Here is a 57,551-nt window from a genome sequence, read left to right as displayed (position 1 = left end):
CCTGCGCCCGTACGGCATCATCAAGATGCTGGACCTGGTGCACCCGATGTACCAGCAGACCGCGGCCTACGGCCACTTCGGCCGCAAGCCGAAGGAGTTCAGCTACCTCAACGGCGAAGGCGAGACCGTCAACGCCACGGCCTTCTCCTGGGAGAAGACCGACCGCGCCGCCGCCCTGCGCGCCGATGCGAAGCTGAAGTAAGAAACACGAAGGGCCGCGCAAGCGGCCCTTCTGCTTCTGGTAGAGCCGGCCGCTGGCCGGCTTTTTCATGGCCTGCGGAAACAATCGCGTGGTTGCCGGCCAGCGGCCGGCACTACCCGGTTGCCGATACAATCTGGCCATGTCGACCGAACTGAAAACCCACCAGCTGTCCATGACCGTGCTGATGTCGCCGGAGATGGCCAATTTCTCCGGCAAGGTCCACGGTGGAGCGATCCTGCGCCTGCTCGACCAGGTGGCCTATGCCTGCGCCAGCCGCTATGCCGGCCGCTACGTGGTCACCCTGTCGGTGGACCAGGTGGTGTTCCGCCAGCCGATCGCGGTCGGTGAACTGGTCACTTTCCTGGCCTCGGTGAACTACACCGGCACCTCGTCGATGGAAATCGGCGTCAAGGTTGTGGCCGAGGACATCCTCAAGCGCAGCGTGCGCCACGCCAACAGCTGCTTCTTCACCATGGTGGCGGTGGACGAGGACGGCCGGCCGACGCCGGTTCCATCGCTGCAGCCGGCCAGTTCGGACGAAAAGCGCCGGCAGGCCGCAGCGCTGATCCGCCGCCAGCTGCGGCAGGAAATGGAGCAGCGCCATCTGGAACTGCTGGCGTCCAATCCGCCGTCGCCGGAGGATTGAGGGCGTGCGGGGCAAGCCCCGCACCCACCGAGGCAGGTAGCGCCGGGTCATGCCCGGCGCGGATCAACCCGTGTTCTGCACGCCCTGCGAGACACCATTCACGCAGGCCACCAGCGCACGCAGCAGGTCATCATCCTCGCGTCCGCTTTCGCGCCAGCGCTGCAGCAGGTCCACCTGCAGCACGCTGATCGGGTCCACGTAGGGATTGCGCAGGCGGATCGACAGTGCCAGCCGCGCGTCGTGGTCCAACAGGGTCTGCTGCTCCATCAACGCCAGCAGCCAGTGCCGGGTCAGTTCAAGCTCGCGTTCGACCTGCGGGAAGAACGCGTCGTGCAGCTCACCCGACAAACGCGAGAACTGCTCGGCAATGGTGATATCGCCCTTGGACAGCACCATCGCGATGTCGTCGAGGAAGGTGCGGAAGAACGGCCAGTCACGCGCCATCTCGCGCAGCGTCTGCTCGTGGCCAGCATCGACTGCCGCCTGCAGGCCGCTGCCCACGCCATACCACCCGGGAATGACTGCACGCGCCTGGCTCCAGGCGAACACCCACGGAATCGCGCGCAGATTGCCCAACGCCGCGTCCTGGCCGAGCCGGCGCGACGGCCGCGAACCCAGCGTCATCCGCTCGATCACATCGATCGGTGTCGCCGTGCGGAAGTAGTCCATGAAGCCGGCCTGGCCGACGAAGGCGCGATACACCTCGCTGCTGGAGCCAGCGACCACATCCATCACCGGCCGCCAGTCATCCTCGCGCGGCTCCGCTGCACGCGGGCGCAGGCTGGCCCGCAGCACGGCACCCGTGGCCTGTTCCAGCGAGCGCAGGGCCAATGCACGGATGCCGTACTTGCGGTGGATCACCTCGCCCTGCTCGGTCACGCGCAGGCGGCCATCGATGCTGCCGCGCGGCGAGGCATCGACCGCATGCGTGGTCTTGCCGCCACCGCGGCTGATCGAGCCGCCGCGGCCGTGAAAGAAGGTCAGGCGGATGCCGGCCTCGGCCGCCACCTCAAGCAGTTCCACCTGCGCACGCTGCAGGCCCCAGCGCGAGGCGGCGATGCCGCCGTCCTTGCTGCTGTCCGAATAGCCCAGCATGACCATCTGCACGTCATCGCGTGCACGCAGATGCGCACGGTACACCGGGTCGGCCAGCAGGTCGCGCAGCGTCGCGGTGCCGCGCTTGAGATCGTCCACGGTTTCGAACAGCGGCGCGATATCCAGCGGCACGTGACCGGCGTCATCGACCAGACCACCACGGCGTGCCAGCGCCAGCACCGCCAGCACATCACTGCGGTCGTGTGCCATCGAGATGATGTAGCTGCCCAGTGCATCGCCACCATGGCGTGCACGCGCATCCGCCAATGCGGCGAACACTGCATCCAAACGCTGATTGCCTTCGTCCTCGCCCTTCGGCAAAGGCACCTCGCCACCGGCATGCGGCGCCAGCAGGCGCGCACGACCCAGTACATCCAGGCTCTCCCACGCAGCGTCGCCACCCAGCACTGCCGCCAGCGCGCGCGCATGCACGCTCGATTCCTGGCGCACATCCAGCCGCGCCAGATGGAAACCGAAGGTCTTCACCCGCCACAGCAGGCGTTGCACAGCGAAGCCGCCGGCATGTTCGCCCCGGTTCGCGCGCAGGCTGTCGAGGATCAGCTGCAGGTCATCGATCAGCTCGTCCGGGCCGGCATAGGCGCCGTCGGCATCCTCCAGCGTGGCCTGCAGGCGTGCGCGCATGCGGTCGTTGAGCAACCGGTACGGCATGTCGGCATGGCGTGGCCGCGATTGCACCTGCGGCAGCAACTGCTGGTAATGCGCGACACGCGCCTGCAGTGCATCGCTCACCCCCACCCGTTCGGTGGATTGGCTGAGCAGGCTGGCCAGCTGCAGCAGTTCTTTCTGGTAACGGCCCAGCACGGCAACGCGCTGTGCATCCAGCGTATTGCGGATGGTGTGCGCATCCACATTGGGATTGCCGTCCATGTCGCCGCCCACCCACGTACCGAAGCGCAGCAGTCGCGGCAGCGGCAGTTCTTCGCCATAGGTATCGCGCAACGCCTGCTGCAGCGATTCGTACAGCACCGGAATCACCCGGTACAGCACCTGCACCAGGTAGAAGCCGACGTGCTCGCGTTCGTCATCGACGGTGGGCCGCACCGGTGAGGAATCGGTGGTCTGCCATGACGCAGTCAGCGCCATGCGGAAGCGAGCGGCATCGGCAGCCGCTTCACCCGGCGTGCGCTGGCCGTCGAGGTTGTCGACCAGGCTGGCCACCATCAACTGCTCTTTTTCCAGCAGCGCGCGGCGTACCGCTTCGGTCGGGTGTGCGGTGAACACCGGTTCAATGTCGATGCGCGGCAGCCACTGCGCCAGCTCGTCCAGGCCCACCCCCTGTGCCTTCAGGTGCTGCAGGGCATCCTGCAGGCCATCGGGCTGCGGTGCGGCGGCGACGGCGCGCTGGTAGTCGCGGCGGCGGCGGATGCGATGCACGCGCTCGGCGATGTTGACCACCTGGAAGTAGGTGCTGAACGCACGCACCATGGTCTCGGCCTGCTGCGGCGCACGCCCGGCCAGGCCTTCGGCCAGTTCGGACAGCGGTGCCTGGTTCTCGCGGCGGGCAATGGCACGCGTACGCACGTCCTCGACGTCATCGAGGAAGGCGGCCGACACCTGCTCGACCAGCAGGTCGCCGACCAGTGCACCCAGACGGCGTACGTCGTCACGCAGGGGAAGATCGGGGGAAGCAAACTCGATACTGCTGCGGTACTCGTTCATCGGCGACGCACAGGCCTCGGTCAACGGATCCAGACCCCAAGCCTAAACCAGAACGGGCGTCGTGCTGCGATGCAAAAATGGTTTCATCTGGTAGTGCCGGCCGCTGGCCGGCACTACCGGGTCCGGTCAGCGCTTCTTCTTCGCCTTGCCCTGATCGGCCGGGCCGATGGTCTGCTCCAGCCAGCGCTCGCTTTCGGCCAGCATCGTCATGATCGATTCGCGCGCGCGGTAGGCATGCGATTCGTTCGGCAGCATCACCAGGCGCGCGGTGCCGCCCAGGCCCTTCACCGCAGCGAACATGCGCTCGCTCTGGATCGGGAACGTACCGGAGTTGTTATCGTCCACGCCGTGGATGAAGAGGATCGGATCCTTGATCTTGTCGGCGTAATTGAACGGCGCCATCTTCTGGTAGACATCCTGCGCCTGCCAGTAGTTGCGCTCCTCGGCCTGGAAACCGAACGGCGTCAGCGTGCGGTTGTAGGCACCACTGCGGGCGATGCCGGCCTTGAACAGGCGCGTGTGCGCCAGCAGGTTGGCAGTCATGAACGCACCGTAGGAATGGCCACCGATGGCGATGTGATCGCGATCGGTCACGCCACGACGCACTACTTCATCCACCGCTGCCTGCGCGTTGGCCACCAGCTGTTCGATGTAGGTGTCGTTCGGCTCCTTGTCGCCCTCGCCGATGATCGGCATCGACGGGCTGGCCAGCACCACATAGCCCTTGGCCAGGAACGCCTGCGGGCCCCAGTAGCTGACCGCATTGAAGCGGTACGGCGAATCGGTGACCTGGCTGGCCGCGGCCGCACTCTTGAACTCACCCGGGTAGGCCCACATCAGCAGCGGGCGCGGACCGTCGCGCTTCGGGTCGTAGCCCGGCGGCAGCAGCAGGGTCGCGGTCAGATCTACTCCATCCTTGCGCTTGTAGCGGATCTGTTCCTTCTGCACGCCCTTCAGCTGCGGCAGCGGATGCGCGAAGTGGGTCAACGCACGCGGCGCAGCACCAGCGTCGGCCAGCGACTGCACGTAGAAGTTGGCCGGCTCGTCCGGGCTCTCGCGGCTCAGCAGCAGCGAGCTGGCCTGGTTGTCCAGCAGCGCCACCGGCAGCGCGTAGCTCGGCGCCTGCGAGTGGAACAGGCGGGAGGCCTTGCCCGTGGCGACATCGAAGCGGTCCACGAACGGACGATCGCCTTCCGGCGATGCACCGGCACCGGCCAGATACAGGCTGCTGCCATCGGTGCTGGTCTGCAGCAGCGAGCGGCCGCGGTCGTCGCTGGACAACAGCGGCCGGCCCGGATCGGAATAACGGTCCTGCGCGTCACGATCCCACAGCAGGCGCGGCTCGGCGCTGGCATTGTCCGGGGCGATCAGCCAGGTCTTGGTCTTGCGCGTCTTCCACCACGATTCGGTCAGCAGCGCCAGGTCACCGCGGCCCCAGCTGATGCCGGCCAGGCGGCTGCCAAGCTGGGCCAGCGTCACCGGCGGCGTGTCGAACGGCGCGGCCTGCATCAGCACCGCATCGCGCACCTTGGCGTCCTTGTTCGGGTCGCCACCATCCTGCGCTTCGGCCCAGACCAGGGTGGCATCGGCATCACCGCGCCAGCTGATATCGCGTACGCCGGTCACTTCGGCATCGTTGCCGGTCGGCAGGCCTTCCACCAGCGGACGCACGGCCACGGTGTGCACCAGCTTGCCGCTGGCACGGTCGATCACTTCAATGCGGCGCGGGAAGCTGCTTACCGGCACCACGTACGAGTACGGGCGCTGCACCGGCTGGCGCAGCACGAAGCGGCCATCCGGCGACACCGCGAAGCCCATGAAGATGCCGGCCGCGCCGATCGCGCGGGTACTGCCATCCAGGCTGACTTCCATCGGCTGGGTGGTCGCGTAGTAATCGAACTGGCGCGCGTCGGCCTCGTTCTTCAGCAGATCCTGGTAGGTGCGGATCGACACTACGCCGCCACCCTGGCTGGTCTGCTGCACGGCCGGACCGGTCGGGATGCCGTCGGCGGCCGGGGCCGCACCGAGGTTGGCCGGGCGCGTGAACACCACCAACCCGCGGCTGTCCGGCAGCCACTGGTAGCCACTGCCGATCACCGTGTTCAGGCCGGCGACCAGACGGCGGGCGCTGCCGCCCGCCACGTCCACCAGCCACAGTTCATTGGCGCCACTGACAGCATCGACCTGGTTGAAGGCCAGCCACTTCTGGTCCGGCGACCACATCACGCTGGCGATCGACAGCTTGGCCGGCAGGCCGCTGATCTGCCGTTCCTTGCCGTCGGCCACGTTCATCAGCCACAGCTTCTCGCCGAAGCTGAAGCGGCTGTCGGAGAACGTGCGCGGGTTGATGCGCAGGCCGGCCAGCTTCAGTTCCGGCTGCGCCACCACCTGGATCGACGGCAGCGACGGCATCTGCATCATCGCGGCCACGTCGCGGCGCGGCGACAGGTACAGCGAGGGTGCGCGTGGCGCGTCGACCACCGCCTGCAGCGCCGCCGAGGGCAGCTCGTAGCCGGTGGCGCCCTGCGCCTGCGTCTGGCCCTGAGCGGCCTTTGGCGCAGCGGCCAGCGCCAGCGGAGCCACCGCCAGCAGGGCCATCGACAGGACCAGGCCGGTCAAGCGCCGGTTGCGGCGCGGGTGCATGATCATCGTTCCACCTGTGTGATGCGTGAAAACAACGACCTTAACAGGCCATGCCCGCCGGCCCACCTGCCGATGGTTGGGTCATCGGCGTGTCACACCGGAGGCGCGATATAATGGACCTCCTCCCCTGCCGAGGGGCGCTGCGACCGGATCCCTTGAGGCCGGCCAGGCTCGGCCAGGTGGTACTGCAACAACGGCGCCCGGCCAGAAGCGAGCATCCGCTCGTCCACAACCGGAGCTATTGCATGAATGCTGTTGCCAAGACCTTCTCCACCGAAGGCGATTACAAGATCCGCGACATCACCCTGGCCGACTGGGGCCGCAAGGAACTGGACATCGCCGAGCACGAGATGCCGGGCCTGATGTCGATCCGCCGCAAGCACGCCGCCAGCCTGCCGCTGAAGGGCGTGCGCGTGACTGGTTCGCTGCACATGACCATCCAGACCGCGGTGCTGATCGAGACCCTGAAGGACATCGGCGCCGACGTGCGCTGGGCCTCGTGCAACATCTTCTCCACCCAGGACCACGCTGCTGCCGCCATCGCTGCTACCGGCACCCCGGTGTTCGCCTGGAAGGGCGAGTCGCTGGAAGAGTACTGGGACTGCACCCTGGACGCGCTGACCTTCACCCTGGCCGACGGCACCCTGACCGGTCCGGAGCTGGTGGTCGACGACGGCGGTGACGTGACCCTGCTGATCCACAAGGGCTACGAACTGGAAAACGGCAGCACCTGGGTCAACGAGCCGGCTGCATCGCACGAAGAGCAGGTCATCAAGAACCTGCTCAAGCGCGTCGCCACCGAGCGCCCGGGTTACTGGGGCCGCGTGGTCAAGGACTGGAAGGGCGTCTCCGAAGAAACCACCACCGGCGTGCACCGCCTGTACCAGCTGGCCCAGGCCGGCACCCTGTTGATCCCGGCGATCAACGTCAACGACTCGGTCACCAAGAGCAAGTTCGACAACCTGTACGGCTGCCGCGAGTCGCTGGCCGACGGCCTGAAGCGCGCGATGGACGTGATGCTGGCAGGCAAGGTGGCCGTGGTCTGCGGCTACGGTGACGTCGGCAAGGGCTGCGCCGCGTCGCTGCGTGCCTACGGCGCGCGCGTGATCGTCACCGAGATCGACCCGATCTGCGCCCTGCAGGCGGCGATGGAAGGCTATGAAGTCAACACCATCGAATCGACCCTGGGCCGTGCCGACCTGTACGTCACCACCACCGGCAACAAGGACATCATCCGCATCGAGCACCTGAGCGCGATGAAGGACCAGGCCATCGTCTGCAACATCGGCCACTTCGACAACGAGATCCAGGTCGATGCGCTGGTGGGCTTCAAGGGCGTGCAGCACGTCAACATCAAGCCGCAGGTGGACAAGTACATCTTCCCGAACGGCAATGCGATCTTCCTGCTGGCCGAAGGCCGCCTGGTCAACCTGGGCTGCGCCACCGGCCACCCGAGCTTCGTGATGTCCAACTCGTTCGCCAACCAGACCCTGGCCCAGATCGACCTGTGGGCCAACAAGGACAGCTACGAGAACAAGGTGTACCTGCTGCCGAAGAAGCTGGACGAAGAAGTGGCGCGTCTGCACCTGGAAAAGATCGGCGTGAAGCTGACCACCCTGAGCCAGGAACAGGCCGACTACATCGGCGTGCCGGTGGAAGGCCCGTTCAAGCCGGACCACTACCGCTACTGATCGTGCCGGGGTCGGATCCCTTTCCGCAGGAAAGGGCTCTGACCCCAGCAACGGAAGCAGGAAGAACGGGCGCCTTCGGGCGCCCGTTCTGCGTTTGCGTGGAGCCATGCACCACGCATCCACCGGACCGAGGGGCGAGCCTCGGTCAAGGCAACGCCTCCACGCCACGCTACGATGTGCCCATGACTCCGGCCATCAATCTGCTCAAGCGCGAGAAGATCGCCCACACCGTGCGCAGCTACGTGCACGACGCCCACGCCGAATCGTATGGCGGAGAAGCCGTCGACAAGCTCGGCCTCGACCCGGCCCAGGTGTTCAAGACCCTGCTGGCCAGCACCGAGACACACGAACTGCTGGTGGCGATCGTGCCGGTGGCCGGCCAGCTGGACCTGAAGGCGCTGGCCGAAGCGGCCGGCTGCAAGAAGTGCGAGATGGCCGCCGCCGATTCCGCACAGCGCGCGACCGGCTACCTGGTCGGTGGCATCAGCCCGCTCGGGCAGAAGAAGCGCCTGCGCACCTTCCTGGATGCCAGCGCGCAGGCACTGCCCACGCTGCATGTCAGCGCCGGGCGCCGCGGACTGGAAGTGGAACTGGCACCGGCTGATCTGCTGCGCCTGACCGTCGGCCACTTCGCTGCCATCGGCAAGGCGCGCTGATGCGCTGGCCGTGGTCCGCCGCACCACCGCCCCGCCTTGAGGACGCACAGGCCGATGTATTGCTGCAGGACCTGTTGTCGCGCGACGGCGCGCGCATCACCAACGCCGCACGCACGGTCGCACGGCTGTTCAGCGCGTCCTCGCTGGAAGCACTGGCCACGCACGCGGACCTGATCGAGCAGCGCTGCCAGGGCATCGCGCTCGGTGGCATGCTGATCAGCAATCAGGCGCACCTGAAAGCCGCGCTGAAACGGTTGCGCTACTGGCGTGCGCGCGAGGGTTGCCTGTGTGCGCTCAATCCCGGCTACCCGTTCTTCGATCCCCGTCGTCTGCTTGAACAGGGGCAGATGCGGCTGCTTTCGGTGGGCGAAGCCGAAGGTGGCTGGGGCGAGTGCCACGCGGTTGCCTGCACACAATGCGCCCGGCACTGGCAGGCCATCGACCGCGAGTACCACTACCCTTGGTGGGAGTGGATGGCCGCCTGACCGGGTGCAGCGACGCATGGCGTGGCGCTACTGCGGCAGCGCGCAGCTCCGGGCCGTGCGTGGATCGCTATCACTCCACCAATTCGTACCGCATCGGCACGCGCACGATGGTCAACTCCGGCACCGTGCTCTTCGCGTCGGCGCGGACGAAACGCCAGCCGCGCAGTTCTTCCACCGCCGCTTCATCCAGCAGCGCGTAGCCGCTGGAGGTCTCCACGATCACCGCGGCAACGGTTCCTTGCGCATCGATCAGCGCCTTCAGCTGGCTGCGTCCGGAAAGTCCCTGCTGCATGGCCTCTGGTGGGTAGCGTGGCGACACGCCGCGTGGCTGCATCCACGGGATGCCCTCGCCCGCGAACAGGTCCCGGCCGCCGCGCGCCGCGCAATGCTTCGGCAGGTGCAACTGAAGAGACATCTGCGCGCCGTCCACTGTCACCTCCGCAGGCGCTGCACAGGCGTGCTGTGCCAGTACATTCAGCATCTGCTGCTGCCGAAGCAGCGCCTTGCCGTCGGCAGCGGTCACCTCAACCACGCAACGCCCCCCCTCGGGCCGCATCGACAACGCGGTCACGCCCCTGTCGCGCAGCCCCGGAACCGCCGCCAAGGGCGAACAGGCCGTCTCTGCAACCGGCGCCGCCGCCGGTGCTGTGGTGGCCGGCAGCAGGCCAGCCAGCACCATCAGGATCATCCTTGCGCAGGTACCCATGCTCCGCCCTCCGTGCGTTGGTCTGGCCCGATCATAGATCAGCCGGGCATGGCGCGGGCGCATGGGGTCGAATGATCGGGTCAGCGCCCCGCGATACGGGGATCCGAGTCAGGGACGCCAGTTGGCGTTGTTCTCCCAGAACTGGACGGAACGCCGGTAGGCCTCGCGATCCAGCGGCACGCCCGAGCCGCCCTCTTCCACGCCCAGCGCATTGCGCATCATCGTGATCGGCGCCATCGGCACTTCCTCGGGCTCGGCGGTGTAGATGCAGCCGACGATGCCCCAGTCGGCCTCGATCGGTGAACCTTCCTTCGCCAGCTGCTCGGCGCTGTACAGGATCACCACCAGGTAGCTCGCACGCGGCGACTCCACGCCCTCGAACCAGCGTACCAGCACCGGTAGCTCCTCGCGATTGCGTGCCTCGTAGCCGCTACGCAGCAGATGACGGTTGGCGTCGGTGACCGGCACCGTCAGGCAGCGCGTGCTGGTCCAGTTCTCGTAGACGAACAACTTGCAGAACGGCGCGTAGCCGTCGAGCACCTTCAGCGGTGCATGCGCATTGAGGTGTGCCTCGAACTGCTCGGCAGTGCAGTCCTGGATGGTGTTGCCGCGCGGCACGCGCGGGAACAGGCGGGGACGGGCGAAATCGGTAAGGACGATGGACATGGCGCGGCGTGGTCAGGGAATCCGCTGCACAGGGTAACCGCCCCGGCGCCAGGGAGGACGGCATGCCGATGGTCACTGGCATCCCCCGCCCTCTTGCCGCACCCTGCGCACGACCCACCGCAAGGATCGCCGGCTCATGGAAGCAGCACGCGCGTTGCCCCACCCCGTCCGCCGCCGATGGCTGAAGGTGCTGGCGGTCGTTCTGCTGACACCGCCATTGCTGTTCATCGCCGCCCTGCTCTGGCCGCTGCGTGCACCGCCGCTGCCCGAGGTCGGCGACAACCGGATGATCATCAATGCGCGGGTAGTGGACATCGTGCGCGGCCAAGCCAGTGAGCCCACCACGGTCACCATCCGCAACGGCACGATCACCGCCATCGGCGAAGGCGTTGCCGATACAGCGTTGCCGGTCTTCGACGCCGGTGGCCGCTGGCTGCTGCCCGGCTTCTGGGACATGCACACCCACGCCCTGCAGCTGTCGCCGCAGCTGCAGTTCCCGTTGATGCTGGCCAATGGCATCACCGGCACCCGCGACATGATGGATTGCCCGCAGGCTGCCGATCCGCTGATCGCCTGCGTGGCCGACAAGCGCCGCTGGACCGCACAGGCCATTGCCGGGCAGCAGGTTGCACCGCGCTTCGTGCAGATCGCCAGTTTCTACTTCGAAGACCCGTCGCTTGCGCCGGAGACCGCCGCCGAGCGTGCGCGCACGTACAGCGCGCGCGGCGTCGACGCGTTGAAGGTCTACAACCGGCTGCGTGCGGATACCTACCAGCGGCTGGCCACCGAGGCGCAGCAGCTGCGCCGTCCGCTGGTCGGCCACCTGCCCAGGGCCGTGCCTCTGGAAGACGCGGTGCAGGCAGGCCAGCGCGCCTTCGAACACGCCCATCTGTTCGTGCGTCATTGCTTCGACAACGCCGCCGCGTGGCGCGGCGGTACGCTGGATGGCGAAGACCCGACCGCACTGGCCGAACGCATGGTCGGCGGCTACCAGCCTTCCGTGTGCAATGAGGCGTTCGGTTTGATGCAGGCCAGCGGCGCCGCGTTCGTACCCACCCATGTCACCCGCGAAGAGGATGCGCGTGCACGCGACCCCGCCTTCATCAACGATCCACGCCTGGCCTATCTGGATCCACTTTCGCGCTGGGCATGGCGCGATGATCTGACGGCCACCACCGAACGCTATCCTGGCCTGCGCGGCGAAGACGCGTTGAAGGCGTACTTCGCGCATGGACTGGTCCTGACCGGTGCCGCGCACCGTGCCGGCGTCAGTGTGCTGGTCGGCACCGATACCGGGCTGGGCGGCTTGCGCTATCACGATGAACTGCAGTGGCTGCGGCAGGCAGGCCTGAGCCAGGCCGAGGTGCTGCGCGCGGCAACGTTGCACGCGGCGCGCCATCTTGACCTACAGGCGTTGCATGGCAGTGTCGAAGTCGGCAAAGCCGCCGACCTGGTATTGCTCGATGGCAATCCGCTCCAGGACACCGCCAACACCCGTCGTGTGCACGCGGTGCTTCTGGCCGGGCACCTCTACGACCGCCCGCGGCTGGATGCACTGCTTGCCTACGCTCGTGCGCAGGCACGTTCACCGGCGGTGATGGCGCGCCTGCTGTGGGGCTTCATCACCAGCCCGGTCAGTGCCGAGCTGTAGCGGCAGCTACAACGCCATCCGCTCGCGCAGTTCACGCGCCTGCCGCCGCGACACCTCCACCTCGCTGCCGTCATCCAGTGCCAGGTCGTAGCCGTCGCCGATGCTGGGCGTCACACCACGGATGCGCCGCAGGTTGACCAGCGTGTTGCGGTTGGCACGGAAGAACAGATCCTGCGGCAGGCGTGCCTCCAGCGCGCTCAGGCTGCGGGCCAGCAGCGCGTTCTGGTCGCGGAACCACAACCGCGTGTAGTTGCCATCCACCACCAGCCGGCGGATTTCGGACACCGCCACGAACCAGCAGCGTTCGCCCTCGCGCACGAACACCTGGTCCTGCGCGCCCAGCGTGCCGCGAGATTCCGGCGTTTCTGCCGCCACGACTTCTCGCTCACGCGCCCGCTGCAGCGCCTCCAGCAGCCGTGGCGCTTCCACCGGCTTCACCAGGTAGTCCAGCGCATTGGCCTGGAACGCGCGCACTGCGTAGGTGTCGTAGGCGGTGACGAACACCACGGCCGGCACCGTCTCCAGACCATCCAGCACATCGAAGCCGCTGCCGGAAGGCATCTGCACATCCAGCAGCACCAGGTCCGGCGCCAGCGTGGCGATCGCCTCGCGTGCGGCAGGCACATCGTCGGCCTCGCCCACGCACTGCACCCACGGCAGCGCCGACAGCAGCGTGCGCAGTTCCTGCCGCGCCAGCCGCGCATCATCAACGATCAACACGCGCAGCACGCCACTCATTGCGGAATCTCCAGCAGGGCCTGCATGCGGTCGCCAACCGGCTGCAGGATGAAACGACCACGCGTGCCGAGCTGGGCACGCAGATAGGCCAGGCCGACGCCGTGGCCATGCGTGGGCTCGCTGGCGCCGCCCAATGGGTTGTCCACCTGCAGGCGCAGCACATCATTGTCCAGCGTGGCACGGATCTGCACGTCACCACCACCCGGGCGACTGGCGATGCCGTGCTTGATCGCGTTCTCCACCAGCAGCTGCAACGCCATCGCCGGCAACTGCGCCTGCGTGGCATCGGCATCGATGTGCTGCTTCACCTGCAGGCGCTGTTCGAAGTGGATCGCCTCGATGGCGAGATAGTCGTCGACCACTGCCAGTTCCTCGGCCAGTGTCACCTGCTCGCTGCGGTTGTGCGCCAGCGCCTGGCGCAGCGTGCGCGACAAGCGGGTGACCATGTCGCGTGCGCGCTCGGGATCTTCCAGGATCAAGGCACGCAGGTTGTTCAACGCGTTGAACATGAAGTGCGGATTGAGCCGTGCGCGCAGGGCATCGCGTTCCAGCGCACTGCGCTCGGCTTCGGCACGCAGGCGGGCCAGCTCACTGTGGCGTGCGCGGCGCAGGCCATGCAGGCCGGCCCACAGGCCGGTCCACATCAGCAGGAACAGCGCGGTGTTCATCCAGTACACCAGCAGCGAGGACCACTGGTAGTCGGCGTGCCCTCCGGGCAACCGCACCCAGTCCAGTGCCAGCGACGGCAGCAGCAGTGCAGCCGTCACCGCCTGTGCAACGCTGGCGCCGATCATCACCCCGGCAGCCAGCTTCAACACCAGCAGGCCCAGCCCGCCGTCCCACCAGCGCTGGCGCAGCGCGACCGAACGCAATGCGCCGCTGCACAGCCAGAGCGTGACCGCGATGCTGACGCTGATCAAGGCCACGCCGCTGAACAGTACGCCGCCCCCGATCCGCATCCCGACCCACAGGCTGTACATCGCGTAGCCGGCCCACGCCAACGCGTTGAGTGTCCAGAAACGACGGGATGACGTGGTGGCGTCCATGCGGGCTCTCGGCGGCGGCAGGAGGGCGGACAACGGTCAGGGATGTGCGGCGAGGAAACGCTGCACCTGCTCCTGCAACCAGCGCGGATCATCCCACATCAGGAAGTGGAAGCCCCGCGCACTCATCGCGATCTGCACGCCGTGCAGCTTCGCGTACTGGGCCTGGAACACCGCCCGGGTGCTGTCCTCGGTAGCGCCCATCGGCTGGTAGCCGGCCCAGCTGCCCAGCACCAGGGTTGGTGCGCTGATCGAGGCGATGCTGCCGCGCAGGTCGGTGGTCATCACCGCATGCATGGCATCGGCCGTGGTCTGGCGGTCGCTGCCCTCGCCCCAGCGGCCCAGCTCCGCCTGGTGCTGCGGATCGCGGGTCATGCCCGGCAGACCTGCCTTCAACTGCGCCTGCCATTGCGCGGCATCGGCGGCGAGCATGCCCTTGCGCAGCTGGTCGGCCATCGGCCGCACGCTGTCAGCCGTGGCGTTCGGGTCACGCGCGGCCGGCAGGAACGGCAACGCATCGACCACCACCAGTGCGCTGACCGCCGCCGGCTCGGCCTGCGCCATCTGCAGCCCCAGCAGGCCACCGAGGCTGTGGCCGATCACCACCACCGGGCCCAGGTGCTGGTCATGCAGGTAGGCAAGCAGCTGCCCACGCATCGCCGGCAGGAATTCGGCCGGGCGCGGATCGGCCGGTGCGGCGCCGGCAAAGCCGGGCAGCTGCACCAGGTGGCACTGCACATCCTTCAGCGCCAGGCAGGTCTCGCGCCAGACCTCGGCGCTGCTGTTCAGGCCGGGGATCATCAGCAGGGGGCGGCCGTTGCCGACTACTTCGACCTGCACCTTGCCGGTGCCGGTGACGGCGGCCGCATGGGCCGAACCGGAGCCAAGCACGGCCATCGCCATGCCGATCATGGCCAGCCGGGCCAGCGCCTTCAGTGCGTACCAGAGTGCCAGGAAGATCTTCATCGTCTGCTCCTTCGTGGGGTGGATGTTGCCGGGATGGGAGCAGCGTGGGTCGGACCGAGGCATACCGGTTGCGATTTCGGAGCAGCGGCCGCACGGCGGGGCGAACGGTCGCGGGCCGGGGTTGGCGGGCCCTCACGCAGTCGTCAAACATCCATCTTGATGAAGCGATATACTTCTTCGCACCTGCCGCCGCCGCCCGCGCCATGACCGCCATCAGCTTCGAGTTCTATCCGCCCAAGACCGACGAACAGCGCAGCCAGCTGGACCGCGCTGCGGCCAAGCTGAAGGATCACGGTCCCGACTACGTGTCGTGCACCTTCGGCGCCGGCGGCTCGACCCTGAGCTATACCTCCGAAACCGTGCGCCACCTCAACCAGCACCACGGTTTCGATGCGGCGCCGCACCTGTCCTGCGTCGGCGGCACCCGCCAGGAAATCCGCGAGCTGCTCAAGCTGTACCGCGCCATCGGCTGCCGCCGCCTGGTCGCACTGCGCGGCGACCTGCCCTCGGGCATGGGCTTCCCCGGCGACATGCGCTATGCCGCCGAGCTGATCGCCTTCATCCGCGCCGAGCACGGCGATGCGTTCCACATCGAAGTGGGCGCGTATCCGGAGACGCACCCGCAGGCGAGCGATGCGCTGGCCGACCTGAAGCACTTCAAGGCCAAGATCGATGCCGGTGCCGATGCGGCGATCACCCAGTATTTCTTCAACCCGGATGCCTACTTCCACTTCGTCGATGAAGTGCGCCGGCTCGGTGTGCAGGTACCGATCACCCCCGGCATCATGCCGATCGCCAACTTCAGCCAGCTGCGCCGCTTCTCCGAACAGTGCGGTGCGGAGATTCCGCGCTGGATCAGCCGCAAGATGCAGGCCTATGGCGATGACGCCGAATCGGTGCGTGCATTCGGCACCGAAGTGGTGGCCCGGCTGTGCCAACGGCTGATCGAAGGCGGAGCGCCCGGCCTGCACTTCTACACCCTGAATCTGGCCAAGCCGACCACCTCGGTGCTGAAGCTGCTGCAGGACTGAAAGCACGCCACGTCGCCTTGAACGGCGCTACCCTGCGTCGATGAACCGGCTTTTCTTCCTGCTGCTGTTGCCACTGTGGTCAGCAACGAGCGCTGCCCATGCGCAGTCCACGCGCCTGAACCGCTGCACCGATGCGCAGGGCCAGAGTGTCTACACCGACCGGCCCTGCGACAGCCTGGGCGCGCGGTCGCGGTTGCCACCGCCTGCGCCCGCCGGCAACACGATGCCGCGCGATACCCTGGGCGCGCGCTGTCCGCGACGGTTGAGTGAGCTGGTGGAAGCGCTGCGCACCGGCATCGTCAGCAACGATGTGAACCGGCTGTCTTCGCTGTACCTGTGGAGCGCAGTCTCCGACGCAGGCGCACAACGTATCCTCGGCCAGTTGGAATCGTTGGCGCGGCGGCCGTTGGTGGACGTGGTGCCGGTGTATCCGTCACAGGCGCTGGCGTCCTCGCAGGAGGAGGGTCAGAGCCCTGCTGCGCAGGGATCCGACCCTGAGCCGCCTGCCGCGCGGCATCCTGTCGGTCTGCGCCTGGAGCAGACGCTGCCCGGCAGCGCGTCGCGCGCTTCGACGGTGCTGGGGTTGCGGCGACAATACGGGTGCTTCTGGATCACGTTGTAATCGGGAGGGGTTCATCCACGCATGGCGTGGATCTACTGCATCCGGTGAGGGGTCGGATCCCTTTCCAGCGGAAAGGGCTCTGACGCCGCGTGCACGGCGTTACGCTGGCCACAGCCCGCGAATCGCAGCGATGCCCTGCCCGCCATGGCGGCGCGCCTCGGCGATGTGGCCGCTGCCCATGCCACCCAGTGCATAGATCGGCAACGATACCTGCGCGCGCAATGCGGCGAAGGCATCCCAGCCCATCGGTGCGGCAGCGGGATGGCTGGCCGTGGCCTGCACCGGGCCCAGCACGGCGAAGTCACAGCCCAGCCGCTGCGCAGCCTGCAGCTGCCGCAGGTCATGGCAGGACGCGGCAACCAGCTGTCCCTCTGGCAGCGGTCGTTTCTCCAGTTCCAGCAGCTGTTCGCTGCCCAGGTGCACGCCCACGCCCAGTGCGCGCGCCAGTTCGATATCGCGGTTGAGCAGCCACTGCACGCCGCTGCGCCGATGCGTGCGCAGGGCCTGTTCCAGCATCGCCTGCCGCTGTGGATGCGTCGGAGGCAGGCGCAACTGGATGCGCTGCTGGCCCGCGCCTACCGCGCGCTGCAGCTGCTCATGCCAGTGCTGTATGCCACTGTCATCGTCGGCCGGCGCCGGGGTGATCAGGTAGCTGTCGGGCTGGCGCAGGGCGGCCACCACTGGCAGGTCGGCCGGCGGCATCGAGTAGCGGCCCAGCTTGTCCGGCGCCACCCAGGTGATCGCCTGGCCCTCTCGCCCGCGCGGGGTGCCCTTCCAGCTACGTACATGGCGCACTTCCAGGGTCAGGTGCTTGTCCGGGTAGCGCTGTGGCACGTCCATCAGCCACTCGCCGACATCCGCCTCGATACCCAGTTCCTCACGCAGCTCGCGCACCAGCGCCTGTTCGGAGGTTTCGCCGGATTCGCGCTTGCCGCCGGGGAATTCCCACAGGCCGGCCATGTCGCGGTTCTCGGTACGGCGGTTGAGCAGCACGCGGCCACGGGCGTCGGTGATGACGGCGGCCACGACGTGGATCGATCGGGTGGGGGAAGGCATGGGGGAAGCATGCCCAGAACAGGGCGGGCCGCGCAATCTCGGATCTGGCCGGATCAGCCGCGCGAAACAGCCGCCATGAAAGAAAAGCCCCGCTTTCGCGGGGCTCTTCGGGTCAGCTCAGCTGGCCGTGGCAGTGCTTGTACTTCTTGCCACTGCCGCAGGGGCATGGATCGTTGCGGCCGATCTTCGGCTCGTCACGCTGCGCCTGTGCGATGCCCTGCTGGGCGGCCTGCACCTGCGCCGCTTCCTCGTCGGCACTGTAGCTGCCAACGTCCTGGTGCTGGAACTGCGACTGGCTCAGGCGGGCTTCGACCTGCTGGCGCTCGGCCGCTTCCAGTGCCTGCACTTCCTCGTCGCTGCGGATGCGCACGCGCGACAGCAGGGTCACCACTTCGCGCTTGACGTTCTCCAGCATGTCCGAGAACAGCTCGAAGGCTTCCTTCTTGTACTCCTGCTTCGGCTGCTTCTGCGCATAACCACGCAGGTAGATGCCCTGGCGCAGGTAATCCATGCGTGCCAGGTGCTCCTTCCAGCTCTGGTCCAGCACGGTCAGCATCACGTGCTTCTCCAGCGCGCGCATGGTCTCTTCGCCAACACCGGCTTCCTTCTCGGCGAAGTGCTGGTTGACGCGCTCCTGCACCTTGGCGGCGATGGCTTCAGCGTCCAGCTCCTCGTGTTCCTTGACCAGACCGGTCAGCGACATCTGCAGGCCGAAGTCCGACTCCAGGGTCGCTTCCAGGCCACGCAGGTCCCACTGCTCGTCGATCGAGTTCGGCGGCACGAAGCGGGCGACGATGTCGAAGATCACGTCGTCGCGGATGCCATCGACGTTGTCCTTCACCGACTCGGCGTCCAGCAGCTCGTCGCGCTGGGCGTAGATCACCTTGCGCTGGTCGTTGTTGACGTCGTCGAAGTCCAGCAGGTTCTTGCGGATGTCGAAGTTGTGGGCCTCGACCTTGCGCTGCGCCTTCTCGATCTGGCGGCTGACCAGGCGGTCCTCGATGACGTCGTCTTCCTTCATGCCCATCATGCGCATCGCCTTCTGCACCCAGTCGGAGGCGAAGATGCGCATCAGGTTGTCTTCCAGCGACAGGTAGAAGCGGGACGAACCCGGGTCACCCTGGCGGCCCGAACGGCCACGCAGCTGGTTGTCGATACGGCGCGATTCGTGGCGCTCGGTGCCGACGATGTGCAGGCCGCCGGCAGCCTTCACCGCTTCGTGGCGCTGCTGCCAATCGGCCTTGACCGCGGCCTTCTGCGCATCGGTGGCGTCCTCGCCCAGCTCATGGATCTCCGCTTCCAGGGAACCACCCAGCACGATGTCGGTACCACGGCCGGCCATGTTGGTGGCGATGGTGACCGCGGCCGGGCGGCCGGCATTGGCGACGATGGTCGCTTCGCGGTCATGCTGCTTGGCGTTGAGCACTTCGTGCTTCACGCCGGCCTTGCGCAGGTGCTCGGACAGCATTTCCGAGGTTTCGATCGAGGTGGTACCCACCAGCACCGGCTGGCCACGCTTGGCGCACTCTTCGATGTCGGCCAGCACCGCGTTGAACTTGCCCTTGCGGTTGAGGAACACCTGGTCCGGGCTGTCCTTGCGGATGGTCGGGCGGTTGGTCGGGATCACCACCACTTCCAGGCCGTAGATGCTCTGGAATTCGAAGGCTTCGGTATCGGCCGTACCGGTCATGCCGGACAGCTTCTTGTACATGCGGAACAGGTTCTGGAAGGTGATGCTGGCCAGCGTCTGGTTCTCGCGCTGGACCGGCACGCCTTCCTTCGCTTCCACCGCCTGGTGCAGGCCATCGGACCAGCGACGGCCGGACAGGGTGCGGCCGGTGAACTCATCGACGATGACCACTTCGCCATCGCGCACGATGTAGTCCACGTCACGCTGGTAGATCGCATGCGCGCGCAGCGCGGCGTTGAGGTGGTGGACCACCGTCAGGTTCTGCGGCGCGTACAGGCCTTCGGTCTCGGCATTGAGGATGCCGGCCTCGACCAGCAGCTGCTCGGCGTGCTCCATGCCTGCTTCGGACAGGTGCACCTGCTTGCCCTTTTCGTCGACCCAGAAGTCGCCTTCGCCGTCTTCCACTTCCTGCTTGACCAGGTTCGGCACGACGCGGTTGACGCGGATGTACAGCTCCGGGGAATCATCGGCCGGGCCGGAGATGATCAGCGGGGTACGCGCTTCGTCGATCAGGATGGAGTCGACTTCGTCGACGATGGCGTAGTGCAGGCCGCGCTGGTAGCGGTCGGCCTTGGACAGCGCCATGTTGTCGCGCAGGTAGTCGAAACCGAATTCGTTGTTGGTGCCGTAGGTGATGTCCGAGGCGTAGGCTTCGCGCTTGTCGCTGTGCGGCATGCCCGGGTATACCACGCCCACGCTCAGGCCCAGCCAGTTGTACAGCTTGCCCATCTGCGCGGCGTCGCGGCGGGCCAGGTAGTCGTTCACGGTGACCACGTGCACGCCCTTGCCTTCCAGCGCGTTGAGGTACACCGGCAGGGTTGCCACCAGGGTCTTGCCTTCACCGGTGCGCATTTCTGCGATCTTGCCCAGGTGAAGCACCATGCCGCCGATCAGCTGCACGTCGTAGTGGCGCATGCCCAGCACGCGGCGGCCGGCTTCACGGCAGACCGCGAACGCTTCCGGCAGCACCTTGTCCAGGGCTTCACCATCGGCGATGCGCTGCTTGAACTCCGGCGTCTTGGCCTGAAGCTGCTCGTCGGAAAGCTTCTCGATCTCCGGCTCCAGCGCATTGATCTTGGCGACGATGCGGTTGAGCTGGCGCAGCTGTCGTTCGTTACGACTGCCAAATACGCGGGTAAGCAGGCTGTTGATCATTGAAGGAACCGGGTTGGATGGACACGACGCCCGGCCTCCCCCTTGGGATCCGTCCGTCGCAAACGAAACAGGGCGCCTGGCGCCCTGTCGATGGCAACACCCATTGTAGCTTGGGACGGCCGGCTGAGGTTTCAACCCTTCGGCGATGGGGTCAGAGCCCTTCCGTGCTGCGGAAGGGATCCGACCCCGTGCGGGATCGGGGTCGGATCCCATTCGCCATGGCGAATGGGCTCTGACCCCAGACCAGGGTTCAGCCGCGGCTGATGCGGCCGACCGGCGTGTTGCCGCCGTCGCCGAGGAACTTGCGCGGGTTGACCACGTTGCCGTTCTCCCACACCTCGAAGTGCACGTGGGCACCGGTCGAACGGCCGGTGGAACCGGCCTTGGCCACTTCCTGCCCGGCACGGACCAGGTCGCCGACCTTCACCACCAGGCGCGAATTGTGCGCGTAGCGGGTGACATAGCCATTGCCGTGGTCGACGTCGACGACGTTGCCGTAGCCGCCCTTCACGCCGGAGAAGCTGACCACGCCTTCGGCCACGGCCATCACCGGGTCACCGACCCTGGCGTGGAAGTCCATGCCCTTGTGGGTGGCCGCACCGCGGCCGAACGGGTCGGCACGGGTGCCAAAGCCGGAGGTCACGTAGCTGTTGCGGATCGGCATGCGCGACGGCACGGCGTTCTGCTGCAGCTGGTGGTCGAACATCAGCGATTCCATCACCGACAGCTGGCGGCCTGAAGCAGCGAAGCGCTGCTCCAGCACCTGTAAGTCGGCGTTGACGTCCTTGACCGGGATGTCGGTAGTCGGGCCACCAGCATCGCCGTCACCGAGGCCGGGGGTCTCGTTGAAGTCGAACTCGCCGTCTTCCAGCTTGCCCATCTGGGTCAGGCGTTCGCCGAGGGCGTTGAGGCGGGTGGCCTGGGCCTGCAGCTCGCCAAGGCGGGCTGCCAGCGCGTTGACCTGGGTCTGCGCGTCGCGCCGGACCTTGGCCAGCTCCGCGTCCTGGCGCTCGACCTTGGCCTGCAGCCGGGAATCATTCAGCGCGCTGGCGCCAATGCCGCCAGCAAGGCCGATAATGCAGCCTACCCCGAGCACGCTGCCCAGCAGGGCACGGGGGCGGTCCTCGAAATAGAACCGCAAACGCGCGATGGGCGACGATTTGGCCTGTCCTTCACGCGTTTTGATTACGATCTTTTTGAATGCCATCAGTGAGTTTTCATGTCTGAGCCGAAATCCAGCGTTCGCCCCGCCTCCAAGCCCAAACCGGCGCTGGATGCGGTGATGGCTGACAAAAGCGGGAACCCGCTGCGGCGTGCCTTGTGGCTCGACGCGCTGGACCGTCAGTTGCGCCCCCAGTTGCCGCCACCTCTGCGCAGCCGTTGCCGGCTGGCCAATGTGGACGGGGAACACCTCGTTTTTCTCGTCGAATCCCCGGTCTGGCATGCCAAGTTGCGGCTTGCCGAAGCCCAGTTGCTCGACGCGGCCCGTTCCATCGGGCTGAAGGCCACCAAGGTGACCATCAAGACTGCGTCCTCCACTCCCACGCGCTCCCCAGCGCTCGACAACCGGAATGGACCCCACGCAGTTTCAGCCGCCACGCACAAAGGGCTACGCGACGCCTTGGCTTGCCTGCAGGACGTTCCTTCAAAGCCGAAGAAACGGTCCTGATGACAACGGAGCATCCGGCTCCGCTCCCCGTCGCGCGTGTCACCACGGCGTGAAACATTTCGGGGGCCGGGTCGCATCCTAGCTGCCATCCGGGGCCCTGTCGTTAGATTGTTGTTAAAACTACGTTAAATTCAGGCTTCCGATCCAACAGGTTCACAAAACCGTGACCTCGAACCGGCCTTGACGCCCCTCAAGCGCGCTGAATGCGCGGCGGGCGCCTGAAACGACAACGCCGCCCTCGAAGGCGGCGTTTTTGTCTTTGAATTCAACAGTCTATGCTGATCAGGCGTAAGCCGGCGTCGCATACTCGACCGGGTCCGGGGTGGCCGGGGAGTCGAAACTGACCCATTCCCAGGCGGTGGCGTCGGCCATCAGCGCCCGCACCAGCTTGTTGTTGAGCGCGTGGCCGGACTTGAAGCCCTCGTAGGCGCCCAGCACCTGGCCACCGGCCAGATAGAGGTCGCCGATCGCGTCGAGGATCTTGTGGCGCACGAATTCGTCGGCGTAGCGCAGGCCGTCTTCGTTGAGCACGCGGAACTCGTCCAGCACGATGGCGTTGTCCATCGAACCGCCCAGGCCCAGGTTGCGTTCGCGCATGTACTCCAGGTCGCGCATGAAGCCGAAGGTGCGCGCGCGGGAGATTTCCTTGGTGTAGGCCAGCGTCGAGAACTCGATTTCCTGGCGCGACTGCTTGGCCGGGATCATCGGGTGGTCGAACTGGATGGTGAAGCCCAGCTTGTAGCCCTCGTACGGGGTGAAGCGGGCCACCTTGTCGCCTTCGGTCACTTCCACCGTCTTCAGCACGCGGATGAAGCGCTTGGGCGCACCCTGTTCCACGATGCCTGCCGACTGCAACAGGAACACGAAGGGACCGGCCGAACCGTCCATGATCGGCAGCTCGGCCGAGGACAGTTCGACGATGATGTTGTCCACACCCAGGCCGGCCAGCGCCGACATCAGGTGTTCGACGGTCTGGATCTTGGCGTCGTTGCAGGTCAGGCCGGTGCACAGGGTCACTTCGGTGACCAGTTCGGCCTTGGCCGGCACTTCCACGACCGGGTCCAGGTCCACGCGGCGGAACACGATTCCATGGTTGACCGGTGCCGGGCGCAGGGTCATGTAGACCTTGTCACCGCTGTGCAGGCCAACGCCGGTGGCGCGGATCGTGTTCTTGAGGGTGCGTTGCTGGATCATGGGGGTGGACCGGAAGTGACACATTAGATTAACACGCAGGGTCCCCTACCCCGACTGAAACGCCGGCAGGACACACCGGCGCGCCGGTAGGACGCGCGTGAAGCAGGGCGGCCGGGCCCATCCTGGCCCGGCGCCCGCGTTTTCAGGACATGGTGGCGCAACCCGGGGAGGACAAGCCCCGGGCCGGGCCGCTTAGTCCGCCTGGCGGCGCAGGAAGGCCGGGATGTCCAGGTAATCGTTCGGCAGTTCCGCCGCCGCCGGGGCCGAAGCGGCCGGGGCCGACGGAGCGGAGGCTGCCGCGGTATCGCTGCTGGCACGACGCAGGCCCAGGCCCATGCCACCCACCGCCTTCGACACGGCGTCGCCGCCATTGTCGAACTCGCCGAACTCCGGCTGGCCGGTGGTGGCGTTGCGGACCAGCTTGATCGGCGCACGCTCGCCCGGACGCTGGGACTTGCTGGCCGAGACGCGGTTCAGGCCGGTGGCGACCACGGTCACGCGCACTTCGTCCTGCATGTCCGGGTCGAGCACCGTACCCACCACCACGGTTGCATCTTCCGAAGCGAAGCCGTCGATGGTTCGGCCGATCTCGTCGAACTCGGCCATGGTGAAGTCGGCGCCGGCGGTGATGTTGACCAGGATGCCGTTGGCACCGGCCAGGTTCACGTCGTCCAGCAGCGGGTTCTGGATCGCCGATTCGGCAGCGGCCTGCGCGCGGTCATCACCGCGGGCGGTGCCGGTACCCATCATTGCCAGGCCCATTTCGGACATGACGGTGCGCACGTCGGCGAAGTCGACGTTGATCAGGCCCGGACGCACGATCAGGTCGGCGATGCCCTGCACGGCGCCCTGCAGCACGTCGTTGGCGGCACGGAAGGCCTGGATCATGGTCGCATTGCGACCCAGCACGGTGATCAGCTTCTCGTTCGGGATGGTGATCAGCGAGTCGCAGTGCTGGCTCAGCTCTTCGATGCCCTTCAGCGCGACCTGCATGCGGCGACGCCCTTCGAACGGGAACGGCTTGGTGACCACGGCCACGGTCAGGATGCCCATTTCCTTGGCCAGCTGTGCCACCACCGGCGCAGCGCCGGTGCCGGTGCCGCCGCCCATGCCGGCGGTGATGAACACCATGTCCGCGCCCTGCAGCGCGTCCATGATGCGCTCACGATCTTCCAGAGCAGCCTGGCGGCCGACTTCCGGGTTCGCGCCTGCGCCCAGGCCCTTGGTCACGTTGGTACCCAGCTGCAGCTGCAGCTTGGCACCACAATTCTTGATGGCCTGCGAGTCGGTGTTGGCGGTGATGAACTCCACGCCATCCACCGCCGAGTTGACCATGTGCGCCACGGCATTGCCGCCGCCGCCGCCCACGCCAACCACCTTGATCACCGCATTGGGTGCCATCTTTTCGATCAGTTCAAAATGCGCCATGTCCGTGTCCTCGTTGTATCCGCTTCGGCTGGCATGGGCATTCGGGCGTCCTGCCTTCCTGCTGCATGCCGGCGTTGCGGCTGTGTGGGTTGTGTGTTGCCGGTGCTGCGTTGTGTTGCGGGTACTGCGGGTGTTGCGCCCGGGCGATGCCGGGGTTTACCGGTTCCGCGTCAGAACTCGCCGCGGAACCACGTCTTGAGTTTCTTGAACATGCTTCCCGCGCGCCCGGTCGGCAGCGACGGCCGGCGCGGGTGCTCGATCTGGCTGCCCATCAGCAGCAGGCCCACGCCGGTGGCGTGTACCGGGTTGCCGACCACTTCACCCAGGCCGGTGACGTGCTGCGGGATGCCCACGCGCACCGGCATCTGCAGCATTTCCTCGGCCAGCTCCACCACGCCCTCCATCTTCGAAGCACCACCAGTCAGCACCATGCCGGCGCGCACCAGTTCCTCGAAGCCAGAGCGCCGCAGTTCGGCCTGAACCATCTCGAAGATTTCCTCGTAGCGGCCCTGCACCGCCTGCGCCAGCGAGTGGCGCGGCATGCGACGCGGCGGACGATCGCCCACCGACGGTACCTGGATGCTCTCCTCGGCAGTCGCCAGCTGGGCCAGGGCGCAGGCGTAGCGCACCTTGATCTGCTCGGCTTCCGGGGTCGGCGTGCGCAGCATGTGCGCGATGTCGTTGGTGACGTGGTCGCCGGCGATCGGCAGCGAGGCGGTGTGGCAGATCGCACCCTGCACGAACACCGCGATGTCGGTGGTGCCGGCGCCCATGTCGACCAGCACCACGCCCAGCTCGCGCTCGTCGGCGGTCAGCACCGCCACGCTGGAGGCCAGCGAGGACAGCACCAGGTCGTCCACCTGCAGGCCGCAGCGCTGCACGCACTTGCTGATGTTGGCCGCGGCCGACTGCGCGCACACCACCAGGTGTGCATGCACTTCCAGGCGCACACCGGTCATGCCGACCGGGTTGCGGATGCCTTCCTGCGAATCGTCCAGCACGTACTCGCGCGGAATCGCGTGCAGGATCTTCTGGTCGGCCGGGATCGCCACCGCCTTGGCCGCATCGAGCACGCGATCCAGGTCGCCCCAGGTCACTTCGCCGTCGCGGATCGGCACGATGCCGGGCGAGTTCTTGCACTGCACGTGGTTGCCGGAGATCGAGGCATACACCGAGCGGATCTCGCAGCCGGCCATCAGCTCGGCTTCTTCCACCGCGCGCTGGATCGACTGCACGGTCGATTCGATGTCCACCACCACGCCGCGCTTGAGCCCACGCGATTCATGCGAGCCGATGCCGATCACTTCGATCGGATTGCCCGGCGAGTACTCGCCCACCAGCGCCACCACCTTGGAGGTGCCGATGTCCAGGCCAACGATCAGCGATTTGTCACCCTTGCGATTCATGTTCTTTCCTGCGTGCTTCTGGCCGGGGTCGCCGGCGTTTTCGCCGACGTGGCCGGGGTACCCCAGCTCAGCGTGAAACCATTGGTGTAACGGAGGTCGGCGCGCTCGATCGGCGCGTCCTGACGGTTGAGCTGCGGCAGCACCTTGACGAAGCGCTGCATGCGCGAGCGCGCGTCATCGCGGCCGACCACCACTTCGGTGCCATTGCTGAGCACCAGCGACCAGCTGCCGCGCGCATCCATCGTCACCCGGCGCACGTCCACGCCGGCCGGTGCGAACAATGCACGCGAGTCGCTGTACAGCTTCATCACTTCTTCGGTCTGGCTGTCCGGGCCGTCCAGTTCGGGCAGCGCCAGGTCGGCCAGCTTCTTCGGCGTCGGGAACAGCTTGCCCTGCTCGGAAACCAGGCGGTCGTTGCCCCAGCGCGCGAACGGCTTGTGCTCGACCAGGGTCACTTCCAGCACGTCCGGCCACTGCTTGCGCACCCGCGCGCTCTCCACCCACGGCAGCTTTTCCAGCGCGTCCTGCGCGTCCTGAAGCTTGACTGCGAAGAAACCGGAGCGCGCATACGGCATCAGCACCTGCTGCAACTGCTCGGCCGGCACCCGCTTGAACTCACCGTGCACGCGCAGCTTCGCCAGCGGCCAGCGCTCGGCGCCGACCCAGCCATTGACCACGGCCACCACCGGCAGTGCAACCACCGACAGGGCCAACAGCCAGACGAAGATGCGCAGCAGCGCGTTCATGCGTGCGATGCCTCCAGAGTCTGTTCCAGCACGCGCCACACCAGTTCCTCGAAACCGATGCCGGCCTGGCGTGCGGCCTTGGGCACCAGCGAATGGCTGGTCATGCCCGGCGCGGTGTTCACTTCCAGCAGGAAGAAGCGGCCGCTGTCGCGGTCGCGCATCACGTCCACGCGGCCCCAGCCACGGCAGCCGGCAGCACGGAATGCAGCCAGCGCAATGCGGCGGATTTCATCTTCGGCATCACCGTCCAGGCCCGGGCACAGGTACTGGGTGTCTTCGGCGATGTACTTGGCGTTGTAGTCGTACCACTGGCCCTTGGGCACGATGCGGATCGACGGCAGCGCGACATCGCCGAGGATGGCCACGGTCAGTTCGTCGCCCACCACCATCTGTTCCATCAGCAGCTGGCCGTCGTAGCGCGCGGCCAGGGCCACCGCTTCGTCCAGGCCGGCGTCATCGGTGACCCGGCTGATGCCCACGCTGGAGCCTTCGTTGGCCGGCTTGACCACCACCGGCAGGCCCAGTTCGGCGGCCAGTGCATGCACCGTGGTCGCGTCGACCTTCCGGTACTGCGGGGTCGGCAGGCCCAGCGACAGCCACACCTGCTTGGTGCGGATCTTGTCCATGCTCAGCGCCGAGCCCAGCACGTTCGAGCCGGTGTACGGCACGCCGAAGGCGTCCATCAGGCCCTGCACGATGCCGTCCTCACCGCCACCGTTGTGGCCGTGCAGGATGTTGAACACGCGATCGATGCCACCGGCGGCGAGCGCCTTGGCCAGCGCCGGAATGCCATCCACCGCGAACGCATCGACGCCACGCGACTGCAGGGCTTCAAGCACGTTGCGGCCGGAGTCCAGCGACACCTCGCGTTCGCTGGAGCTGCCGCCCAGCAGCACGGCGACGCGGCCGAACACGGCCGGGTCGGTCACTCGCAGCGGCGGGAAGGTCAGCGCGCTCACGCCTCGCCCTCCCCCTTGAAGCCTTCCACCGCGATGTGGGTGGCCACGGCACCGATGTCGCCGGCGCCCATCATCAGCAGCAGATCACCGTCCTGCAGCACATCGGGCAGCACGCTGGCCAGCTCGGCGGCCTTGCCCACCACCACCGGCTCGCTGCGGCCACGCGCACGTATGGCGCGGGCCAGCGCATGCGAATCGGCACCGGCAATGGGTTCCTCGCCGGCCGGGTAGACCTCGCTCAGCACCAGTGCATCGACGCTGGACAGCACCGCGGCGAACTTGTCGAACTGGTCGCGGGTACGGCTGTAGCGGTGCGGCTGGAAGGCCACCACCAGGCGCTTGTCAGCCCAGCCACCACGGGCGGCGGCGAACACCGCCTCCAGCTCGCTCGGGTGATGACCGTAGTCGTCGATGATGCGGACCTTGGCGCCGCTGGCGGTGGTCACTTCGCCCAGATCGTTGAAGCGACGGCCAACACCGGCGAAACCTTCCAGCGCACGCGCGATCGCGTCCGGCGCAACGCCCAGCTGCCAGCCCACCGCAGCGGCGGCCAGCGCGTTGAGTACGTTGTGCTTGCCGGGCAGCGCCAGCACCACTTCCTGGCTGGTGCCCTGCGGCAGGCGCAGGGTGAAGCGCATGCGCGAGCCTTCCTGCACCACGTTCTCGGCACGTACGTCGGCCTGCGGGCTCATGCCGTAGCTCATCACGTGGCGCGGGGTCTTGGCGGCCAGCGCAGCCACTTCGGGATCATCGATGCACAGCACCGCCAGGCCGTAGAACGGCAGGCGCTGCAGGAACTCGGCGAACGCCGCCTGCACCCGCGCGAAGTCGTTGCCGTAGTTCTCCAGGTGGTCGGCATCAATGTTGGTGATGATCGACATCAGCGGATTCAGGCGCAGGAAGCTGCCATCGCTTTCGTCGGCCTCGGCCACCAGCCACTGTCCACCGCCCAGCTTGGCGTTGGCACCGGCAGCCAGCAGCTGGCCACCGATCACGAACGTCGGGTCCAGGCCACCTTCGCTCAGCACCGCAGCGGTGAGGCTGGTGGTGGTGGTCTTGCCGTGGGTACCGGCCACCGCGATGCCGCGGCGGAAGCGCATCAGCTCGGCCAGCATCGCCGCACGCGGCATGATCGGAATACGCTGGCTGCGCGCTTCCATCAGTTCCGGATTGTCTTCGCGGATGGCACTGGAGACCACCACGCAGTCGGTGCCCAGCACGTTGGCTGCGGAGTGGCCGCGCATGATGCGCGCACCCAGGCTGGCCAGGCGACGGGTCGCCACGTTGTCGGCGTTGTCCGAACCGGACACCTCATAGCCCAGCGTCAGCATCACTTCGGCGATACCGCTCATGCCGGTGCCGCCGATGCCGACGAAATGCACGCGCGGGAACGCGCGCACCAGGTCGTTGGTGTCGTGCAGGCGACGGATCATGCGCGGCCTCGCGCAGGGCAGGCGCGGTGGCATGCCTTCTTCATACAGCTTCCTCAAGAATGATATCGGCGATGCGCTCGGCGGCATCGACCTTTGCCAGGGCACGCGCGGCTTGCGCCATCTGCATGCGGCGGGCGGGATTTTCGGACAGATCACGCAGCAGTGCGGCAATGCCGTCAGCCAGCGTTCCGTCCTGCTTCAGCAAAACCGCCGCGCCGCGCTCGACCAGGTACTCCGCATTGCGGGTCTGGTGATCGTCGACGGCAGCGGGGAATGGCACCAGCACGCTGCCGACACCCACCGCGCACAGCTCGGCCAGCGTCGAAGCGCCCGCGCGGCACACCACCAGGTCGGCCCAGGCAAAGGCCTCGGCCATGTCGGCAATGAACGGGGTGATGTCAGCCTGCACGCCGGCCTTGGCATACGCCTCGACCGCTTCGGCATGCATCTTCTCGCCACTCTGGTGGCGCACCTGCAGCGGCACCCCGGCGCCCAGCGCGGCGATCGCCTGCGGCACGCCGTTGTTGAGTGCCCGCGCGCCCTGGCTGCCACCGACCACCAGCACGCGCAGCGGGCCATGACGGTCGGCGAAGCGCTGTTCCGGCGGTGCGATGGCGGCGATTTCGGCACGCACCGGGTTGCCGACGAACTCCTCGCGCTTGGCGAAGGTGCCCGGGAAACCGGTCAGCAGGCGGCGCGCATAACGCGACAGGATGCGGTTGGTCAGGCCCGGCGCACGGTTCTGCTCATGCACGATCAACGGCAGCCCATGCAGGCGCGTGGCCATGCCGCCCGGCCCGGAGGCAAAGCCACCGAAGGCGACCACCGCGCGAGGCTGGCGCTTGCGGATGATCATGCCGGCGGCGCGCAGCGCGCGCATCAACCGCCACGGTGCACCAAGCAGGGCCAGTTTGCCCTTGCCGCGCAGGCCGGTGATGGCCAGGGTGTCGATCGGAATGTCGTGCTGCGGCACCAGACGGGTTTCCATCGCACCATCGGCGCCCATCCAGGTGACGGGCACGCCACGCTCGCGCAGCACGCGGGCCACGGCAAGGCCGGGGAAGATGTGACCGCCGGTGCCACCGGCCAGGATCATCACCGGCCGTGCAGTGTTGGTGGCTGCGCTCATGACAGCCTCCCGAAGGTCGGTTCGATGCGCGACTGCAGGCGGCTGGTGCCACGTGCGGCGGCCGGCCCGGCAGCGGCGGCCACCGGTTCGGCGCTCATCGGCACGCTGGCCGCAGCCGGTGCGGCCGGCGCGTCCACGGGTGCATCGGCCACGGCCTCGTCGCCACCGCCGATACGCACGGCCTGGCGACGCTCGGCACGCTTGAGTTCATAGGACACGCGCAGCAGCAGGCCCATCGCCACGCAGGTCATCAGCACCGACGAACCACCGGAGGAGATCAGCGGCAGGGTCAGGCCCTTGGTCGGCAGGATGCCCAGGTTCACGCCGATCGAGACGAAGGTCTGCATGCTGATCCACAGGCCGATGCCGAAGGCGATGTAGCCGGAGAAGTGGCGCTTCATTTCCACGCAGCGCATGCCCAGCCAGAAGGTGCGGCCGACCAGCAGCGCGTACAGGGCCACGATCACGCAGGTGCCCAGGAAGCCGAACTCCTCGGCGGTGACCGAGAAGATGAAGTCGGTATGTGCTTCCGGCAGGTAGTACAGCTTCTGCACCGAGTTGCCCAGGCCAACGCCGGTCCACTCGCCGCGGCCCACCGCCATCAGCGCGTTGGACAGCTGGTAGCCGTCGCCCTGCTGGTCGGCCCACGGGTCCAGGAAGGAGGTGATGCGGCGCATGCGGTAAGGCTCGATGATCGCCAGCGCGCTCATGCCGACCAGGCCGATGATCACCGGCATCGACATGCGCGGCATGTTCACCCCGCCCAGCACCAGCATGCCGGCGGTGATCGCCAGCAGCAGGGTGGACGAACCGAAGTCCGGCTGCAGCAGCAGCAACAGCACCAGCGCACCGGCCACGCCCAGCGGCTTGAGCATCGCCGGCCAGGTCGCGTTGACCTCGTCGCGGAAGCGCACCAGGTAGCTGGACAGCCAGACGATGTAGAGCACCTTCACCGCTTCCACCGTCTGGAACTTGGAGATGCCCAGGTTGATCCAGCGGCGCGCGCCGTTGACGGTGCTGCCCAGGCCCGGCGCGAACACCGCCAGCAGCAGCACGAAGCAGCCCAGCAGCAGCATCTGGTTGTACTGCTCGATGGACTTCAGCTCGGTGCGGGCGGCAACGACCGCCAGCACGATGCCCACCGCCAGGAAGATCAGGTGTCGGTTGAGGTAGTAGAACGGGCTGCTCATCAGAGCGATCGAGCTGGACGCCACCATCACCACGCCGATGCCCGTGAGCGCGATGATCGCGCCCAGCAGCCACTTGTCGTAGCTGCCTTCGATGGCTTCAAGGCGTGTTGCCTGGCGGGACAGGTCGTTCATCTCAGCGCACCTTCAACGTGGCCAGGCCAATCAGCACGAGCACGACGGAGATGATCCAGAAGCGCACGATCACGCGCGGCTCGGGCCAGCCCTTCAGTTCGAAGTGGTGATGGATCGGCGCCATGCGGAACACGCGCTTGCCGGTCAGCTTGAACGAGGCGACCTGGATCATCACCGACAGCGTTTCGATGACGAACACGCCGCCCATGATCACCAGCACCAGCTCCTGGCGGGTGATCACCGCGATCGTGCCCAGCACGGCACCCAGCGCCAGCGCGCCGATGTCGCCCATGAAGACCATGGCCGGGTAGGTGTTGAACCAGAGGAAGCCCAGGCCTGCGCCGGCGATGGCCGCACAAATGATGACCAGCTCGCCGGCGCCCGGGATCTGCGGGATCTGCAGGTAGTTGGCAAACACCACGTTGCCCGAGGCATAGGCGAACACGCCCAGCGCGCAGGCAACCAGCACCGTCGGCATGATCGCCAGGCCGTCCAGGCCGTCGGTCAGGTTCACCGCATTGGAGAAGCCGACGATCCAGAAGTAGGCGATGGTCACGAAGCCGATGCCGGCCAGCGGCAGCGCCACCGACTTGAACATCGGGATGTAGAAGGTCAGTGCGGCCGGCACATCGGCCGTATAGAACAGGAACAGGCCCGCAGCCAGGCCGAAGATCGACTGCAGCAGGTACTTCCAGCGCGACTTCAGGCCGTTCGGATCGCGGCGGACGATCTTGATCCAGTCGTCGTACCAGCCGATGGCGCCGAAGCAGAGCATGACCGCCAACACCAGCCACACGTAACGGTTGCGCAGGTCGGCCCACATCAGCACCGACAGGGTGATGGTGAGCAGGATCAGCGAACCTCCCATGGTCGGCGTACCGGCCTTGGAGAAATGGGTCTGCGGACCGTCCTTGCGGATCGGCTGGCCGCCCTTGAACTGGGCAAGCTTGCGGATCATCGCCGGGCCGAGCCACAGCGACAGGAACAGGGCCGTCAACGCGGCAAGGATGGCGCGGAACGTCTGGTAGTTGAACAGCCCGAACAGGCTCTCCAACTGCTGCAACCATCGAGCCAGTTCATACAACATGCGGGGATTCCTCTCCTTGCGCCAGCAGCGCTTTGACAATCGTGTCCATGGCGCTGCCACGGGAACCCTTGACCAGGCAGCGCACGCCAGCGTGCAGCTCGTCCTTCAGCGCCTGCGACAGCGCGTCATGGGTGGCGAAATGACGGCCGCCTTCGCCGAAGGCGGTGGCGGCGGCGGCGCTGAGCGGACCCAGCGCATACAGGCGCTTCAGGCCAGCCGCGCGGGCGCGCAGGCCGGCCTGCGCATGCAGCGCTTCGGCATCCGGGCCCAGCTCGCGCATGTCGCCAAGCACCAGCCAGCCTTCTTCCGGAGCAGCAGCCAGGGCATCGATGGCCGCAGCCAGCGAACCCGGGTTGGCGTTGTAGCTGTCGTCCACCAGCACCGCACCGTTGCGCAGCTGATGGGCAATCTGGCGGCCCGGCACCGGCTGCGCATCGGCCAGGCCAGCTGCAACCAGCGCCAGCTCGATACCGGCGGCCAGTGCCAGGCTGGCCGCGGCCAGCGCGTTGCTGACGTTGTGGCGGCCCGGCAGACCCAGCACCACGCGGGCTTCGCCCATCGGCGACACCAGGGTGAACTGGCTGCCCTGCGCACCGGCGCGGATATCACGCGCAGTGACATCGGCGGTATGTTCCAGCCCATAGCGCAGCACACTGCAGCGCGCCGGGGTACCGACGAAGTGCTGTTCGAACCAGCGACCGTAGGCATCGTCGACGTTGATCACGGCCACGCCGTCAGCCGGCAGCGCGGCGTAGATCGCGCCCTTGGTGACGGCGACGCCGAGCAGGCTGCCCATCCGCTCCAGGTGCGCCGGGGCGATGTTGTTGACCAGCGCATAGCGCGGACGGGCGATGTCGGTCAGGTAGGCGATGTCACCCGGCTTGCCGGCACCCATCTCGTAGACCGCGTAGTCAGCATCTTCCGGTGCATCAATCACTGCCAGCGGCAGGCCGATTTCGTTGTTGCGGTTGCCCGGATTGGCGTAGACCACCTTGTGCGCGTGGCGGGCCACCTGCTGCAGGATTGCCAGCAGCAGGCTCTTCACGCTGGTCTTGCCGTTGCTGCCGGTGATCGCGAACACCTCGGTATCACGGTCACGCTGCATGCCGGTGGCGATCTTCGCCAGCGCCAGCTCGCTGTCGGCCACCAGCACCTGCGGCAGTTCGATCGGCAGCAGGCGCTCGACCAGCAGCGCGCTGGCACCGCGTGCCAGTGCGTCGGCGGCGAAGTCATGGCCGTCGAAACGCTCGCCACGCAGCGCCACGTACAGGCTGCCCGGGCCGAGGCTGCGGGTGTCGTTGCTGATCGCGTCGATGGCCACGTCGTCGCCGTGGATCTCGCCGCCGGCCCAGTGTGCGATCAGCGAAAGCAGGGTGCGCTTCATGCGATGCCCTCCCCGGCCTGCGATCTCAGCACGCCGACCTTGGCGGCCAACGCAGCGGCAGCCACTTCGGTGTCATCGAAGTCATGGCGCACGCCATTCACTTCCTGGTACGGCTCGTGGCCCTTGCCGGCGATCAGGATGATGTCGCCTGCATTGGCGCGCTTCACCGCCAGGCCGATCGCGCGCGCGCGGCTGCGCTGCACGGTCACGGCGGAGGCATCGGTGAAGCCGGCCAGGATGTCGGCCACGATCACGTCGCCATCTTCGCCACGCGGGTTGTCGTCGGTGACGATGACCTGGTTGGCCAAGCGCTCGGCAATCGCGGCCATCTGCGGACGCTTGCCGGTATCGCGCTCGCCACCGCAGCCGAACACGCAGAACAGCGTGCCCTGAAGGTGGCCGTGCAGGCTGTCCAGCGCCTGTTCCAGTGCGTCCGGGGTGTGCGCGTAATCCACCACCACGGTCGGCAGGCCCTCTTCGCCACCGAGGCGGTTCATGCGGCCGCGGATCGGCTGCAGCGCCGACAGCACCTCGGCAATGCGCGCAAGCGGCTGGCCCTGCGCATGCAGGGTGCCGGCCACGGCCAGCAGGTTGTCCACGTTGAAGCGGCCCAGCAGCGGCGACTGCACCGCCGCGCGCTGGCCGTCGATGACCAGTTCGAAGGCGATGCCACGGCCGTCCAGCTGCAGCGCTTCGGCGCGCACGCTGGCGTCGGTGGCACCGCGCGAGCTCAGGCCGATCGGCTGCACGCCCGCCGGCAGGCCGGCGAACAGCTGGCGACCGAACGCATCGTCCAGGTTGATCACCGCGGCCTTCAGGCCCGGACGATGGAACAGGCGCGCCTTGGCCGCACCGTAGCTGGCCATGTCGCCGTGGTAGTCCAGGTGATCGCGGGTGAGGTTGGTGAACACCGCCACGTCGTAGTGCACCGCATCCACGCGGCCCTGGTCCAGCGCGTGCGAGCTGACTTCCATCGCCACCGCGCGCGCGCCGGCGTCGCGCAGCTGCGCCAGCAGCGCATGCATCTGCAGCACCAGCGGCGTGGTGAAACCGGTCGGTTCAACCGCACCATAAAGTCCGGCGCCCAACGTGCCGATACTGCCACTGGGCGTTCCGAGCAGGTGCCAGGCCTGAGCCAGCAGCTGCACGGTGGAGGTCTTGCCGTTGGTGCCGGTCACGCCCACCATCGCCATTGCCCGCGACGGTGCGCCATGGAACTGGTCGGCCATCGCGCCCATGCGTGCGCGCAGGCCAGGCACCGCGATCGCATCGGCCGGTGCCGGCAGCTCGGCAGGTGCCGGCGGCTCGAACAGGATGGCGCCGGCGCCGGCCGCACGGGCCTGCTCGACAAACCCCAGGCCATGCGCGCCGAAACCGGCGATGGCGACGAAGGCATTGCCGGGCCGCACGGCGCGGCTGTCCAGCACCAGGCCGGTCAGAACGGGGTCGTGCCCTGCAAGAGCAACGTCCGGAAGCAACTGCGAAAGCAACATCGAAGGACTCATTGCGTGCCTCCCGTAGCGGGCGGCGTCTGGGCATGCGCGCTGGGCAGCGCAGCATCGAATTCAGCGGCGGCATCGACCGGCAGCGCGGCCTCGGCCGGTGGCGCCGGCAGGATCGAGGCCGAATGGCCGACCTTGCCGGACTGCTGTGCGGCCAGCCACGACTGCAGGTCGTCCAGCGGCACGTCCATCAGGCGCAGAGTGCCTTCCATCACGTTGTGGTAGACCGGCGCCGACACCAGGCCACCGTAGAACTTGCCGGCCTGCGGGTCATTGATGACGATGACGGTGGCAAAACGCGGATTGGTGGCCGGCACCACGCCGGCGAACAGCGCGTTGTAATGGCCGCGCTCGTAACCGCCGGGACCGGTCTTACGCGCGGTACCGGTCTTGCCGGCCACGCGGTAGCCCAGCACCGCCGCCTGCTTGGCGCCGCCCTGGGTGACCACCGTTTCCATCATCGCCACCACCTGCCTGGCGACGCTCTCATCGATGATCTGATGAGCTTCATTGCGCTGGCCTTTGACGAAGGTCGGCGCGATCAGCTTGCCGCCATTGGCCAACGCCGAATAGGCGGTGGCGATCTGCAGCGGCGTCACGTTCAGGCCGTAGCCGTAGGACATGGTGGTCTTGGTGGCGCCATCCCAGTTGGCCGGGCGTCGCACCACGCCACCGGATTCACCCGGGAAGCCGCTGTGCGGCACCGAGCCATAGCCGAAGCGGCGCACGCCGTCATAGAACACCTGGTCCGGCATCTTCGCCGCCACCTTGGCCGCGCCGATATTGGAACTGCGGGTGATCACACCGGTCACGTTCAGCACGCCATTGTTGCGCGGCACGTCGCGGATGGTGAAGCGGGCCACCTGCATGTAGCCCGGATTGGTGTCGATGACGGTGTCCTTGGTCACCGCGCCGGACTGCAGCGCGGTGGCGATGGTCAGCGGCTTCATCGTCGAACCCGGCTCGACCAGGTCGGTCACCGCGCGGTTGCGGCGGGTATCCGGGGCCGCGCCGCCCACCGAATTCGGGTTGTAGGTCGGTAGGTTGACCATCGCCAGGATCTCGCCGGTGGTCACGTCCATGATCACCATCGAACCGCCGGCCGCCTTGTTGGCCACCAGTGCGTTGCGCAGTTCCTTGAACGCCAGGTACTGGATGCGGCGGTCGATGCTGAGGGTCAGGTCCTTGCCCGGTTCGGCGGCGCGCAGCAGATCGCTTTCGACGGTCTCGCCCTTGCGGTTGCGGATCACCCGCTTGGCGCCGGCCTTTCCACGCAGCCATTCGTCGAACGCCAGTTCCAGGCCTTCCTGGCCGCGGTCGTCGATGTTGGTGAAGCCCAGCACGTGTGCCATCGCCTCACCCTGCGGGTAGAAGCGACGGAACTCGCGCTGCGCGGCCACGCCCGGAATCTTCAGCGCGACCACCTTCTCTGCCTCGTCCGGATTGATCCGGCGACGCAGATACATGAATTCCTTGTCCGACTTCTGAGACAGGCGACTGCTCAGCTCATCCACCGACATGCCGACTGCCTGCGCCAGCTCGGGAATGCGCTCGGGCGAACGCAGCAGGTCCTGCGGATTGACCCAGATCGAGGCGACCGGGGTCGACACCGCCAACGGCTCGCCGTTGCGGTCGGTGATCATGCCGCGCGAGGTCTTGATCGGCAGCTCGCGCAGGTAGCGGGCCTCGCCCTGGCGCTGGTAGAAATCGCTGTTGATGATCTGCACGTAGGCCGCACGGCCCACCAGCGACACCGAGCACAGGCCAAGCGCCAGGGCAACCCAGCGCAGGCGCTGGCGCAGGTTGAAGGCGTTGCGCGGGCGGTTGCGACCGGTCTTGCTCATGGGCGCACCACCACGATGTCGGCGGCCTCTGGGAACTTCATGCCGAGCTTCTCGCGGGCAATGCGATCGACACGGTTGGCTTCGGCCAGCGTTGCCTGCTCCAGCTGCAGGCGGCCGAATTCCAGATTGATGTCATCGCGCTTGCGCTCGGCGCGCGACAGCTCGATGAACGTCTGCCGGTGACGGTGACGCACGAACACGACGCCGATCGCCGAGGCCACGGTCGAGGCCAACAGGATGATCAGCAGCAGCCGGCTCATGCATCGGCCTCCCGCTTCTGGGCCACGCGCAGCACGGCGCTGCGGGCACGCGGGTTGGCCGCCAGTTCTTCGTCGGTGGCCTTGATGGCACCGCCGATCAGATCCAGGGTCGGTACGAACACCTCCGCCTCGGGCAAGCGGCGGTTGGCCGGCGGTGCCTTGGCCAGGCGGTTCATGTACTGCTTGACGATGCGGTCTTCCAGCGAGTGGAAGCTGATCACCGCCAGGCGACCACCGGGCTTGAGCCGCTCCACCGCCGCATCGAGGCCGGCTTCCAGATCGGCCAGCTCGCGGTTGATGTGGATGCGGATGGCCTGGAAGCTGCGCGTGGCCGGATGGATCTTGTCCTTGCCACGCGGCATCACCGAGGCGATCAGCTCGGCCAGTTCTGCGGTACGGGTGAACCGCTGCTTCTCGCGACGCGCCACGATGGCACGGGCGATACGGCGGCTCTGGCGCTCTTCGCCGTAGGTCCACAGCACGTCGGCAATCTCGCGGTCTTCGACGCGGTTGATCCACTGCGCGGCGCTTTCGCCGCTGTCCGGGTCCATGCGCATGTCCAGCGGGCCGTCCTTGCCGAAGCTGAAGCCACGTTCGGCCACGTCCAGCTGCGGCGACGACACGCCAAGGTCGAACAGCACGCCGTCCAGGCCTTCGGCCGTCGCATCCCACTGCAGCAGCTGGGCGAAGCTGCCACGGAAGATGGACACGCGCGGGTCCGGCGCGAAATCACGCTCGGCAACGGCGATGGCTTCCGGATCCTTGTCCATGACCAGCAGGCGCCCCTCGGGACCGAGCTGGGTGAGCACGCCACGTGCATGACCGCCACGACCGAACGTGCCATCCAGATAACGTCCGTTTTCGATCACCCTCAGGCCTTCAAGGACCTGGGTGTACAGGACCGGCAGATGCACCGCCGGCGACTGCGACACCGGAAGGTGACCGGCCTGCGCTTCTGGGCGCATCCGGGCACCCCGGCTCACAACTTCAGGTCGAGCAACCCATCACCCAGATCCTCGTCAGACAACGTCTGCTGGATCAGGGCCCGATGCGCCTGCTCGCTCCACAATTCGAACTTGTCGCCCATACCGAGCAGTACCGCCTTCTTCTCAATGCCCACCGCACCGCGGTGGCTGGCGGGGATGCTGATGCGACCGTTGCCGTCCAGCTCCAGATGGGCGGCCGAGCCGACCAGCTTCTGCTGCAACAGGCGCACGACGCGCTGGGTGTTGGGTTTGGACATCACATCGTCGCGGACCCGCTCCCATTCCGACTCTGCGTACAGCCACAGGCAGCCGGCTTCGAACGGGTTGTAGGTCAGCACGAGACGGTTGTTGCTGGCGCGCGCGACGAGGTCGCGGTAAGCGGTGGGAACCGCCATGCGCCCTTTATCGTCAACTGTGATGGCCGTCTCGCCCTGGAACACGACGCGTGCACCTATCCTTCGCCCGGTGAAACATTGAACCACGAAAACCCACAAAACACCCGGATTTCCCTCTGATGCCCACCTTAGCAGCGGCCCGAAGGTTGTCAACAACTTTTCAGCGGGGAAATCGCCAGCCGCATCAATGGCTTGCAACAACCTTTAGAGAATTGTTCAAGGCTTATCCACAAGTTGCTGATCCGTCTCAATTTTTGAGATTGAACGGAAGTTCAGGGCTGTAGACAGCGCGTGAAACATTGGCCGCGCATTCATCCAAAACGAGCCGGAAGCGGCGCCAGACTGCGCAAACCGTGCACAATGAGGCCATGTGCCTGCTCGCTCTTGGCTGGATGCACCACCCGCGCTGGCGGCTGGTGATGACCGGCAACCGTGATGAGTTCCACGCCCGTCCCACGGCGGCGCTGGCCCCCTGGCAAGATGAGACCTCCGTCATCGGCGGACGCGACCTGCGCTCCGGTGGTGGCTGGGCCGGGGTCGGCGCCAAGGGCCGGATGGCGGTGGTCACCAACGTGCGCGATCCGCTGGCCGCACAGACCGGCCCCTCGCGTGGCGCACTGGTGGCCGACTTCCTGCGTGGCCGTGATGCCGCCGCCGTGCATATCGACCGGCTGGCGACCGTGGCCGGCGCCTACGCCCCGTTCAACCTCCTGCTGGCCGATGGCGACAGCCTGGAGTACCTGGGCAACCACCCCGCCGAACGGCAGCGCCTGGGCCCGGGCGTGCATGGCATGTCCAACGGCGCGCTGGACGCGCCGTGGCCGAAGACCCGACGGCTGATGGACGCCCTTGAAGCATGGCTGCAGGAAGACGGGGTCAGACCCCTTTCCCAGGGGGAAAGGGATCTGACCCCGCTCTGGGATGCCCTGGCTGACGAGCACCGCCCCGCCGACAGCGACCTTCCCGACACCGGCATCGGCCTGGAGCGCGAGCGCTGGCTGAGCCCGGCCTTCATCCGCGGCGACGACTACGGCACCCGCGCCAGCACCGTGCTGCTGATCGATGCCAACGGGCATGGGCAGATCCACGAACGTCGCTTTGGCCCGCAGGGCGTCGCCCTGGGCCAGAGCCAGGTCGATTTCTGACCCTGTACCTGTTTTCTGTGTCTATAAATGTCTGCACGCACGCCACACGATGATCTGGCGCGGTCCTGCCGCGCGCCTCACCGATCCACAGGGAGTCATTGATGCGCCGTGTTCTCGTACTTGTCGTTACCCACCTGCTCACCCTCGGCCTGGGCTTTGGCCTGGGCATCTACCTCCTGCCGATCCTGATCGCCCCTGACGACCCGCCGGCGGCGCAGGTGCAGGCGGTCATGGGTGACGCCACCTACCACACCACCTTCCGTCGCGACCTCAAGGGCAGCGATGCAGTGCATTGGGCCGAAGGCAAGGTCAGCGTCAGCCCGCGCCAGGTCGCCTTCGACGGCAAGATGGGACCGGGCCCGGATTACAAGGTCTACCTGGTTCGCGACTTCGTCGACAACAAGGCCGACTTCCTGAAGATCAAGGCACAGGCCCAGCGCATCGGCGAGGTGAAAACCTTCAGCCGTTTCCTGGTGGACGTGCCCGACAACGTGGACGTGGACGACTACACCACGGTGGTGGTGTGGTGCGAGCGCTTCTCGCAGTTCATTTCCGCCGGGCAGTACCGTACGCCGGGCTGAGCACCGTGGGGTCAGAGCCCTTTCCTCCGGAAAGGGGTCCGACCCCGCAATCACGGTAGATCCACGCCATGCGTGGATGAAGAAGGAGGCGGAGCCGGCCGATAAGCCGGGTTCTGTCGTGGACAGTCATTCCTCTAGGCGTTACGTCACCGCAACGCTCAAGCAACCTACCCGGATCCAACGCGGGCCGCGCCAAAGGATCCCTATTTGGTCTTGCTCCAGGTGGGGTTTGCCGTGCCGGTCTGTTGCCAGACTCGCGGTGCGCTCTTACCGCACCATTTCACCCTTACCGGCCTTCCGAAGAAGACGTAGGCGGTATCTTTCTGTTGCACTTTCCGTCGGCTTGCGCCGCCCAGGCGTTACCTGGCACCTTGCCCTATGGAGCCCGGACTTTCCTCGGCACCCCCGAAGGGATGACGCGACTGTCTGGCCGACTCCGCCAGCGCACATTCTAGCCTACGCACGCCCTTCCTGCCGTGCTGATCGCGGCGTGCGGTTCATCCATCCACGCGGGGCGCAGATCTACCGGTTCCGCTGCTCTGGTGGGTGCGGACCTTGGTCCGCACGATCCATCAGCTGCCGTACAACGCCTTGCGCGGTGCGCCGGTCAATTCAGCCGCCAGCTTGGCCGCGGTCGACGGCGGCAGATGCTCGCTCAGCTTGGCGTACACGCGACGGCCATGCGCCAGCTGCGCTTCCTCATCGTCGCCGGCGCCCTGCACCATCACCACGAACTCGCCCTTGCGCTGGTTCTCGTCGGCTTCCACCCTGGCCAGCAGGCCGGCCAGATCGCCATCCAGTACGGTCTCGAACAGCTTGGTCAGCTCGCGCGCCAGTACTGCCGGGCGCTCGCCACCGAAGATCGCCGCCATGTCGGCCAGCGACTCGGTGATGCGGTGCGAGGATTCGTAGAACACCATCGTGCGCACTTCACCGGCCAGCGCCTGCAGGCGGTCGCGGCGTCCGCTGGCCTTGGCCGGCAGGAAGCCCTCGAAGCTGAAACGGTCGCTGGGCAGGCCGGCCACGCTCAGCGCGGCGATGGCGGCGCAGGCACCGGGAATCGGGCTGACCTTGATGCCTGCCGCGCGCGCGGCACGCACCAGGCGGAAACCCGGATCACTGACCAGCGGCGTACCCGCATCACTGACCAGCGCCAGCGACTCGCCGGCCTGAAGGCGCGAGACCAGGCGCTGGGCCAGGGCTTCCTCATTGTGTTCATGCAGGGCTACCAACGGCTGCTGGATGCCAAAATGGGACAGCAGCTGGCCGCTGCGGCGGGTGTCTTCGGCACAGATGGCCGCCACCGAACGCAACACCTCCTGCGCGCGCGGGCTCAGATCGGCCAGGTTGCCGATCGGGGTGGCGACGACGTACAGGGTTGGGACACTCATTTCAGCGGTACTCACGGGGCAAGGGTAGAATCGTAGCGTGTACCCGGCCAAGGCCGCTGCCCTCATCGCATGGACCCGATCATGAACAAGCCCGCCGCACGGATCTCCGCCCTGTCGTTGTCGCTGATGCTGCTGGCCGGCTGTGCCACCACCAGCCTGACCAGTGCACCCGAATCGCCGGCCCAGAGCCAGGCGCTGGCGCTGATCGAACAGGGCAAGCCGCGCGACGCCGCACTGCAGCTGGAAGCCCTGGCTGCAACCCTGCGCGGCGGTGCCCGGAGCAACGCGCTGGCCGACGCAGCCTGGGCCTGGAACCTGGCCGGCGACAGCGCCCGCGCGCGCAGCCTGCTGGGCCAGCTCACCGCCCGCCAGCTGACCGGCGCCAGCCTGCAGCGCTACCAGCTGACCGGCGCCGAGCTGGCGCTGGCCGACAAGCAACCGGCGCAGGCACTGGCACTGCTGAAGGACCATGCCGACAGCGTTGCGGTCGGCCTGCGCACGCGCTGGCTGCTGGCCCGCGCCCAGGCCCTGCAGGGCACCGGCGATGCCTTCGGTGCCGCCAACGAGCGGGCCCGCGCCCATGCCAGCCTGACCGGCAGCGCGCGCAGCGAGAACCAGGCTGCAATCTCCGGCCTGCTCGGCACCCTCGACGATGCCACCCTGCGCAGCCGTGCCGCCGCACTGCCGGCCAACGATCCGCTGTACAACTTCGCCGGCCGCGCGCTGATCGCGCGTGGCCTGCCGCTGCCGCGCCCGTTCGACCGCGATGGTGCAGCCCAGTTCGATACCAGCAAGCGCCCGCCGGCGATGAGCGACGGCTACCGTCCGCCGGCCAAACTGGCGGTGCTGCTGCCGCTCAGTGGTCGCCTGGCCACCGCCGCGCAGCCGGTACGTGATGGCCTGCTGGCCGCTTACTACGGCGAGACCCGCCGTCGCCCGGAGATCAATTTCATCGACACCGCCGGTACCGCGGCCGGTGCGCTGGCCGCGTATGACAAGGCCGTCGCCTCCGGTGTCGACTTCGTGGTCGGTCCGCTGGGCCGCGACGAGGTGGACGCGGTGTATGGCCGCCAGCAGCTGCAGGTACCGGTGCTGGCACTGAACCGTGGCAAGGATGCGCCGCCGGCCGGCAGCGCCGGTTTCTCGCTGGCACCGGAAGACGACGGCATCGTCGCCGCCGAGTACCTGCGTGGCCGCGAACGCAACCGCGCACTGGTGATCAGCAGCAATGACGATACCGGCCGCCGTTCCGCCGCTGCCTTCGCACAGCGTTTTGCTCAGCGCGGCGGCCAGGTCGTGGCGACCTTCAACGTCAGCGATGCCGTCGGTGATGTCGGCGCGCAGGTGCGCAATGCCGGCCAGGTCGACGCCGTGTTCCTTGCCGTGCGCGCGCCGCAGGCCCGCCTGCTGGCGCCGCAACTGGCGCTGGCCGGTGCCGGTGGCGCCACCCGCGTCGGCACCTCGCAGTTGACGGTCGGCAGCGGCAAGGTGGAAGAAGACGTGGCGCTGGACGGCATCGTCTACCCGAACGAAGCCTGGAACGTACGCAGCGTGTCCGGCCTGCCTTCGGCCAGCCAGGTGGCCAGCACTCTGCCGAGCGCGCGCGGTGCGGCTGGCCGCCTGTTCGCCTTCGGTGCCGATGCCTGGAAGATCACCGCCTACCTGGACAAGCTGTCCAACGAAGGCGGCCTGGACGGTGCCACCGGTACCCTGTTCCTGGACAGCAACGGCAACATCCTGCGCCAACCGGCGTGGTCCACCTTCAATGGCGGCCGGCCGATGCCGATCGTCGGTGGTCGCTGAGCGCAGCCAACGTGGCTCGGCGGTGGAAGCCGCCGCCGAGCAGTATCTGCAACAGGCCGGGCTACAGCCGCGTGCACGCAACGTGCGTTACCGCGGCGGTGAACTGGACCTGGTGATGGATGACGCCGGTACCGTGGTGTTCGTGGAAGTGCGCTACCGCGCGCGATCGGATTTCGGTGGCGGCGCCGCTTCGGTGGATGCGCGCAAGTGCCGGCGCCTGGCGCATGCCGCGCAGCTGTACCTGCAGGACAACCCGGCGCTGGCCAATGCGCCCTGCCGTTTTGATGTGGTTGAAGCCACGGGCGAGCCGCCGCAGCTGCGGTGGCTGCGTGATGCGTTCCGGCTGGATGACTGCTGATGGGTACCGTCCGCTCTGGTAGAGGCCGACCTTGGTCGGCGCTTCTGTGCCAACCAAGGTTGGCACCTACCAGAGCGCAGCCTGGCCGGCACTACCACGGTGCGTGACTGATGCCTTCGATCATCACCCACGCAGCCGTGCCGCTGGCGCTGTGGTGCGCCGCTGATCGTGGCCGCATCCCGCCGCGACTGCTGGCGGCCGGTGTGGTCGCGGCAATGCTGCCCGATGCCGATGTACTGGCCTTTGCACTGCACATTCCCTATGCCGATGCGTTCGGACATCGCGGTGCCAGCCATTCGTTGCTGTTTGCCTGCGCGCTGGCCATATTGGCGGCGTTATTGTTGAACCTTGGTAGAGGCCGACCTTGGTCGGCACCCCGCAGCTCCGGTAGTCGCCGACCTTGGTCGGCGCCTCCATGCCAACCAAGGTTGGCATCTACCGTGCAAGCGGCGGTGTTCGTCTTCGTCTGCGCCGCCAGCCATCCGCTGCTCGACGCCATGACCTCGGGCGGCCTTGGCGTTGCCCTGGCCTGGCCGTGGAGCGAACACCGCTTCTTCGCACCGTGGCGGCCGATCCGCGTTTCACCGTTTGCCCCGCAGTTCTTCAGCGCGCGCGGCCTGGCCACCCTGCTGTCGGAACTGCGCTGGGTGTGGCTGCCGCTGGCCGGCGCCGTTGTTGCCTGGAAACTGATTCAACCTGCTCCTGCTGCTCCACGAGATCCGTCATGAGTACCGCACTACCCGCTGCACTGGTTGTCGAACTGTCCGCCCTGCTGGGCGCGGAAGGCTGGCGCATGGATGACGGCGCACTGGAGGCCAACGCGCAGGACAACTCGTGGCGCCACCAGCGCCCGGCTGCGGTGGCACTGCCGGCCGACATCGAACAGGTGCAGGCGCTGGTGCGTGCCTGCCGCGCGCATGGCGTGGCCCTGGTCGCGCGCGGTGCGGGCACCGGCACCACCGGCGCCGCCGTGCCAGTGCCCGGCAGCATCGTGCTGTCGTTCACCCGCATGGACCGCATCCTCGAGATCCGCGCCGGTGACCGCTGCGCCGTGGTGCAGCCGGGCGTGCTCAACGGAACGCTGCAGCAGGCACTGGCACCGCACGGGCTGTTCTGGGCACCGGATCCTTCCAGCGCGGAGATCTGCAGCATCGGCGGCAACCTGGCCTGCAATGCCGGTGGTCCGCGCGCGGTGAAGTACGGCACCAGCCGCGACAACGTGCTGGGCCTGGTAGCAGTGACAGGTACCGGTGAGGTGATCCGTTGCGGCGGTGCCTACACCAAGGATGCCACCGGCTACGACCTCACCCATCTGCTGGTGGGCAGCGAAGGCACGCTGGCACTGATCGTGGAAGCCACGTTGAAGCTGACCCCGCTGCCGGTCAGCCAGGCTGGCCTGCGCGTGCTGTACCGCGATGCCGATGCCGCCGCCGCTGCCGTGTCGCGGCTGATGTCGCAGCCAGTCGTTCCCACACGCTTGGAATTCATGGACGCACGCAGCCTGGAGCTGTTGCGCCTCAACGGTGCCGACGTACCCGACGCTGGCGCGATGCTGCTGGTCGAAGCCGATGGCGACCACGACACCCTGCCCTATCTGCTGCAGGCACTGGCCAACGCCGCCGAAGGCGACGGCATGATCGAACTGGATGTAGCGATGGAAGGTCGCGCGCGCGATCAGCTGTGGGCCGCGCGCAAGGCGCTGTCGCCCGCGCTGCGCAGCGTGGCGCCGGGCAAGATCAACGAAGACGTGGTGGTGCCGGTGTCGCGCATCCCGGATCTGGTCGCCGGGGTACAGGCACTGGCACGCGAGTACACGTTGACCATCGTCACCTTCGGCCATGCCGGCAACGGCAACCTGCACGTCAACATCCTGTACCACCCGGACGATGCCGACGAAAACGCACGCGCGCATGCCGCGCTGCCGAAGATCTTCGAGCTGACGCTGGCGCTGGGTGGCACGCTGTCGGGCGAACACGGCATCGGCCTGGCCAAGCGCGATTTCATGGCCAAGGCGTTCAGTGCGGAAACGCTGATGACGATGCGCGCGATCAAAGCCGCATTGGACCCGGATGGCATCCTCAACCCCGGCAAGGTGCTGCCGCCGGCGTGAGGTTCCGTGTGGAGCCAAGCGTAGGCTCGACTCCACAGGGCAGGGTGAACTTCTTCTGTCGTGACTGCCCCGCCCAGGAACGACAGGCTGCCCGCGCGTAGACGGCCGCTGCAATAGCCGCCGCGCAGGCTCTTGAAGTCAGGCATCCTGCAACAGCACCCTGCGGTGGATGATCAGGCCGTCAACAGCCTGCCTGCTGGAGATTACGCACCATGCTGCAACTGCAAGACATCGAGCTTCACTTCAACGGCCGCGCGCTTTTCAGCGGCGTGGACCTTCGACTGCCCGCAGGCGCGCGTGTCGCGCTGATCGGCAACAACGGTACCGGCAAGAGCAGCCTGCTGCGGATGCTGGCCGGACAGGCAGCGCCCAGCGCAGGACAGATCCACTGGCGCGACGGGGCATCCGTTGCCTACGTGCCGCAGCACGTGCTGGACGGATCGGCGCGCAGCGGCGGCGAACAGATGCGCCATGCCCTGGCGCGTGCGCTGGATGCAGCTCCGGATGTGCTGCTGCTGGACGAACCCAGCAACCACCTGGACCGCAGCGCACGGCGCTCGCTGCTGGCCCGGCTACGCCAGTACCACGGCACCTTGGTGATTGCCTCACACGACACCGCCCTGATCGAGGCGCTGTGCGGCACGCTGTGGCATATCCACAACCAGCGTATCGAGGTCTTCCAGGGCCGCTACCACGACCACCAGCTGGAACTGCAGCGCCGACGCGACGCGCTGGATCGTACCGTGCGCGACCTCGACCGCGCGCAGTCGCAGGCCCACGACGCTCTCATGCGCGAACAGGAACGCGCCGCCTCCTCACGCAAGCGTGGCGCGGTGAAGGTGGAGCAGCGCAAATGGGGCACGGTGCGCTCGGCCACCAAGCTGGAGCGCGGTAACACCACGGCGGGACAGAAACGCCAGCAGATCCGAGACGTGCAGGAAGACATCGCCGAGCGCCGCCGGCAGCTGCAGCGCGACGAGGTCATCGCGCCGCGCTTCCAGCTTCCCGCGGGCTGGCGCCGGGAGGGCGTGGTGGTGCAGGTCGCCGACGGCGCATGCGGCTACCACGCGCCCCTGGTCGTGCAGCAGCTGCTGGTACGCCTGGAGGTGGGCGACTGCCTGCTGGTGACCGGCGACAATGGCAGCGGCAAATCCACCTTCGCCCGCGCATTGCAGGATGCCACCGATGTCCAGCGTGAAGGCGACTGGCTGCTGCCGGCAAAGGAGCAGGTGGCGCTGATCGACCAGCACTACGATGCACTGCCGAGCGCGCTGACGCCGGTGCAGGCGATGGCCGCATGCCAACCCCAATGGACCCCCTCCGAATGCCGCCTGCATCTGGCCGACTTCCTGTTCCGTGGTGAGGCTCCGGCGCAGACGACCATCGGCCAGCTGTCAGGGGGCGAACGCGCACGCCTGGCGATGGCCCTGATGGCGGCCCACCCGCCCACCCTGCTGATACTGGACGAACCCACCAACAACCTGGACATGAGCCTTCGTGCCCATCTGCTGCAGGTCCTGCACGCCTACCCGGGCACCCTGGTCGTCATCTCCCACGATGAGGGCTTCATCCAGTCGCTGCAGCCCACGCAGCAGTTGGATCTGCCGGCCGGCGACGGTGCCGGCGCACGCTGAACCCTCAAGAAACGCAGGAAGCCGATCGCGACACTTTGCAACAAGTTGCATGGGACCGCGACACCTGAGCCGGAACAATTTGAGTCGAAGTGGACATGCCTGGTTGTCTTTGGCATAGCATCGCCGACAGATCAAGCCACCCGGATGAGATGGGGGACGGCCGATGACGCGGCTGTCCAAACCAGACACATTCGTCCGATCAGGAGTGATCCATGCGCCGTCATTCTGCACGTCCCCAGTGCCTAACCATGCGCCCCCTCACCCAGTGCCTCCTGTTGGCCCTGGCGACCCTTCCTGCAACATCCGTGCTGGCACGCAACCTGGATGGCCAATCCGCGACCGTGCGCGAGAGCACCGCAATTGAAGCCTGGACGCTAATCAATGGCTCCAGCCTGACTGTCGAAAAGGGTCGTACGGAGACGATCCGCAGCACCGATTCACAGGTAACGCTGCGCAACGGCCGCGTCGAAGCGCTGTCCAGTGGCGGGAGGGCCGACATCGTGCTGCAGGGCAGTTCAACGCTGGATATGACCAACAGTGGGCTGCGTGACGGCAGCGTGGTGGTCAGCGACCTTTCCACCGCACACATTGTTGGAAGCACCCTGCATTCGGTCGGTGCCAATGCCAGGTTCAGCGTCGGCATCTACCTCGACAAGTCGCCCAGCCGGCCGGACGCCAACAGCACCGTCATCGTCGATTCCTCTTTCGTTCGCGCTGAGGCGTCGCCGGGTGCAGTAAACCTGAGCAACGGCCACGCGGTGCGACTGCAGCAGGGAACCGCCATACTGCAGAACGGCACCCGGGTGGAAGGCGCCAACTCCGGCGTACTGCTGTTGGGCGGAACCATTTCGTCTGTGCTCGGTCAGCCCATCACCCTGCGCGTGGACAACGCCCAGGTGGCCTCGGACAACGGTGCCGCCATCTGGGTGGCGCCGCGCAGGCTGGTGCGCTACGACATCACCGTCGCCAATGGCTCGCAGCTGTCCGGCGGCGATGGCCACCTGCTGCTGGTACGTCCCGATGGTGTTGCCGCATCCGAAGCCGAAGTTCACTTCACGGTGGATGACGCACGCCTTGCGGGCGACATCACCTTCGAGGCCGAGCGCGTTACCGGCAGCCTGGACGTGGTACTGCGCAACAAGGCGCAGATCGATGGCCGTTTCGCCAACGTCACCACGGCCAGCATCGACAGCGACAGCGCCTGGCTGATGACCGGCGACAGCACGGTCGGCCATCTCACCCTTGGCGCGGGCGGGACCGTGGCGCTGGGCGATGGCAGCAGCTTCAATACCCTCAGCCTGGATGCGTTCACCGGCAACGGCGGCACCCTGCTGTTCAACACCCAGCTGGGCGATGACACCTCGCTGACCGACACACTGGTGATCAATGGCGACGCCAACGGCCAGGCCAATGTGCGCGTGCTCAACGCCGGCGGTGCCGGTGCCAAGACCGACCGCGGCATCGAGCTGATAGATATCGGTGGTGCGTCCAATGCCCAGTTCGATCTGGTCGGCCGCGCGGTGGGCGGTCAGTACGAGTACTTCCTAGTGAAGGATGCCAACGGCAACTGGTACCTGCGTTCTGAACTAGCCACGGCACCGGACCCGTGCAAGATCGACCCGACCCTGCCGGACTGCACCCCCGTAACGCCAATCGACCCGGTTGATCCGATTGATCCAATCACCCCGGTGCCAGTGCTGCGCCCGGAGGCCGGTGCTTACCTGGCCAACCAGTTCGCACTAGACCAGCTTCTGCGCCATACCTGGCGCGACCGCCAGGGTGGTAGTCCCGCCACCGAGGGGGTGCGCGGCTGGACGCGCGTGGATGCCAACCAGAGCAAGCTGGCGGCCGTGGATGACCAGCTGGACCTGCGCGTGGACCGTTCGCGCCTGCAGTTGGGGGCAGACATCGGCGTGTTCGACAACGGTCGTGGCCGCGTGGGTGTGATGGGCACCGCTGCACGCAGTAGCGCCACCTCGCGTTCGCAGCTGACCGGCTTCAGCGCACGCGGAAGGGTGGAAGGGGGGGCGCTGGGCGTGTACGGCAACTGGAGGACCGAGGCGCTGTATGTGGATACCAGCGTGCAGCGCGGCCAGTTTCGCAACCGCGTACAGGGCGAAGGCCTGACCGAGGAACGCTACGACTCGGATATCTGGCAGTCGTCGCTGGAAGCCGGCTATCGCTTCAACATCGGTCAGATCGGTAGCACGGCGCTGAGCCTGCAGCCGGAGGTGCAGCTGGTCTACACCGACGCCAGCACCGATGTACACAACGAAACCAATGGCACCGTGGTGCGCGCCCTGGGCGACAGTGGTTTGTCCGGCCGTGCAGGCCTGCGCCTGCAGGGTGAAGGCCGCAGTGCGGCCGGTGCCTCGGTCAGCCCGTATCTGGCGGCCAACTGGTACCGCGATGGTGCTGGTAACGGCATCGCCTTCGACGACGAGTTGCTGAAGGCCGGCATCCCGCGCAACCGCTATGAACTGAGCGCGGGTGCGCGCGTGGAATTCCGTTCCGGCTTCAGTGCCTGGGGCGGGTTCGGGGTGATGCGCGGTGACAGTGGGTACCGTGAAGCGACGGCGAACCTGAGCGTGGCTTACAAGTGGTGATGTAAACACGAACGGCGCCGCAGAGATCCGGCGCTGTTCTGCTTTCTGCTTTCTGGTTTCTGTAGCGCCGAGCCAGGCTCGGCTGCTCTTCGGTCAGATCGCGATGAGCCGAGGATGCGCTCGGCGCTACAACACATGTCGCAACTGGCACGCGCATGCGTGCTCGGCTTCGCGCAGCGCATGCAGTATGCATCTGCAACGTTTTCGAAATTGAAACTTCTCTGATTGGTACAGCAGCACCTGCGTGCACATCATGGCGCGCCACCGACAACGGGTGGCACGGGCTTGCAATCCCGTTTGGCAACTTTGTTGTTTACGCTTGCCTGTCGGCGTCGCTCTTTCCTTGTTGGGCGGCGTCGGCAGGCAATCCGTCCGTGCCCTATGGCGGGCGGTGCGTGGGGGTCTCGTACCCGCCGGCGTTTCTACATCAACCTCCGGTATTGCAACCACGCACCGTCCGCCGCCCTCGCCCAGCGCGAGGGCGGCCCCTTGCTCCGCACTCAAGGACGCCGCCATGACTTCTTCGCTCTATCCCTATCTGTTCGCCACATTGGGCGACGCCGTCGAACGCTTGCCGGACGATCTGGCCAAAGCACTCGAAACCACGTTGGGCAGCACGATGCGCGCCCACGCCGACGAAGGCATCACCCTGCTCGGCTGCCTGCAGCGCATCCGCCAGGTGGACGCTGCCGACGGCCAACCGTGGCCGGACAAAGGTCGCAAGTGCTTCGGCTTCGCGATGGCACGCATCGACCGCGCCAATGCCGGGCTGACCTTGCTGCTGGAACTGCTGCACGCCATCGAGCGCGTACGCGTGGACGGCGATGCCGACCAGCAGGTGGGCGATGACGTGCGCGAAGGCTTGCTGCTGGCCTGCCGTGGGCTGGGCGAGTATGTGGATGTGCAGTGCCGGGTAGCGTAGCCAGCTTCCGCGGCACCTCGACCACGCCAATCCCTGCCCCAGGCTCAGGGATTGGCGTCGAACAACACGGTCATGTCTCCTTCCCAGCGCGAGCCCGGTGTCTTCACCATCTCCAGCACCGCGTCACGCCCGGCGGTGAAGCGCAGGGTCGAACGGCGCTGCATCAGGTAACCATCGGGCGTGAAGCGCGGTGCCTGACCGTCATCGGCCAGCAGTACGGTGTTCTGCGCCGGACGGCCATCGCGCAGGTTGTTCATGCCCGGAAGGGTGACGTCCACATCCACCGGCACCTGCTTGTCCGCCTGCGGATCATGAATGCCGCACTGGTCGCCGACGTGGTGCTGGCAGCGCAGCTTCATGCTGAAGTCCATAGACGTGGTCAGATGAAACGGCAGCTCCTGGCGCAGCCTCGCCGGAGCAGTGCCATGATCGATCCAGGGCGACCAGCCCCCTTCGGGCGCCAACTGTACGCGCGGCGCCTCGGTGGCGAAGCGCACCTGGAAATCGTGGATCACATCGAACACGAAGTTCATGCGCACGGCCTCGACACCGGTGATGTTGTCGCCCAGATCGATATCGGCCCCGGCGCCGCCGGTGGTCCAGGTTTCCTGGGCCGCGTAACGGCCGTCCTGCAGCGTCATTGCATTGGGCAGGGTGACGTGGATGCCGAGCCCCACGTTCCGGTAGGAATAGGTGCGGCCATACCGCGTGCTGGTGCTGTAGCACTCGGTGGGGCTGGCTGGTGTCCGCGCCGCCCAACCACCCAGTGAGAATCCAACCCCACCGGCGCCGCGGATGGCCGTGCAACCTCCACTGACGCCGTGGTACCAGGGATCGCCGCCACCACCGAAGTTGATGCGCATGGACAGGGCCGCAAAGCTGATGGTCGCCTCGAAGGTGCGTCCGCTCGACACCTCCTGCAGGGTGATCGTACGCGGTGGCGGGAAGCGGATGTAGGTGGTATCACGCCTTGACGTGTCGTCGCTCGGCCCTTCCTTGCGCCAGTACTCGCGGTTGCCGAGATCGAAGATATAGGCCCCGTTTCTATCGCATTCGGCCGGCCTCCAGTTGCAGAAGCTGCCCCGGGGTGTCGTGTTGCGGAATGCGGTATCGCCCGGATCCAGGGCGTTGGGCCTGAATTCACCGGTGACGTTGACGTCCACCACCTGTGCGGTGGCAGGCAACGCCGCCATTACGGCCAGCAACGGGAACAGCCGGATGCCAATAGTCATGCTTTAGACCTGCCTGGTTCGTCGGAACAATGGGCTAGTGCGCGACCACCGACGGCGGACAACCGATGCCGCCCACCATCAGTACATCGCCTTCGCGCGGGTGACGGCCCTCCTCCATGGTCAGCACACAGCTGATCCGGTTCGGGTAGCGCAGCTCCACCACCGGCGCGCGTGCGCTGAGTTCAAGGGTGAAGAAGCCTTCTTCCTGGCTGACGCTGCGGCCGGCGTGGTTGATCACCTGCACACCGCGCATGCCGTTGCCATCGGCATCCAGTACCTGACCCATCACGGTGAAGGTGCGCAGTACATCCACCGTGGTGTGCACCACGCCGCCCTTGTTGAGGTGGTAGCTGATGGTCGACGGCTGCAGCGCCGCCGCAGGTGCGTGCCGGCCGTGGAAGTCGAACTGCACCTGTCCCGCACGATAGGCGGTGACCGGAACGAAGTTGCGTCCCGGGCGCAGTTGCACGCCACCGCCACGACTGTCGTCGGCACGCAACGTGATATTGGGGAAGTCACTGCGCACGTCGACGATGATGCCGGTGTCCACGCTGCCGCTGCGTCCTTGGCCCAGCACGGCAGCATGTCCTCCCCCGATCACCACGGTGCTGTCCAGGTTGGCGCTGCCGCCAACGTGGCCAGAACCGGCACCGCGATACAGCTGCACATCGCCTTCCAGCAGTGGGCTCTGCAGATAGGCGCCCGCGCCGGCGCCAATGCCGCTGCGTTCAGCTGTGACCATGCCATTGACGCTGCGCAGGATCTTCCCATCCACACGCTGGGTGGCGACCGCGGTGACGTAGCCGTCGCGCTGGCTGCCTTCGCCGGTCCGGCTGCCCAGGCTGCCGCTGTAGCTGCGGCGCTCGCTGCCGAGTGACACACTGACGGTCAGATCGATGCCGCGCTGGCGGCGATAGTGGGTGAAGCGGCTGCCCGGACGGTCGTAGGCCGAGACACGCCAGTTGACGTCATGCCTGCCGAACAGGGTCTCGCGGCGACCGTAGGACACGTCGATGCCGGTGCCACGGGTGAAGCCGGAACTGCGGGCCACGCGCAGGCTCGCATTATCGCGGTGACTGAAGCGATGGGTGATCGATACGGACGTGGTGTCCTGCCAGCCTCCCCGGGTTTCCCAACGTGGCGGCGCACCCTCGCTGGCGGGCAGCCGATGACGCTGCTCTGCCCAGCTGCGCGCGTGGTTGGCGACCACCGAGCCGGCACGGTAGCGATACAGTCCCTGCAGGTCCACGCCGCGCCCGGCATCGCTGGAGGTGTAGAAATTGGTGTAGGCGCTGAAGCGATCACTGGCCTGCCAGTCCATCGACAGGCCGGTGGCGCGGCGCGTGCCGATCTGCTGCACGGTGGCACCGGCCACTGCGCGCGGGTGCGACAGGTAGTTGACCACCGCACCGGCGGCGATCTCGCCCTCCTGCATTGAACGATCGCTGTCGAGCAGGCTGCGCTGCTGGCCGGCGAACGCGCTGTAGCGCCAGCGCCGGGTGGGATCACGCCAACGGCTGGGTTTGTGGATCGAGGCGGTTTCGCGCGAGGCCTCCTGGCCGTCTTCAATGACCCGCAGTACCACGTCATAGATGCCGCCTGGCAGGCGACGCGTGTCGATCTCCTGCACGCCGGGCTTCACGGCCTGTGTGGCCAGCAGATTGCCGTCGCGCAGAATCTCCACCACACCGTCGCGGTTGGCGGTGACATAGACCGGATAGACGCTGGCGCTGCGCGTGTCGGCCAGCAGTACATCCGACGAACCGAACATCACTCCCAGCGCGGTGTCATTCTGCGTACCCGGCGCGCGTGGCTGGCGGATGATGCCCTCGAACGTGGGCAGGAAATAGCCCGCGCGGACGAAATGATCGCCGAGCTCGCGTTGTGCATACAACGCACTGAGATAGTGCTCCGTGCTGCCGGGTTGGGCGTAATACTGGTAGCTGCCAACCGTGCTCCACAGACCGATGCTGCCACTCAGTTCAGCGCTGTAACGGGCGCTGGCCGGCTGGTCCTGGCCGCCATGCACGGCCAGGCTGTTACGTACGATCAAGCCATGGCTGCCGGACGCCGGCAGGGCAATGTTGCGTTGTTCCGCACTGGCAGTTGCCGGCGTCAACAGGCTCAGCAGTGAATTGGCCAGACTGTAGTGCAGCGCGGCCAGGCCACGGCACTGCGGCGCGCATATGCCAAGCGGCAGCGGTTCGGCCAGCTGCTCGGCCCAGCGCGTACGCTCGCTCTGCGGCCACGGGCTGTCGATGCTTTCGACGAAGCCGATCAGCTGTACGCGGTTGTCTTCATGCAGCAGTACTTCGGCGTCGCCCAGGTACTGCCCGTCCAGTTCCACGCGAACGGTCAGCGGATTGCCGAACAGATGCTCGCGGAACTCCGCAGGCATGCGGTCGCGCTGCTCCAGCAGGCTGACCTGTGCGTCTGGCGCGCCTGCGTTTGCCTGCGCCGAGGCAGCAGCAAGCAGGGCGGCAATGGCAACCGCCAGCCGCAGCGGAACCGGTCGCGGATGTAGGTGTGAAAGGCGCATAGGGAAGATGCCCTCCTGCCGCACGCGTGGTGGGGCAGGAAGGCACAGAGCTCGGCAGGGGTCAGATGTCGCTTTCGAAGATCATGTGGAACTGACCGCCGTAAGTACCCTGCTTGTAGCCGCCGCCCGGTTCGGTAGGCGCTATGGCGAAGGCCAGAGACTTGCCGGATGCGGCCTGGGCTGCGTTGGCAACGGTGATCTTGGCGGCGGCCGTTGCCGGCACGACCACGTTGTCCAGTTTCACCGCCAGATCCACGACGTCCGCGGCCGAGGCCATCTGCGCCGGGGCGGACAGATAGGCGGTGATGGCAGCCGGCGACTTCACGTTGATCACGCGACCGGTCAGTTCGCCGAGCACCTGACGTGCGGTATCCCACGGCAGATTCTGCGGCAGGCCTTCCCAGCCGTCCGGCGTGGACACCTGCAGGCCGGCGACGTTGGGAACGTCAGCCGACACATTGACGGTGATCGATTTCGTTTCGGTAGCCGCAAAGCTGACGGCCGGGGTGATGAGCAGGACTGCCGCAGCCGCCATCGCGTGTTTCAAGAAGGACATTCAGATACTCCAGGGTGAGTGGGTACAAAAGCCAGGACAAGGGCAAAGCAGTCCCATCGGACTCCTGGCGGGCCCGGGCGGGACAATGGCGTTGGTGGGGACGGACGGTCAGCGGCGGCTGTCGATGCTGCGCTGGCGTTCGCCCTCCTTCAGGTCGTAACGGATGAAATGCGTATCGTCAGACGCCAGCAGGTGAGAGCGGCCGGGGCGTACGTGCACGATGATTCCGGGCGTACAGGCGTCGACCTTGGCCCGCTCGCACTGGCGCAGGTTTTCCAGAACAATGGTGGCGTTGCCGTGGTTGTGGATCTGGCCGGATTCGATGCGTGTGTCATAGCGCGGGTGTTGTGGCGCGATGAACAGCACGGTGCCGAAGCCGGTGAACACGCGGATGGCCGAGGAAAGCTCTGCGGCCTGCTGTGCCTGTTCCTCGCTGAGCGAGAATTCCTCGGCACTGGGCGCCACCGGCACGAAGCGCAGGCGGTAGTAGCGTTCCTCGTCGCGCAGGCCCCGATACACCAGACGTGTGGCCTGCTGGCCGTTGCCTGCGATGATCAGGCGACTGGGACTGGCAATGACCCCATGCGCCCCAGGCGCGTTGCGCACCAGCGATGGCGCATCCACCGGAACTTCGACGGGCTTGTCATCGGCATCGAAAACGATCTCTGCCACTTCCACCCGGACGTAGGCGGTGCCGGCGCCGGTATTGCGGATGCGTTTGAGCAGGTTGCTGCTGCCAGGCTGCAGGTAGTCGAAGAGGACGCCGACATTGATCTGCGGTGCGCTGGCGTGGCTGGGGAACGCCAGCGCACACAGCAGCAGGACATGGACGACACGTGACATGGGACCGCTCGTTTTCAGGAGCGTGAAGTGTGTCGTCGGGTCAATCGCCCGGCTATGAAAATAGTTGTAAGCCGAAGCGCACAGCGGCGAATTCGGAGGATTCCTAAATGCTCATCGCCCGTGCTGCCAGCATGGCCGGCAATCAAGGCACCCTGCCCGCTGCCGTGTACCGGCGGGACACGAATCCCTGCCGCACTCAGGCGAAGTGCTCGTATCCGCTCGAGCCGTCGTGGCCTTCAGTGTGCACGCCCTGCCCTTCCATGATGCGGCCGATGCGGGTGATCGGCACGTCCAGCGATTCGGCCATGAAGTGGCACGCCCGTTCCGCACGTTTAAGGGTTACGCCAAAGAGGCGGCGCGCAGAGCGGTTACATCCGTGCCAACCAAGGTTGGCACCCACCAGAGCAACACGGTAGCCCCGGGCCATGCCCGGCGTTTTGGTAGGCGTCGACCTTGGTCGACGCAGTGTCGGCACGAAGGCCTGACACATCCGTGCCAACCAAGGTTGGCACCTACCAGAGCAACACGGTAGCGCCGGGCCATGCCCGGCGTTCTCGTGTGTCAGGCGAAATGCTCGTATCCGCTCGGGCCGTCGTGGCCTTCAGTGTGCACGCCCTGCCCTTCCATGATGCGGCCGATGCGGGTGATCGGCACGTCCAGCGATT

47 protein-coding genes, 1 other RNA gene, 1 pseudogene and 1 riboswitch (1 of these 50 running past the window's edge) are annotated in these 57,551 nt (G+C 66.9%); of the genes and pseudogenes, 18 read left to right on the top strand and 31 right to left on the bottom strand.

The genetic code is table 11. The annotated features are described in order from the left end of the window. Positions 1-202: the final stretch of a methionine adenosyltransferase gene (metK, locus tag AC07M7_RS16425; RefSeq protein WP_012510070.1), read on the top strand. The gene continues 1,010 nt to the left of window position 1, outside the view; only the last 202 of its 1,212 coding nucleotides appear in the window; its start codon lies beyond the left edge, outside the window; the stop codon is at positions 200-202. A 139-nt stretch (positions 203-341) separates the two neighbouring features. After that, positions 342-848 carry an acyl-CoA thioesterase gene (locus AC07M7_RS16420; protein WP_046982718.1) on the top strand — a complete coding sequence of 169 codons (507 nt, stop codon included), beginning with the start codon at positions 342-344 and terminating at the stop codon, positions 846-848. A gap of 63 nt (positions 849-911) precedes the next feature. Here AC07M7_RS16420 and ppc read toward each other — a convergent pair whose 3' ends face one another. Both ppc and AC07M7_RS16410 read right to left on the bottom strand, forming a co-directional pair. Beyond that, positions 912-3,623 (bottom strand): phosphoenolpyruvate carboxylase, encoded by a 2,712-nt coding sequence (ppc, locus tag AC07M7_RS16415; RefSeq protein WP_495207866.1) that lies wholly within the window; start codon positions 3,621-3,623, stop codon positions 912-914. A 126-nt stretch (positions 3,624-3,749) separates the two neighbouring features. Then, the gene (locus tag AC07M7_RS16410) at positions 3,750-6,272 is read right to left on the bottom strand and encodes a S9 family peptidase (protein ID WP_495207865.1); all 2,523 of its coding nucleotides are present in this window, start codon (positions 6,270-6,272) and stop codon (positions 3,750-3,752) included. 120 nt (positions 6,273-6,392) lie between these two features. Further along, positions 6,393-6,475, top strand: a riboswitch (S-adenosyl-L-homocysteine riboswitch). Between the two features lie 36 nt (positions 6,476-6,511). Between AC07M7_RS16410 and ahcY the strand changes: the two genes are divergently transcribed. From ahcY to AC07M7_RS16395, 3 genes are all read left to right on the top strand, one after another. Continuing rightward, positions 6,512-7,957, top strand: coding sequence for an adenosylhomocysteinase (gene ahcY / locus AC07M7_RS16405; RefSeq protein ID WP_032968675.1), 1,446 nt, complete (start codon positions 6,512-6,514; stop codon positions 7,955-7,957). A 182-nt stretch (positions 7,958-8,139) separates the two neighbouring features. Next, the gene (ybaK, locus tag AC07M7_RS16400) at positions 8,140-8,613 is read left to right on the top strand and encodes a Cys-tRNA(Pro) deacylase (protein WP_046982714.1); all 474 of its coding nucleotides are present in this window, start codon (positions 8,140-8,142) and stop codon (positions 8,611-8,613) included. Next, entirely contained in the window at positions 8,613-9,098 is a 486-nt protein-coding gene (locus AC07M7_RS16395; protein ID WP_495207864.1) for a hypothetical protein, read from the top strand. Before ybaK ends, AC07M7_RS16395 begins: the two co-directional genes overlap by 1 nt. A 70-nt stretch (positions 9,099-9,168) precedes the next feature. On the opposite strand, the gene AC07M7_RS16390 is transcribed toward AC07M7_RS16395, so the two are convergent. Next, positions 9,169-9,786, bottom strand: coding sequence for an energy transducer TonB (locus AC07M7_RS16390; RefSeq protein WP_495207863.1), 618 nt, complete (start codon positions 9,784-9,786; stop codon positions 9,169-9,171). Positions 9,787-9,912: 126 nt separating this feature from the next. Next, complete coding sequence (locus AC07M7_RS16385; RefSeq protein WP_046982711.1) at positions 9,913-10,470, bottom strand: DUF3228 family protein; 558 nt, start codon at positions 10,468-10,470, stop codon at positions 9,913-9,915. Positions 10,471-10,606: 136 nt separating this feature from the next. Between AC07M7_RS16385 and AC07M7_RS16380 the strand changes: the two genes are divergently transcribed. After that, positions 10,607-12,121, top strand: a complete 1,515-nt coding sequence (locus AC07M7_RS16380; RefSeq protein ID WP_495207862.1) for an amidohydrolase family protein — start codon at positions 10,607-10,609, stop codon at positions 12,119-12,121. A 6-nt stretch (positions 12,122-12,127) separates the two neighbouring features. On the opposite strand, the gene AC07M7_RS16375 is transcribed toward AC07M7_RS16380, so the two are convergent. The 3 genes from AC07M7_RS16375 to AC07M7_RS16365 are packed head-to-tail and all read right to left on the bottom strand — an operon-like array spanning position 12,128 to position 14,868. Next, positions 12,128-12,859: a LytR/AlgR family response regulator transcription factor gene (locus tag AC07M7_RS16375; RefSeq protein ID WP_495207861.1), complete on the bottom strand. Its 732-nt coding sequence runs from the start codon at positions 12,857-12,859 to the stop codon at positions 12,128-12,130. Continuing rightward, positions 12,856-13,905 carry a sensor histidine kinase gene (locus AC07M7_RS16370; protein ID WP_495207860.1) on the bottom strand — a complete coding sequence of 350 codons (1,050 nt, stop codon included), beginning with the start codon at positions 13,903-13,905 and terminating at the stop codon, positions 12,856-12,858. The genes AC07M7_RS16375 and AC07M7_RS16370 overlap by 4 nt, the downstream gene beginning before the upstream one ends. Positions 13,906-13,941: 36 nt before the next feature. Then, complete coding sequence (locus AC07M7_RS16365; protein ID WP_495207859.1) at positions 13,942-14,868, bottom strand: alpha/beta fold hydrolase; 927 nt, start codon at positions 14,866-14,868, stop codon at positions 13,942-13,944. Positions 14,869-15,071: 203 nt separating this feature from the next. Between AC07M7_RS16365 and metF the strand changes: the two genes are divergently transcribed. Both metF and AC07M7_RS16355 read left to right on the top strand, forming a co-directional pair. Next, on the top strand, positions 15,072-15,899 hold the full coding sequence (gene metF / locus AC07M7_RS16360) for a methylenetetrahydrofolate reductase [NAD(P)H] (RefSeq protein ID WP_495207858.1): 828 nt from the start codon (positions 15,072-15,074) through the stop codon (positions 15,897-15,899). A gap of 40 nt (positions 15,900-15,939) precedes the next feature. Then, the gene (locus AC07M7_RS16355; RefSeq protein ID WP_426354343.1) at positions 15,940-16,521 is read left to right on the top strand and encodes a DUF4124 domain-containing protein; all 582 of its coding nucleotides are present in this window, start codon (positions 15,940-15,942) and stop codon (positions 16,519-16,521) included. A 99-nt stretch (positions 16,522-16,620) separates the two neighbouring features. On the opposite strand, the gene AC07M7_RS16350 is transcribed toward AC07M7_RS16355, so the two are convergent. The 3 genes from AC07M7_RS16350 to AC07M7_RS16340 all read right to left on the bottom strand — a co-directional run bounded on the left by AC07M7_RS16350 (position 16,621) and on the right by AC07M7_RS16340 (position 21,629). Further along, complete coding sequence (locus AC07M7_RS16350; RefSeq protein ID WP_426354344.1) at positions 16,621-17,577, bottom strand: Nudix family hydrolase; 957 nt, start codon at positions 17,575-17,577, stop codon at positions 16,621-16,623. Between the two features lie 112 nt (positions 17,578-17,689). After that, positions 17,690-20,422: a preprotein translocase subunit SecA gene (secA, locus tag AC07M7_RS16345; protein ID WP_136638864.1), complete on the bottom strand. Its 2,733-nt coding sequence runs from the start codon at positions 20,420-20,422 to the stop codon at positions 17,690-17,692. A 250-nt stretch (positions 20,423-20,672) separates the two neighbouring features. Further along, entirely contained in the window at positions 20,673-21,629 is a 957-nt protein-coding gene (locus AC07M7_RS16340) for a M23 family metallopeptidase (protein WP_012510051.1), read from the bottom strand. Between the two features lie 12 nt (positions 21,630-21,641). On the opposite strand from AC07M7_RS16340, the gene AC07M7_RS16335 reads away from it, so the two are divergent. Continuing rightward, on the top strand, positions 21,642-22,091 hold the full coding sequence (locus AC07M7_RS16335) for a DciA family protein (protein ID WP_012510050.1): 450 nt from the start codon (positions 21,642-21,644) through the stop codon (positions 22,089-22,091). Positions 22,092-22,373: 282 nt separating this feature from the next. Here the strand turns inward: AC07M7_RS16335 and lpxC are convergent, their stop codons facing one another. The 15 genes and pseudogenes from lpxC to mraZ form a co-directional block, all read right to left on the bottom strand. Then, positions 22,374-23,285 (bottom strand): UDP-3-O-acyl-N-acetylglucosamine deacetylase, encoded by a 912-nt coding sequence (gene lpxC / locus AC07M7_RS16330; RefSeq protein ID WP_046982702.1) that lies wholly within the window; start codon positions 23,283-23,285, stop codon positions 22,374-22,376. Positions 23,286-23,477: 192 nt separating this feature from the next. Beyond that, complete coding sequence (ftsZ, locus tag AC07M7_RS16325; RefSeq protein ID WP_004143720.1) at positions 23,478-24,713, bottom strand: cell division protein FtsZ; 1,236 nt, start codon at positions 24,711-24,713, stop codon at positions 23,478-23,480. 170 nt (positions 24,714-24,883) lie between these two features. After that, a complete protein-coding gene (ftsA, locus tag AC07M7_RS16320; protein WP_005408083.1) occupies positions 24,884-26,119 on the bottom strand; it encodes a cell division protein FtsA in 1,236 nt (411 codons plus the stop codon). A gap of 68 nt (positions 26,120-26,187) precedes the next feature. After that, a pseudogene (locus tag AC07M7_RS16315) lies at positions 26,188-26,865 on the bottom strand (cell division protein FtsQ/DivIB); the annotation flags it as partial. After that, complete coding sequence (locus tag AC07M7_RS16310; protein WP_253079112.1) at positions 26,862-27,824, bottom strand: D-alanine--D-alanine ligase; 963 nt, start codon at positions 27,822-27,824, stop codon at positions 26,862-26,864. The gene AC07M7_RS16310 and the pseudogene AC07M7_RS16315, both read right to left, overlap by 4 nt. Then, on the bottom strand, positions 27,821-29,257 hold the full coding sequence (gene murC, locus AC07M7_RS16305; protein WP_012510048.1) for a UDP-N-acetylmuramate--L-alanine ligase: 1,437 nt from the start codon (positions 29,255-29,257) through the stop codon (positions 27,821-27,823). Before murC ends, AC07M7_RS16310 begins: the two co-directional genes overlap by 4 nt. A 40-nt stretch (positions 29,258-29,297) precedes the next feature. Next, positions 29,298-30,386 (bottom strand): undecaprenyldiphospho-muramoylpentapeptide beta-N-acetylglucosaminyltransferase, encoded by a 1,089-nt coding sequence (murG, locus tag AC07M7_RS16300; protein WP_337302531.1) that lies wholly within the window; start codon positions 30,384-30,386, stop codon positions 29,298-29,300. After that, positions 30,383-31,708 (bottom strand): putative lipid II flippase FtsW, encoded by a 1,326-nt coding sequence (gene ftsW, locus AC07M7_RS16295; protein WP_004143661.1) that lies wholly within the window; start codon positions 31,706-31,708, stop codon positions 30,383-30,385. The genes murG and ftsW overlap by 4 nt, the downstream gene beginning before the upstream one ends. 1 nt (position 31,709) lies before the next feature. Beyond that, on the bottom strand, positions 31,710-32,795 hold the full coding sequence (mraY, locus tag AC07M7_RS16290) for a phospho-N-acetylmuramoyl-pentapeptide-transferase (RefSeq protein WP_004143659.1): 1,086 nt from the start codon (positions 32,793-32,795) through the stop codon (positions 31,710-31,712). Continuing rightward, the gene (locus tag AC07M7_RS16285; protein ID WP_046982699.1) at positions 32,785-34,179 is read right to left on the bottom strand and encodes a UDP-N-acetylmuramoyl-tripeptide--D-alanyl-D-alanine ligase; all 1,395 of its coding nucleotides are present in this window, start codon (positions 34,177-34,179) and stop codon (positions 32,785-32,787) included. Before AC07M7_RS16285 ends, mraY begins: the two co-directional genes overlap by 11 nt. Continuing rightward, positions 34,176-35,684, bottom strand: coding sequence for a UDP-N-acetylmuramoyl-L-alanyl-D-glutamate--2,6-diaminopimelate ligase (locus AC07M7_RS16280; RefSeq protein WP_136638861.1), 1,509 nt, complete (start codon positions 35,682-35,684; stop codon positions 34,176-34,178). Before AC07M7_RS16280 ends, AC07M7_RS16285 begins: the two co-directional genes overlap by 4 nt. Then, positions 35,681-37,525, bottom strand: a complete 1,845-nt coding sequence (locus tag AC07M7_RS16275) for a peptidoglycan D,D-transpeptidase FtsI family protein (RefSeq protein WP_135272311.1) — start codon at positions 37,523-37,525, stop codon at positions 35,681-35,683. The genes AC07M7_RS16280 and AC07M7_RS16275 overlap by 4 nt, the downstream gene beginning before the upstream one ends. Beyond that, entirely contained in the window at positions 37,522-37,785 is a 264-nt protein-coding gene (gene ftsL, locus AC07M7_RS16270) for a cell division protein FtsL (RefSeq protein WP_005412242.1), read from the bottom strand. Before ftsL ends, AC07M7_RS16275 begins: the two co-directional genes overlap by 4 nt. Continuing rightward, entirely contained in the window at positions 37,782-38,750 is a 969-nt protein-coding gene (gene rsmH / locus AC07M7_RS16265) for a 16S rRNA (cytosine(1402)-N(4))-methyltransferase RsmH (protein ID WP_495207857.1), read from the bottom strand. The genes ftsL and rsmH overlap by 4 nt, the downstream gene beginning before the upstream one ends. A 14-nt stretch (positions 38,751-38,764) precedes the next feature. Beyond that, positions 38,765-39,211, bottom strand: coding sequence for a division/cell wall cluster transcriptional repressor MraZ (mraZ, locus tag AC07M7_RS16260; protein ID WP_004143635.1), 447 nt, complete (start codon positions 39,209-39,211; stop codon positions 38,765-38,767). Between the two features lie 323 nt (positions 39,212-39,534). Here mraZ and AC07M7_RS16255 point away from each other — a divergent pair, with 323 nt between their 5' ends. Both AC07M7_RS16255 and AC07M7_RS16250 read left to right on the top strand, forming a co-directional pair. Next, the gene (locus AC07M7_RS16255) at positions 39,535-40,311 is read left to right on the top strand and encodes an NRDE family protein (RefSeq protein ID WP_428709900.1); all 777 of its coding nucleotides are present in this window, start codon (positions 39,535-39,537) and stop codon (positions 40,309-40,311) included. 101 nt (positions 40,312-40,412) lie between these two features. Then, complete coding sequence (locus AC07M7_RS16250) at positions 40,413-40,892, top strand: DM13 domain-containing protein (protein ID WP_046982694.1); 480 nt, start codon at positions 40,413-40,415, stop codon at positions 40,890-40,892. An 86-nt stretch (positions 40,893-40,978) separates the two neighbouring features. Here the strand turns inward: AC07M7_RS16250 and rnpB are convergent. Together rnpB and rsmI are read right to left on the bottom strand one after the other, a co-directional pair. Then, an RNA gene (rnpB, locus tag AC07M7_RS16245) (RNase P RNA component class A) lies at positions 40,979-41,330 on the bottom strand. Between the two features lie 134 nt (positions 41,331-41,464). Further along, positions 41,465-42,283: a 16S rRNA (cytidine(1402)-2'-O)-methyltransferase gene (gene rsmI, locus AC07M7_RS16240; protein WP_046982693.1), complete on the bottom strand. Its 819-nt coding sequence runs from the start codon at positions 42,281-42,283 to the stop codon at positions 41,465-41,467. An 81-nt stretch (positions 42,284-42,364) separates the two neighbouring features. Between rsmI and AC07M7_RS16235 the strand changes: the two genes are divergently transcribed. From AC07M7_RS16235 to AC07M7_RS16205, 7 genes are all read left to right on the top strand, one after another. Then, on the top strand, positions 42,365-44,086 hold the full coding sequence (locus AC07M7_RS16235) for a penicillin-binding protein activator (protein ID WP_046982692.1): 1,722 nt from the start codon (positions 42,365-42,367) through the stop codon (positions 44,084-44,086). Continuing rightward, positions 44,076-44,444: a YraN family protein gene (locus AC07M7_RS16230; protein WP_495207856.1), complete on the top strand. Its 369-nt coding sequence runs from the start codon at positions 44,076-44,078 to the stop codon at positions 44,442-44,444. The genes AC07M7_RS16235 and AC07M7_RS16230 overlap by 11 nt, the downstream gene beginning before the upstream one ends. Before the next feature lie 110 nt (positions 44,445-44,554). Continuing rightward, positions 44,555-45,172 (top strand): metal-dependent hydrolase, encoded by a 618-nt coding sequence (locus AC07M7_RS16225; protein ID WP_495207855.1) that lies wholly within the window; start codon positions 44,555-44,557, stop codon positions 45,170-45,172. Then, positions 45,169-46,554 (top strand): FAD-binding oxidoreductase, encoded by a 1,386-nt coding sequence (locus AC07M7_RS16220; protein WP_495207854.1) that lies wholly within the window; start codon positions 45,169-45,171, stop codon positions 46,552-46,554. The genes AC07M7_RS16225 and AC07M7_RS16220 overlap by 4 nt, the downstream gene beginning before the upstream one ends. 212 nt (positions 46,555-46,766) lie before the next feature. Further along, positions 46,767-48,188, top strand: a complete 1,422-nt coding sequence (locus AC07M7_RS16215) for an ATP-binding cassette domain-containing protein (protein ID WP_495207853.1) — start codon at positions 46,767-46,769, stop codon at positions 48,186-48,188. 248 nt (positions 48,189-48,436) lie between these two features. Beyond that, positions 48,437-50,794, top strand: coding sequence for an autotransporter family protein (locus AC07M7_RS16210; protein ID WP_495207852.1), 2,358 nt, complete (start codon positions 48,437-48,439; stop codon positions 50,792-50,794). A 514-nt stretch (positions 50,795-51,308) separates the two neighbouring features. Next, positions 51,309-51,716 carry a hypothetical protein gene (locus AC07M7_RS16205; protein WP_495207851.1) on the top strand — a complete coding sequence of 136 codons (408 nt, stop codon included), beginning with the start codon at positions 51,309-51,311 and terminating at the stop codon, positions 51,714-51,716. A gap of 44 nt (positions 51,717-51,760) precedes the next feature. Here AC07M7_RS16205 and AC07M7_RS16200 read toward each other — a convergent pair whose 3' ends face one another. From AC07M7_RS16200 to AC07M7_RS16185, 4 genes are all read right to left on the bottom strand, one after another. Then, positions 51,761-52,948, bottom strand: a complete 1,188-nt coding sequence (locus AC07M7_RS16200; protein WP_495207850.1) for a hypothetical protein — start codon at positions 52,946-52,948, stop codon at positions 51,761-51,763. A gap of 34 nt (positions 52,949-52,982) precedes the next feature. Continuing rightward, positions 52,983-55,487 (bottom strand): TcfC E-set like domain-containing protein, encoded by a 2,505-nt coding sequence (locus AC07M7_RS16195; protein WP_495207849.1) that lies wholly within the window; start codon positions 55,485-55,487, stop codon positions 52,983-52,985. Positions 55,488-55,548: 61 nt separating this feature from the next. Next, on the bottom strand, positions 55,549-56,043 hold the full coding sequence (locus AC07M7_RS16190; RefSeq protein ID WP_025876629.1) for a CS1 type fimbrial major subunit: 495 nt from the start codon (positions 56,041-56,043) through the stop codon (positions 55,549-55,551). A 108-nt stretch (positions 56,044-56,151) separates the two neighbouring features. Then, positions 56,152-56,886 carry a CS1 fimbrial subunit B flags: Precursor gene (locus tag AC07M7_RS16185; protein ID WP_426354370.1) on the bottom strand — a complete coding sequence of 245 codons (735 nt, stop codon included), beginning with the start codon at positions 56,884-56,886 and terminating at the stop codon, positions 56,152-56,154. Between the last annotated feature and the right edge of the window lie 665 nt (positions 56,887-57,551).

The organism is Stenotrophomonas sp. GW821-FHT09E08 (assembly GCF_059416125.1).
This window is presented reverse-complemented; position numbering and strand designations above follow the sequence as displayed.

Bases quoted from the DNA above. Each gene is read 5' to 3' on its own strand.
- AC07M7_RS16420 (WP_046982718.1), top strand. From the start codon at position 342: ATGTCGACCGAACTGAAAACCCACCAGCTGTCCATGACCGTGCTGATG.
- ppc (WP_495207866.1), bottom strand. From the start codon at position 3,623: ATGAACGAGTACCGCAGCAGTATCGAGTTTGCTTCCCCCGATCTTCCC.
- AC07M7_RS16410 (WP_495207865.1), bottom strand. From the start codon at position 6,272: ATGATCATGCACCCGCGCCGCAACCGGCGCTTGACCGGCCTGGTCCTG.
- ahcY (WP_032968675.1), top strand. From the start codon at position 6,512: ATGAATGCTGTTGCCAAGACCTTCTCCACCGAAGGCGATTACAAGATC.
- ybaK (WP_046982714.1), top strand. From the start codon at position 8,140: ATGACTCCGGCCATCAATCTGCTCAAGCGCGAGAAGATCGCCCACACC.
- AC07M7_RS16395 (WP_495207864.1), top strand. From the start codon at position 8,613: ATGCGCTGGCCGTGGTCCGCCGCACCACCGCCCCGCCTTGAGGACGCA.
- AC07M7_RS16390 (WP_495207863.1), bottom strand. From the start codon at position 9,786: ATGATCCTGATGGTGCTGGCTGGCCTGCTGCCGGCCACCACAGCACCG.
- AC07M7_RS16385 (WP_046982711.1), bottom strand. From the start codon at position 10,470: ATGTCCATCGTCCTTACCGATTTCGCCCGTCCCCGCCTGTTCCCGCGC.
- AC07M7_RS16380 (WP_495207862.1), top strand. From the start codon at position 10,607: ATGGAAGCAGCACGCGCGTTGCCCCACCCCGTCCGCCGCCGATGGCTG.
- AC07M7_RS16375 (WP_495207861.1), bottom strand. From the start codon at position 12,859: ATGAGTGGCGTGCTGCGCGTGTTGATCGTTGATGATGCGCGGCTGGCG.
- AC07M7_RS16370 (WP_495207860.1), bottom strand. From the start codon at position 13,905: ATGGACGCCACCACGTCATCCCGTCGTTTCTGGACACTCAACGCGTTG.
- AC07M7_RS16365 (WP_495207859.1), bottom strand. From the start codon at position 14,868: ATGAAGATCTTCCTGGCACTCTGGTACGCACTGAAGGCGCTGGCCCGG.
- metF (WP_495207858.1), top strand. From the start codon at position 15,072: ATGACCGCCATCAGCTTCGAGTTCTATCCGCCCAAGACCGACGAACAG.
- AC07M7_RS16355 (WP_426354343.1), top strand. From the start codon at position 15,940: ATGAACCGGCTTTTCTTCCTGCTGCTGTTGCCACTGTGGTCAGCAACG.
- AC07M7_RS16350 (WP_426354344.1), bottom strand. From the start codon at position 17,577: ATGCCTTCCCCCACCCGATCGATCCACGTCGTGGCCGCCGTCATCACC.
- secA (WP_136638864.1), bottom strand. From the start codon at position 20,422: ATGATCAACAGCCTGCTTACCCGCGTATTTGGCAGTCGTAACGAACGA.
- AC07M7_RS16340 (WP_012510051.1), bottom strand. From the start codon at position 21,629: ATGGCATTCAAAAAGATCGTAATCAAAACGCGTGAAGGACAGGCCAAA.
- AC07M7_RS16335 (WP_012510050.1), top strand. From the start codon at position 21,642: ATGTCTGAGCCGAAATCCAGCGTTCGCCCCGCCTCCAAGCCCAAACCG.
- lpxC (WP_046982702.1), bottom strand. From the start codon at position 23,285: ATGATCCAGCAACGCACCCTCAAGAACACGATCCGCGCCACCGGCGTT.
- ftsZ (WP_004143720.1), bottom strand. From the start codon at position 24,713: ATGGCGCATTTTGAACTGATCGAAAAGATGGCACCCAATGCGGTGATC.
- ftsA (WP_005408083.1), bottom strand. From the start codon at position 26,119: ATGAATCGCAAGGGTGACAAATCGCTGATCGTTGGCCTGGACATCGGC.
- murC (WP_012510048.1), bottom strand. From the start codon at position 29,257: ATGATCCGTCGCCTGCACGACACCAACGACCTGGTGCGCGCGTTCCCG.
- murG (WP_337302531.1), bottom strand. From the start codon at position 30,386: ATGAGCGCAGCCACCAACACTGCACGGCCGGTGATGATCCTGGCCGGT.
- ftsW (WP_004143661.1), bottom strand. From the start codon at position 31,708: ATGAACGACCTGTCCCGCCAGGCAACACGCCTTGAAGCCATCGAAGGC.
- mraY (WP_004143659.1), bottom strand. From the start codon at position 32,795: ATGTTGTATGAACTGGCTCGATGGTTGCAGCAGTTGGAGAGCCTGTTC.
- AC07M7_RS16285 (WP_046982699.1), bottom strand. From the start codon at position 34,179: ATGAAGCGCACCCTGCTTTCGCTGATCGCACACTGGGCCGGCGGCGAG.
- AC07M7_RS16280 (WP_136638861.1), bottom strand. From the start codon at position 35,684: ATGAGTCCTTCGATGTTGCTTTCGCAGTTGCTTCCGGACGTTGCTCTT.
- AC07M7_RS16275 (WP_135272311.1), bottom strand. From the start codon at position 37,525: ATGAGCAAGACCGGTCGCAACCGCCCGCGCAACGCCTTCAACCTGCGC.
- ftsL (WP_005412242.1), bottom strand. From the start codon at position 37,785: ATGAGCCGGCTGCTGCTGATCATCCTGTTGGCCTCGACCGTGGCCTCG.
- rsmH (WP_495207857.1), bottom strand. From the start codon at position 38,750: ATGCGCCCAGAAGCGCAGGCCGGTCACCTTCCGGTGTCGCAGTCGCCG.
- AC07M7_RS16255 (WP_428709900.1), top strand. From the start codon at position 39,535: ATGTGCCTGCTCGCTCTTGGCTGGATGCACCACCCGCGCTGGCGGCTG.
- AC07M7_RS16250 (WP_046982694.1), top strand. From the start codon at position 40,413: ATGCGCCGTGTTCTCGTACTTGTCGTTACCCACCTGCTCACCCTCGGC.
- rsmI (WP_046982693.1), bottom strand. From the start codon at position 42,283: ATGAGTGTCCCAACCCTGTACGTCGTCGCCACCCCGATCGGCAACCTG.
- AC07M7_RS16235 (WP_046982692.1), top strand. From the start codon at position 42,365: ATGAACAAGCCCGCCGCACGGATCTCCGCCCTGTCGTTGTCGCTGATG.
- AC07M7_RS16225 (WP_495207855.1), top strand. From the start codon at position 44,555: ATGCCTTCGATCATCACCCACGCAGCCGTGCCGCTGGCGCTGTGGTGC.
- AC07M7_RS16220 (WP_495207854.1), top strand. From the start codon at position 45,169: ATGAGTACCGCACTACCCGCTGCACTGGTTGTCGAACTGTCCGCCCTG.
- AC07M7_RS16215 (WP_495207853.1), top strand. From the start codon at position 46,767: ATGCTGCAACTGCAAGACATCGAGCTTCACTTCAACGGCCGCGCGCTT.
- AC07M7_RS16210 (WP_495207852.1), top strand. From the start codon at position 48,437: ATGCGCCCCCTCACCCAGTGCCTCCTGTTGGCCCTGGCGACCCTTCCT.
- AC07M7_RS16205 (WP_495207851.1), top strand. From the start codon at position 51,309: ATGACTTCTTCGCTCTATCCCTATCTGTTCGCCACATTGGGCGACGCC.
- AC07M7_RS16200 (WP_495207850.1), bottom strand. From the start codon at position 52,948: ATGACTATTGGCATCCGGCTGTTCCCGTTGCTGGCCGTAATGGCGGCG.
- AC07M7_RS16195 (WP_495207849.1), bottom strand. From the start codon at position 55,487: ATGCGCCTTTCACACCTACATCCGCGACCGGTTCCGCTGCGGCTGGCG.
- AC07M7_RS16190 (WP_025876629.1), bottom strand. From the start codon at position 56,043: ATGTCCTTCTTGAAACACGCGATGGCGGCTGCGGCAGTCCTGCTCATC.
- AC07M7_RS16185 (WP_426354370.1), bottom strand. From the start codon at position 56,886: ATGTCACGTGTCGTCCATGTCCTGCTGCTGTGTGCGCTGGCGTTCCCC.